The sequence below is a fragment of the Nostoc linckia z4 genome, from assembly GCF_002608075.1.
Classification (GTDB): Bacteria; Cyanobacteriota; Cyanobacteriia; order Cyanobacteriales; family Nostocaceae; genus Nostoc; species Nostoc linckia.
On the sequence record NZ_LAHA01000015.1, the window covers coordinates 1 to 51,183 of the forward strand.

80 protein-coding genes are annotated in these 51,183 nt (G+C 40.5%); 21 read left to right on the forward strand and 59 right to left on the reverse strand.

All coding sequences use genetic code 11. The features are described from left to right. A partial coding sequence (locus VF06_RS42035) for a hypothetical protein (protein ID WP_218964535.1) occupies positions 1-189 on the forward strand: 189 nt, incomplete at its 5' end. A 97-nt stretch (positions 190-286) separates the two neighbouring features. Here the strand turns inward: VF06_RS42035 and VF06_RS14520 are convergent. From VF06_RS14520 to VF06_RS14775, 54 genes are all read right to left on the reverse strand, one after another. Next, the gene (locus VF06_RS14520) at positions 287-952 is read right to left on the reverse strand and encodes a hypothetical protein (RefSeq protein ID WP_099066514.1); all 666 of its coding nucleotides are present in this window, start codon (positions 950-952) and stop codon (positions 287-289) included. A 15-nt stretch (positions 953-967) separates the two neighbouring features. Next, entirely contained in the window at positions 968-1,126 is a 159-nt protein-coding gene (locus VF06_RS40750) for a hypothetical protein (RefSeq protein ID WP_180267706.1), read from the reverse strand. Next, entirely contained in the window at positions 1,123-1,470 is a 348-nt protein-coding gene (locus VF06_RS14525) for a hypothetical protein (protein WP_099066515.1), read from the reverse strand. The genes VF06_RS40750 and VF06_RS14525 overlap by 4 nt, the downstream gene beginning before the upstream one ends. A 5-nt stretch (positions 1,471-1,475) precedes the next feature. Next, positions 1,476-2,495, reverse strand: coding sequence for an AAA family ATPase (locus tag VF06_RS14530; protein WP_099066516.1), 1,020 nt, complete (start codon positions 2,493-2,495; stop codon positions 1,476-1,478). 296 nt (positions 2,496-2,791) lie between these two features. Then, on the reverse strand, positions 2,792-3,157 hold the full coding sequence (locus VF06_RS14540) for a nucleoside/nucleotide kinase family protein (RefSeq protein ID WP_099066518.1): 366 nt from the start codon (positions 3,155-3,157) through the stop codon (positions 2,792-2,794). Between the two features lie 131 nt (positions 3,158-3,288). Next, positions 3,289-6,612: a helicase-like domain-containing protein gene (locus tag VF06_RS14545; RefSeq protein ID WP_099066519.1), complete on the reverse strand. Its 3,324-nt coding sequence runs from the start codon at positions 6,610-6,612 to the stop codon at positions 3,289-3,291. Between the two features lie 94 nt (positions 6,613-6,706). Then, positions 6,707-7,003, reverse strand: a complete 297-nt coding sequence (locus tag VF06_RS14550; protein ID WP_099066520.1) for a hypothetical protein — start codon at positions 7,001-7,003, stop codon at positions 6,707-6,709. Between the two features lie 2 nt (positions 7,004-7,005). Further along, positions 7,006-7,407, reverse strand: a complete 402-nt coding sequence (locus VF06_RS14555) for a hypothetical protein (RefSeq protein WP_099066521.1) — start codon at positions 7,405-7,407, stop codon at positions 7,006-7,008. A gap of 40 nt (positions 7,408-7,447) precedes the next feature. Next, the gene (locus VF06_RS40760) at positions 7,448-7,618 is read right to left on the reverse strand and encodes a hypothetical protein (RefSeq protein WP_180267707.1); all 171 of its coding nucleotides are present in this window, start codon (positions 7,616-7,618) and stop codon (positions 7,448-7,450) included. Beyond that, positions 7,615-8,196: a hypothetical protein gene (locus tag VF06_RS14560; protein WP_099066522.1), complete on the reverse strand. Its 582-nt coding sequence runs from the start codon at positions 8,194-8,196 to the stop codon at positions 7,615-7,617. The genes VF06_RS40760 and VF06_RS14560 overlap by 4 nt, the downstream gene beginning before the upstream one ends. Next, on the reverse strand, positions 8,193-8,831 hold the full coding sequence (locus VF06_RS14565; RefSeq protein WP_099076721.1) for a hypothetical protein: 639 nt from the start codon (positions 8,829-8,831) through the stop codon (positions 8,193-8,195). Before VF06_RS14565 ends, VF06_RS14560 begins: the two co-directional genes overlap by 4 nt. Positions 8,832-8,884: 53 nt before the next feature. Next, complete coding sequence (locus tag VF06_RS14570) at positions 8,885-9,166, reverse strand: hypothetical protein (RefSeq protein ID WP_099066524.1); 282 nt, start codon at positions 9,164-9,166, stop codon at positions 8,885-8,887. Then, positions 9,166-9,693, reverse strand: a complete 528-nt coding sequence (locus VF06_RS14575) for a hypothetical protein (RefSeq protein ID WP_099066525.1) — start codon at positions 9,691-9,693, stop codon at positions 9,166-9,168. The genes VF06_RS14570 and VF06_RS14575 overlap by 1 nt, the downstream gene beginning before the upstream one ends. A gap of 49 nt (positions 9,694-9,742) precedes the next feature. Next, entirely contained in the window at positions 9,743-10,711 is a 969-nt protein-coding gene (locus VF06_RS14580; RefSeq protein ID WP_099066526.1) for a DUF2786 domain-containing protein, read from the reverse strand. After that, positions 10,711-11,220: a hypothetical protein gene (locus VF06_RS14585; protein ID WP_143874379.1), complete on the reverse strand. Its 510-nt coding sequence runs from the start codon at positions 11,218-11,220 to the stop codon at positions 10,711-10,713. Before VF06_RS14585 ends, VF06_RS14580 begins: the two co-directional genes overlap by 1 nt. 218 nt (positions 11,221-11,438) lie before the next feature. Further along, positions 11,439-11,735 carry a hypothetical protein gene (locus VF06_RS14590; RefSeq protein ID WP_099076722.1) on the reverse strand — a complete coding sequence of 99 codons (297 nt, stop codon included), beginning with the start codon at positions 11,733-11,735 and terminating at the stop codon, positions 11,439-11,441. Positions 11,736-11,951: 216 nt separating this feature from the next. Beyond that, a complete protein-coding gene (locus VF06_RS14595; RefSeq protein ID WP_099066529.1) occupies positions 11,952-12,413 on the reverse strand; it encodes a hypothetical protein in 462 nt (153 codons plus the stop codon). Between the two features lie 14 nt (positions 12,414-12,427). Further along, positions 12,428-13,420, reverse strand: a complete 993-nt coding sequence (locus VF06_RS14600; protein WP_099066530.1) for a phosphoadenosine phosphosulfate reductase domain-containing protein — start codon at positions 13,418-13,420, stop codon at positions 12,428-12,430. After that, complete coding sequence (locus VF06_RS14605) at positions 13,417-13,629, reverse strand: hypothetical protein (protein WP_099066531.1); 213 nt, start codon at positions 13,627-13,629, stop codon at positions 13,417-13,419. The genes VF06_RS14600 and VF06_RS14605 overlap by 4 nt, the downstream gene beginning before the upstream one ends. A gap of 1 nt (position 13,630) precedes the next feature. After that, positions 13,631-14,464 (reverse strand): DUF6876 family protein, encoded by an 834-nt coding sequence (locus VF06_RS42650; protein WP_244918028.1) that lies wholly within the window; start codon positions 14,462-14,464, stop codon positions 13,631-13,633. A gap of 26 nt (positions 14,465-14,490) precedes the next feature. Then, the gene (locus VF06_RS14615; RefSeq protein ID WP_099066532.1) at positions 14,491-16,995 is read right to left on the reverse strand and encodes a methyltransferase; all 2,505 of its coding nucleotides are present in this window, start codon (positions 16,993-16,995) and stop codon (positions 14,491-14,493) included. Continuing rightward, positions 16,970-17,317, reverse strand: coding sequence for a hypothetical protein (locus VF06_RS14620; RefSeq protein WP_099066533.1), 348 nt, complete (start codon positions 17,315-17,317; stop codon positions 16,970-16,972). Before VF06_RS14620 ends, VF06_RS14615 begins: the two co-directional genes overlap by 26 nt. A gap of 11 nt (positions 17,318-17,328) precedes the next feature. Further along, entirely contained in the window at positions 17,329-18,963 is a 1,635-nt protein-coding gene (locus VF06_RS14625) for a DNA sulfur modification protein DndB (RefSeq protein WP_099066534.1), read from the reverse strand. 20 nt (positions 18,964-18,983) lie between these two features. Next, entirely contained in the window at positions 18,984-19,160 is a 177-nt protein-coding gene (locus VF06_RS40765; RefSeq protein WP_180267708.1) for a hypothetical protein, read from the reverse strand. 171 nt (positions 19,161-19,331) lie between these two features. Beyond that, on the reverse strand, positions 19,332-19,793 hold the full coding sequence (locus VF06_RS14630; protein WP_099066535.1) for a hypothetical protein: 462 nt from the start codon (positions 19,791-19,793) through the stop codon (positions 19,332-19,334). A gap of 93 nt (positions 19,794-19,886) precedes the next feature. Continuing rightward, positions 19,887-20,231, reverse strand: coding sequence for a hypothetical protein (locus VF06_RS14635; RefSeq protein ID WP_099066536.1), 345 nt, complete (start codon positions 20,229-20,231; stop codon positions 19,887-19,889). 287 nt (positions 20,232-20,518) lie between these two features. Continuing rightward, complete coding sequence (locus VF06_RS14645; RefSeq protein WP_099066538.1) at positions 20,519-21,028, reverse strand: class I SAM-dependent methyltransferase; 510 nt, start codon at positions 21,026-21,028, stop codon at positions 20,519-20,521. 69 nt (positions 21,029-21,097) lie between these two features. Further along, positions 21,098-21,289 (reverse strand): hypothetical protein, encoded by a 192-nt coding sequence (locus VF06_RS14650; protein ID WP_143861688.1) that lies wholly within the window; start codon positions 21,287-21,289, stop codon positions 21,098-21,100. A 171-nt stretch (positions 21,290-21,460) separates the two neighbouring features. Next, positions 21,461-21,880, reverse strand: coding sequence for a hypothetical protein (locus tag VF06_RS14655; protein WP_099066540.1), 420 nt, complete (start codon positions 21,878-21,880; stop codon positions 21,461-21,463). Positions 21,881-22,030: 150 nt separating this feature from the next. Further along, a complete protein-coding gene (locus tag VF06_RS14660) occupies positions 22,031-22,807 on the reverse strand; it encodes a hypothetical protein (protein WP_099066541.1) in 777 nt (258 codons plus the stop codon). A gap of 99 nt (positions 22,808-22,906) precedes the next feature. Then, positions 22,907-23,197 carry a hypothetical protein gene (locus VF06_RS14665; RefSeq protein WP_099066542.1) on the reverse strand — a complete coding sequence of 97 codons (291 nt, stop codon included), beginning with the start codon at positions 23,195-23,197 and terminating at the stop codon, positions 22,907-22,909. A 19-nt stretch (positions 23,198-23,216) separates the two neighbouring features. After that, positions 23,217-23,447 carry a hypothetical protein gene (locus VF06_RS14670; RefSeq protein WP_099066543.1) on the reverse strand — a complete coding sequence of 77 codons (231 nt, stop codon included), beginning with the start codon at positions 23,445-23,447 and terminating at the stop codon, positions 23,217-23,219. 25 nt (positions 23,448-23,472) lie between these two features. Beyond that, entirely contained in the window at positions 23,473-24,099 is a 627-nt protein-coding gene (locus VF06_RS14675; RefSeq protein ID WP_099066544.1) for a DUF7178 family protein, read from the reverse strand. Between the two features lie 4 nt (positions 24,100-24,103). Continuing rightward, positions 24,104-24,370 (reverse strand): hypothetical protein, encoded by a 267-nt coding sequence (locus VF06_RS14680; RefSeq protein WP_099066545.1) that lies wholly within the window; start codon positions 24,368-24,370, stop codon positions 24,104-24,106. A 73-nt stretch (positions 24,371-24,443) separates the two neighbouring features. Next, positions 24,444-24,803 (reverse strand): hypothetical protein, encoded by a 360-nt coding sequence (locus VF06_RS14685; protein WP_099066546.1) that lies wholly within the window; start codon positions 24,801-24,803, stop codon positions 24,444-24,446. Between the two features lie 7 nt (positions 24,804-24,810). Continuing rightward, positions 24,811-25,395 (reverse strand): hypothetical protein, encoded by a 585-nt coding sequence (locus VF06_RS14690; protein ID WP_099066547.1) that lies wholly within the window; start codon positions 25,393-25,395, stop codon positions 24,811-24,813. 49 nt (positions 25,396-25,444) lie between these two features. After that, entirely contained in the window at positions 25,445-26,269 is an 825-nt protein-coding gene (locus VF06_RS14695; RefSeq protein WP_099066548.1) for a hypothetical protein, read from the reverse strand. 796 nt (positions 26,270-27,065) lie between these two features. After that, entirely contained in the window at positions 27,066-27,293 is a 228-nt protein-coding gene (locus VF06_RS14700) for a helix-turn-helix domain-containing protein (RefSeq protein WP_099076565.1), read from the reverse strand. Between the two features lie 94 nt (positions 27,294-27,387). Further along, positions 27,388-27,849, reverse strand: coding sequence for a RusA family crossover junction endodeoxyribonuclease (locus tag VF06_RS14705; protein ID WP_099066550.1), 462 nt, complete (start codon positions 27,847-27,849; stop codon positions 27,388-27,390). Between the two features lie 13 nt (positions 27,850-27,862). Further along, positions 27,863-28,648 (reverse strand): PDDEXK family nuclease, encoded by a 786-nt coding sequence (locus VF06_RS14710; protein WP_099066551.1) that lies wholly within the window; start codon positions 28,646-28,648, stop codon positions 27,863-27,865. A gap of 36 nt (positions 28,649-28,684) precedes the next feature. After that, complete coding sequence (locus VF06_RS14715; protein ID WP_099066552.1) at positions 28,685-29,044, reverse strand: four helix bundle protein; 360 nt, start codon at positions 29,042-29,044, stop codon at positions 28,685-28,687. 31 nt (positions 29,045-29,075) lie between these two features. Next, entirely contained in the window at positions 29,076-30,632 is a 1,557-nt protein-coding gene (locus VF06_RS14720) for a hypothetical protein (protein ID WP_099066553.1), read from the reverse strand. Next, complete coding sequence (locus VF06_RS14725; RefSeq protein ID WP_099066554.1) at positions 30,614-30,835, reverse strand: hypothetical protein; 222 nt, start codon at positions 30,833-30,835, stop codon at positions 30,614-30,616. Before VF06_RS14725 ends, VF06_RS14720 begins: the two co-directional genes overlap by 19 nt. Next, positions 30,832-31,062: a hypothetical protein gene (locus VF06_RS14730; protein WP_099066555.1), complete on the reverse strand. Its 231-nt coding sequence runs from the start codon at positions 31,060-31,062 to the stop codon at positions 30,832-30,834. The genes VF06_RS14725 and VF06_RS14730 overlap by 4 nt, the downstream gene beginning before the upstream one ends. Before the next feature lie 173 nt (positions 31,063-31,235). Next, complete coding sequence (locus VF06_RS14735) at positions 31,236-31,886, reverse strand: hypothetical protein (protein WP_099066556.1); 651 nt, start codon at positions 31,884-31,886, stop codon at positions 31,236-31,238. Next, the gene (locus VF06_RS14740; RefSeq protein WP_099066557.1) at positions 31,864-32,052 is read right to left on the reverse strand and encodes a hypothetical protein; all 189 of its coding nucleotides are present in this window, start codon (positions 32,050-32,052) and stop codon (positions 31,864-31,866) included. Before VF06_RS14740 ends, VF06_RS14735 begins: the two co-directional genes overlap by 23 nt. Further along, a complete protein-coding gene (locus tag VF06_RS14745) occupies positions 32,049-32,450 on the reverse strand; it encodes a hypothetical protein (RefSeq protein ID WP_143861689.1) in 402 nt (133 codons plus the stop codon). Before VF06_RS14745 ends, VF06_RS14740 begins: the two co-directional genes overlap by 4 nt. Further along, the gene (locus VF06_RS14750) at positions 32,399-32,911 is read right to left on the reverse strand and encodes a hypothetical protein (RefSeq protein ID WP_099066559.1); all 513 of its coding nucleotides are present in this window, start codon (positions 32,909-32,911) and stop codon (positions 32,399-32,401) included. Before VF06_RS14750 ends, VF06_RS14745 begins: the two co-directional genes overlap by 52 nt. Next, positions 32,874-33,410, reverse strand: coding sequence for a hypothetical protein (locus tag VF06_RS14755; RefSeq protein WP_099066560.1), 537 nt, complete (start codon positions 33,408-33,410; stop codon positions 32,874-32,876). The genes VF06_RS14750 and VF06_RS14755 overlap by 38 nt, the downstream gene beginning before the upstream one ends. Continuing rightward, on the reverse strand, positions 33,410-34,204 hold the full coding sequence (locus VF06_RS14760) for a hypothetical protein (RefSeq protein WP_099066561.1): 795 nt from the start codon (positions 34,202-34,204) through the stop codon (positions 33,410-33,412). The genes VF06_RS14755 and VF06_RS14760 overlap by 1 nt, the downstream gene beginning before the upstream one ends. A gap of 466 nt (positions 34,205-34,670) precedes the next feature. Continuing rightward, positions 34,671-34,991, reverse strand: coding sequence for a hypothetical protein (locus VF06_RS14765; RefSeq protein WP_099066562.1), 321 nt, complete (start codon positions 34,989-34,991; stop codon positions 34,671-34,673). A gap of 2 nt (positions 34,992-34,993) precedes the next feature. Then, positions 34,994-35,161, reverse strand: a complete 168-nt coding sequence (locus VF06_RS40775; protein ID WP_180267709.1) for a hypothetical protein — start codon at positions 35,159-35,161, stop codon at positions 34,994-34,996. Positions 35,162-35,246: 85 nt separating this feature from the next. Then, the gene (locus tag VF06_RS14770) at positions 35,247-35,513 is read right to left on the reverse strand and encodes a hypothetical protein (protein WP_099066563.1); all 267 of its coding nucleotides are present in this window, start codon (positions 35,511-35,513) and stop codon (positions 35,247-35,249) included. Next, positions 35,510-35,710 (reverse strand): hypothetical protein, encoded by a 201-nt coding sequence (locus VF06_RS14775; RefSeq protein ID WP_099066564.1) that lies wholly within the window; start codon positions 35,708-35,710, stop codon positions 35,510-35,512. The genes VF06_RS14770 and VF06_RS14775 overlap by 4 nt, the downstream gene beginning before the upstream one ends. 169 nt (positions 35,711-35,879) lie before the next feature. On the opposite strand from VF06_RS14775, the gene VF06_RS14780 reads away from it, so the two are divergent. The 8 genes from VF06_RS14780 (at position 35,880) to VF06_RS14815 (ending at position 39,695) form a co-directional block, all read left to right on the forward strand. Next, entirely contained in the window at positions 35,880-36,392 is a 513-nt protein-coding gene (locus VF06_RS14780; protein WP_099066565.1) for a transposase, read from the forward strand. Positions 36,393-36,396: 4 nt separating this feature from the next. After that, positions 36,397-36,729 carry a hypothetical protein gene (locus tag VF06_RS14785; RefSeq protein WP_099066566.1) on the forward strand — a complete coding sequence of 111 codons (333 nt, stop codon included), beginning with the start codon at positions 36,397-36,399 and terminating at the stop codon, positions 36,727-36,729. 15 nt (positions 36,730-36,744) lie between these two features. Then, positions 36,745-37,104 (forward strand): hypothetical protein, encoded by a 360-nt coding sequence (locus tag VF06_RS14790; RefSeq protein WP_244918029.1) that lies wholly within the window; start codon positions 36,745-36,747, stop codon positions 37,102-37,104. 449 nt (positions 37,105-37,553) lie between these two features. Further along, complete coding sequence (locus VF06_RS14795) at positions 37,554-37,745, forward strand: hypothetical protein (RefSeq protein WP_099066567.1); 192 nt, start codon at positions 37,554-37,556, stop codon at positions 37,743-37,745. A gap of 5 nt (positions 37,746-37,750) precedes the next feature. Then, a complete protein-coding gene (locus VF06_RS14800; RefSeq protein ID WP_099066568.1) occupies positions 37,751-38,002 on the forward strand; it encodes a hypothetical protein in 252 nt (83 codons plus the stop codon). Positions 38,003-38,390: 388 nt separating this feature from the next. Beyond that, entirely contained in the window at positions 38,391-38,612 is a 222-nt protein-coding gene (locus tag VF06_RS14805; RefSeq protein WP_099066569.1) for a CRISPR-associated endonuclease Cas1, read from the forward strand. A gap of 484 nt (positions 38,613-39,096) precedes the next feature. Further along, positions 39,097-39,366: a hypothetical protein gene (locus VF06_RS14810; protein ID WP_099066570.1), complete on the forward strand. Its 270-nt coding sequence runs from the start codon at positions 39,097-39,099 to the stop codon at positions 39,364-39,366. Next, entirely contained in the window at positions 39,363-39,695 is a 333-nt protein-coding gene (locus tag VF06_RS14815; RefSeq protein WP_143861690.1) for a hypothetical protein, read from the forward strand. Before VF06_RS14810 ends, VF06_RS14815 begins: the two co-directional genes overlap by 4 nt. Before the next feature lie 178 nt (positions 39,696-39,873). Here VF06_RS14815 and VF06_RS14820 read toward each other — a convergent pair whose 3' ends face one another. Beyond that, a complete protein-coding gene (locus VF06_RS14820) occupies positions 39,874-40,689 on the reverse strand; it encodes an FAD-dependent thymidylate synthase (RefSeq protein WP_099066572.1) in 816 nt (271 codons plus the stop codon). A gap of 97 nt (positions 40,690-40,786) precedes the next feature. Here VF06_RS14820 and VF06_RS14825 point away from each other — a divergent pair, with 97 nt between their 5' ends. The 11 genes from VF06_RS14825 to VF06_RS14885 all read left to right on the forward strand — a co-directional run bounded on the left by VF06_RS14825 (position 40,787) and on the right by VF06_RS14885 (position 46,741). Further along, complete coding sequence (locus VF06_RS14825; protein ID WP_099066573.1) at positions 40,787-41,098, forward strand: hypothetical protein; 312 nt, start codon at positions 40,787-40,789, stop codon at positions 41,096-41,098. Between the two features lie 211 nt (positions 41,099-41,309). After that, entirely contained in the window at positions 41,310-42,161 is an 852-nt protein-coding gene (locus tag VF06_RS14830) for an exonuclease domain-containing protein (protein WP_099066574.1), read from the forward strand. Then, complete coding sequence (locus tag VF06_RS14835; protein ID WP_099066575.1) at positions 42,158-42,430, forward strand: hypothetical protein; 273 nt, start codon at positions 42,158-42,160, stop codon at positions 42,428-42,430. Before VF06_RS14830 ends, VF06_RS14835 begins: the two co-directional genes overlap by 4 nt. Beyond that, positions 42,430-42,726, forward strand: a complete 297-nt coding sequence (locus tag VF06_RS14840; RefSeq protein WP_099066576.1) for a hypothetical protein — start codon at positions 42,430-42,432, stop codon at positions 42,724-42,726. The genes VF06_RS14835 and VF06_RS14840 overlap by 1 nt, the downstream gene beginning before the upstream one ends. Before the next feature lie 144 nt (positions 42,727-42,870). Continuing rightward, entirely contained in the window at positions 42,871-43,494 is a 624-nt protein-coding gene (locus VF06_RS14845) for a hypothetical protein (RefSeq protein WP_099066577.1), read from the forward strand. A gap of 203 nt (positions 43,495-43,697) precedes the next feature. Further along, entirely contained in the window at positions 43,698-44,084 is a 387-nt protein-coding gene (locus tag VF06_RS14850) for a hypothetical protein (RefSeq protein WP_099066578.1), read from the forward strand. A gap of 1 nt (position 44,085) precedes the next feature. Further along, the gene (locus VF06_RS14855) at positions 44,086-44,352 is read left to right on the forward strand and encodes a hypothetical protein (protein ID WP_099066579.1); all 267 of its coding nucleotides are present in this window, start codon (positions 44,086-44,088) and stop codon (positions 44,350-44,352) included. Continuing rightward, positions 44,353-44,655, forward strand: coding sequence for a hypothetical protein (locus VF06_RS14860; protein WP_099066580.1), 303 nt, complete (start codon positions 44,353-44,355; stop codon positions 44,653-44,655). A gap of 2 nt (positions 44,656-44,657) precedes the next feature. Next, the gene (locus VF06_RS14865) at positions 44,658-44,996 is read left to right on the forward strand and encodes a hypothetical protein (RefSeq protein ID WP_099066581.1); all 339 of its coding nucleotides are present in this window, start codon (positions 44,658-44,660) and stop codon (positions 44,994-44,996) included. Further along, entirely contained in the window at positions 44,996-45,235 is a 240-nt protein-coding gene (locus VF06_RS14870; protein ID WP_099066582.1) for a hypothetical protein, read from the forward strand. Before VF06_RS14865 ends, VF06_RS14870 begins: the two co-directional genes overlap by 1 nt. A gap of 852 nt (positions 45,236-46,087) precedes the next feature. Next, on the forward strand, positions 46,088-46,741 hold the full coding sequence (locus VF06_RS14885) for a tyrosine-type recombinase/integrase (RefSeq protein WP_099066585.1): 654 nt from the start codon (positions 46,088-46,090) through the stop codon (positions 46,739-46,741). Between the two features lie 49 nt (positions 46,742-46,790). Here VF06_RS14885 and VF06_RS14890 read toward each other — a convergent pair whose 3' ends face one another. From VF06_RS14890 to VF06_RS14905, 4 genes are all read right to left on the reverse strand, one after another. Beyond that, a complete protein-coding gene (locus VF06_RS14890) occupies positions 46,791-47,498 on the reverse strand; it encodes a hypothetical protein (RefSeq protein WP_099066586.1) in 708 nt (235 codons plus the stop codon). Continuing rightward, on the reverse strand, positions 47,495-47,890 hold the full coding sequence (locus VF06_RS14895; RefSeq protein ID WP_099066587.1) for a hypothetical protein: 396 nt from the start codon (positions 47,888-47,890) through the stop codon (positions 47,495-47,497). Before VF06_RS14895 ends, VF06_RS14890 begins: the two co-directional genes overlap by 4 nt. Positions 47,891-48,005: 115 nt before the next feature. Further along, positions 48,006-49,322: a terminase family protein gene (locus VF06_RS14900; protein WP_099066588.1), complete on the reverse strand. Its 1,317-nt coding sequence runs from the start codon at positions 49,320-49,322 to the stop codon at positions 48,006-48,008. A gap of 223 nt (positions 49,323-49,545) precedes the next feature. Further along, entirely contained in the window at positions 49,546-50,457 is a 912-nt protein-coding gene (locus VF06_RS14905; RefSeq protein WP_099066589.1) for a GIY-YIG nuclease family protein, read from the reverse strand. 112 nt (positions 50,458-50,569) lie between these two features. Between VF06_RS14905 and VF06_RS14910 the strand changes: the two genes are divergently transcribed. Next, the gene (locus VF06_RS14910) at positions 50,570-50,980 is read left to right on the forward strand and encodes a hypothetical protein (RefSeq protein ID WP_099066590.1); all 411 of its coding nucleotides are present in this window, start codon (positions 50,570-50,572) and stop codon (positions 50,978-50,980) included. Positions 50,981-51,183 lie beyond the last annotated feature (203 nt).

The window sequence follows — 51,183 nt, forward strand, 5'->3', positions numbered from 1 at the left end:
TTTACCAACAAGATAATGTTTAAATGTGGAACAAGCTCAAGTGCAAAGAATAATCCGCCACATTCCTGTAATTATCGGGAAAGGCAGAGGGCAGGAGGCAGAAGGCTTTTATCAAGAAAGGCAGAGGGCAGAAGGCAGGAGGCAGAAGGAATACTGTTTTCTGCACTCTGCCACGACCGGAGGGAGTAAGGGTTTAAGACCCCCACCACAATCTCTGATTTGGTGGGGGTCTGAATCCCCTTCTTAATTGTCCCTTCTGCCCTCTGCCCTCTGCCTCCTGCCTTCTTCAATCAATCGCTTGTACAGTCAGCGATTGAATTTCTGAGTCGTCTTGTTCAAAATCGTGAAGTTGATATTGCCATTGCCCATACAACAAAGGCATATTTATAGCCACCCAATCAATTATTTTTTGAATCTTGCCTGAATCACCTAAGCTATCTGTAAACTCTTCATACCACTGTTCTTGGGTAACGCCCCATCCAATACAAAATCCATCGCCTTGCATACTCTCTCGATAATTCCTAAATCGCTCTAACTCTTGTTGACAAGCATCTAAAAACTCTAGACTATTAACCGAACAATTGTATTTTTGTGCGATCGCCGAAGCTTGTTCCTCTAACTCTTGTCGTTTGGCATCTTGCTGGCGTTTTCTGTATTGCTGTAAATCTTCAACGCTCAAAATGTCATCATGACAATCTTGTAGAGCTTTGAAAAGCTGTTTTTTGGTGTTTATTCCATGACATCCAATTTCATTTTCTCTAATAAAATTAACTATCTCATGAGAATTTACAAGTTGCACAATATTGGGCTTTTCGTTGTCGTTACAGTCATAATCTAAGAATGAAATAGCTACACCCAACCCGTCAAATGTTGTAGCGACATATATTTCGTCGTCTATTTTCTGTTGCTGCATACTCTCAATACGTGCTGAAAAAACTTCCCATCTTTCCATGTCAACTCCTAGCTTTTACGAAAACAACTTGATAATATCGAACACTAAATCAACGACCTGTCCACCAGCAGCAATACCTTTTTGAACTACTTGCCTAACATCATCAACCTCCTGCTTTTTAAGCTTTCTGGGTTGTGGTTGCGCGGCAAGTTTTTTAGCTTTTTTCCTAGTCATGCTTCATCTCCATCATTTTCAATCTCGTCTGCTGTAGGACATGGTTCAAAAAAATCAGCACCATACGCACAGCAATTTCTAACAACAACCAAAGGGCAAATCTGTTCTCCAGTCAGCACCCACTGATTGATGTAAATTTCATCATCTATTTGTCTGCGGTGGGGTAAATCAACAGCAGGGGAATACCCCAACCTTAATGCAGCAACTTTAGTGCGATCGCCCTGTAGCCGATTAAAAGTCACAGTTCTTACTGGCAATTCGTAGATAGCTGCTTTGCCACCCCAAAGCCCATCAAATACAGTAGCAACTTCATAGTCAATAACTAGATTCAGTTTGCTAATCATTTCATTTAAATCAATTCCCAGTAAACATTTAACAACTCAATCGGGACATACCTAATATCAATTTCAGGATTAGCCTTTTGACAAGCTTGGGCAAACTGCCAATCTTCTGAGGCATTGTCAGTGTGAGCGTCCCCTACAATCCAATAGTTTCTAAATGACTTACCAGCATCTTTTGTGATATTCAGAAAAGCCTCAATTCCTGGTTTATCAGTTCTACCTGTGCATGTTTCATGCACGAATATATTTGACAATAAGTTGTAATAAATTGAGTTATTGCCACCTTGGTTGGTTGCAAATTGCCAAACAAATCCAATATCAAATTCTTCATCAAGGTAAGCAGCTAACAAACGTATTTCTTCTTCTAAAAAATCAATTGTTTTTTGCCCGGTTCCTATACCTCTTTGGTTGCTGACAACGTATAGCAACGACGACCTCTTGTCGTATTTTTTTGCCCATTCTTCAAACTCTGGTACGATTTCAAAATCATCAGGCGATCGCGGAAAAGTTCGCCCTTCTTTTGGACATTTAATAGTTTTATACATGTCGAAAACAATTACATTTGGATAATCCAGGCCCCTCATTTGCACAGCAATATCTTTTGCAGTTATTCCTAATTTTTGTACTGGATTAAACGGTTCCCATCCAGACCGCATACTTTCGAGTACCGCATCAGGAACATTGTGTGTAGAAGTTGTACGCTCCCCATTAGCAAGTATCACAGCTTCACTCGTAACTACATGAACTGCATAACCGTATTTAGCAGCTAATTCAATATACGGTTTGCGGTAAATATTACGGGTAAAAGTGTTATGTACTATTATTTCCTCCTCCCCCGCTTTCATCCACTCTTCAACGGTGTTGTGACACCATTCATGAGACGTTTTTTGCAAGTCTGCTTGATACACCCCATCTATATACAAATTTGGGTAGTCGTCTGCTGCGATCGCTTTTCCCGGTAGTTTCTTAGATAAAGAGGTTTTGCCATCACCAGGACAACCCATTACTAAAGTCACGGTTTTATGCATTGAAATAACTCCGTTTGTTTTTGAACTTCTACTTGAGGTAAAACTAATTCCTCAATATCTTGCTTAGAAACACATCTGTAGACTGGTTTTCTGTATTCAATGACCCGATTCATTGATTGGTCGAGAACTTCTCCAGTAACAGTCTGTTCTCTCACATCTGTGACTAGCAAAAGCCTATAGTCAGGCTTCTTGTCCGGGAGAGGAATTACTTTAACAATGTCGCCTTTTTGGTATTTCATTCTTAGAGATTAGCAGATTTTGTACTTAATCAATACAAAGTTTACATTTATTTACAATTAAAATGGGAGAATCGCATCTAGAATTTCTCCGAACAGCGTTTCTGTCTCTATTGAGGCGTTAAGAGTGGTTAATCTATTCTGCTGTTGAAAATACTGCAACACTTCTTTTAGTTTTCCAGATTCTTGATTTAGCTTTAAGTAGATAGCAAAATCAAATTCTGTAATCATGCGACATTGGCTAAGATTTCGTGGAAAACTATCAATTATCCAGCTTGGTTTCAATAAAATATCTTTTGCTGCTTCAACTACAGCAGGATCATCCAAAAACTGCCAGTCATAGTATGAAGTGGTGTAAAACTCAGCCAGTTTTTTACCTTGGACGTTCTTGATAGAATTAGAATCGCTTAATAAAATAATTCTCATCTCAGTAACCGCAGTGCAGCAAATAATATGATTTTCAATCATTATCAATACTATGTCGCTAAAGTATAATTCGTAAGTCGTAATTGGTAATTGAGTTTCTTAATTACGAATTACGACTTACGAATTACGAATTATTCAAGGTCTTGGGCGTTGATGCTCAACTCTTGCTCTAAATAAGCTTTCTCTTTCTTGAGTTCGAGTATCTTGCCGTTCACCAAATCCCGATCGCACCTTTTAGATGCCAGTTGTTGGGTGGATTCTTCGAGTTGTCGGCTAAGGATTTGTAAGCGATTTTGCAAGTGGCGATCGCTCCCGGCAATCTTCGCATGGCATTCCCGCATATTCCTAATCAATCGCTGTTCGGTCAAACGGTAAGCAAAATCATAATTACCTTCACCTTTTAACCACAACTCAACACTTTCACCTTTTTTACTTACATGGAACCTGCTGATGATTTGCATACCACCATATTCACCAATGCATATTGGCAGACTAGAGAGGAAGTCTTTATCGCTTGCTTCTAAATCTAGAGTAGTTTTTTCTAAATTAGCTTTGATGATTTGGTGAATGTGGGCATCAGCTAATTTAATAGCTTTCTCGTTTTCTTGTTCGTTGTAGGTTGTATCTCCTACTTTGCAAACAAAGTATGGATTGTTAATGTGAGATTTAGCAACTTCAACATCGTTTTTACCTAACTCCAACTGATTAGCTACGTACTTAATATTGGCTTTGATAACAGGCAAGCTAATATCACTAGAACCAATATTTAGTTGATTGATTTCTCTGAGTAGCAAATTAGCCCGACTTTCTTCCATTTCTAACTCGGTTTTGAGTTCCATGTACCGCATAAACCGTATGTCGCCGCTAGCGTGAGCCGACAACATCATAAATAACAATAGCTGGTCGTCTTCCTCAACTATCCTCCTTACCGATGGGTCACCCCTTAGCACTTGTTCGCGGGATTTTAGCTTAGTTTGTAGCAAGTGCATTTGAGCGGCGTCGGCCCCGAAGTTCCCATTCTTGCCTTGAGTCAGATATTGATAAATGATAACTTCCTCGTTTTCGTTCCCGCTTCGCACTGGGCGACCTAATCTTTGCTCGTACTCGTCTGGGCGTCTAGGAATATCGAGAAAGTGAGCAATTTTTATTTTCCTTTGCATATTGACGCCAATACCCATAGGTTCGGTGGAACCGAAAACTACTCTTACTTCCCCAGTGTTTACTTTACGGCTCAACTCCTTTTTAGCTTTGCCTTTGGAGTGATCTTGAATAAAGGCAATTTCCTCCTTGGGGATGCCCTTATTTATTAACTGCTGCCGCATCCATTCATAAATTCCAAATTTGGCACTGCCCCCAGGTGTGCCCATATCCAAAAATACCAACTGAGTTGAGCGTTGCACTTTAGTTAGCTTCCACCATCTGTAAATCCGCCGCACTGCCTGATTGATTTTATCGAGCCGATTAATTGCTTGTTCTGGGTCGATTAACTGTGGCGCAATCATCAGTTTTCTGGCATCGGTTCCCAAAAGTAAGTGATTGTCGAACTTTTTCCCCCACTTCAAACCCAGCGCCGCCGCTTCTTTCTCGGTAAAAATCGGTTGATGAGTATCTGGATGTAGCAATCTATTACCCTCTTCATCCAATAAAAAACCCGCACTGTCGCGGGAGGGAAAAGTCAATGGTTCATCGTTGATTATCCAAGTGCGCCGCTTGGCTATCATGTCCATCTCATACTTCTGAAATTCAGATAAAGGTGACATCACAGCCTTTACCCTATGTTTAGGGCGAGTAAACCCAGCTTGCCCAGCAACGTCATCAAACCGCTTGATATGACAAACCTTGAGGTACATTTGTAACAACTCAGGAACGTTGACAAATTCCGCAAACCTCTGAGAAACTATCAAATCCCCTGAAACACTGGGTTCCAATTTAGAAACAATCCGCCCAAAAGTAGCTGCCCAAGCGTCGAAATGAGCCAGACCCCTTTGCTCTAGTTCCTCTGGCTGCAAATAGCACTGAAATATATAAACCCCGACTAACGAGTTTGTGGGTTCTGGAGTCCCGGTAACCATCATCAAGAAATTGTTATGGTAGGTCTTCCGCATCCATGCCAATTTCAAATCGAAATCCTGTGACCTACCTGAAGGCGATAAATTTATCCCCTTAGCTTGAATTTTCGTAGAGAAAAAATTGTTTTTGAAGCGTTGACACTCGTCAACTATTAAAAGCGACACCCCAAGGTCTTCAAAGTGAATACCGACATCGTGACAAGTTGTTAACTCCTCCAAATGCGCTGTAATCTTGTCGCGCATCTCCTCCAATCGCTTGACTATGCGGTTGCCGCGCTTTTTCCCAACCTTTTCACTTGTTTCACCCTTGGAGTAAAGTGCCTGTAGGTCAGACTCAATAATTGCCAATTTTTCCTCAACAAACAATTTCTCTGTTTCGACGCGAGTTGGTATCGCCTTGAAAGTTTCATGAGTAATAATGATTGCGTCGTAGTTCCAAAATGCGGCTTTTGCTAAGAACTTCTGCCGATTCACCCCCGCACAGTCTTCAGGTGCAGCACAAAGTACGCTAGCATGGGGATAAGCTTCTGTAAAAGTATCGTGGAAATCAGACAAAGTCGATTTCTGGACTACAAACATAGCTTTCGTGCTGGTTTTGTGAAGTTTACGCAGCATTGCAGTGGCGATCGCTGAAATACTTTTGCCCAATCCCACCTCAAGACCCAGCAATCCATTACCATTAACCGACATTCGCCAAATGGAATCTAATTGGTAAGGTCTAAGCTGCTGCACCCACTTTTGACTCATTCCCGATCGCACCAAAACATCCCGGAACCCAGCAGGTGCAGAATCGTCCCAGTTGGGTAAAACCAACCGATTGAATTTGTGATTGTAAATCTTTTCTAGTTCCAGTCCCCTTTCCCCTTCCTTGCACCAATCAACCCAAATCCTTTGTAGTTGCTGCTGCTTCAATGCGGCTTCCCTTCTTGCAATTCGGTCTGCAATCTGTGGAACTTTGAAATGCATCGCCATCGTAAATAGCCCGTCCTCAATTTTCGTGCCGACAGCAGGGAGGTTTTTGGTTACTTGTTGCCCATTTTTGCGCTCAACGACGTAGCTATAGCCGTAAGTTACAGTATTGGCGTCAGAATTACATCTTCTTGTATCGATTTCCCAGTTACCACTAACCGTCGAGTAATAGAAGCTGGCATCAACATCAAATACATCTAGTACAAACTGTTGGTAATATTTGGTGGGTATCCAGGTTGCTCCCACCGTGATATCAATATCTGCGATCGCAACATTTAGCGGTAGTATTTTCCTCAAAGCTTGCACTTCCTCTTCAAAGGAAGCATCAGCTTCAAAAGCTTTTTCAGCTTTCTCTAGCTTGGACAAGATATCACCAGACAAGAATCTATGAGCATCAACAATTTGGAATGGGTACATAGGTAATTTCTAATTCGTAGTTCGTAATTGAGGGCATGAAAAAGCGATCGCATTTTGGTGCGATCGCTATTACAGAATTATTTTTTGAGAACTATCAGCTATCTTCTATCTCGATATCTACATAAACATAGTTAGAAGCTCCTGCACCTGCTGTATGTATATGAGAATAAACTTCTACAACACGACAAAGTTTTTTACCCAAATAAAGCTTTTGATCGGATTCTAAGTTTGTTGCATAACTCCCTAAATATACTTTCTGTTGTTTGCTCCATCGATAAAAATCTGGGTCGTACTTGTTATTTTCATCATCCCAATCAACAGGTTGTTTATAAAAAGCAGCATTACACCTGCCTTGCTCGTCAACCGTTACAGACTCTATTCGCTTATTCATACTTAACCTCTCAATGCCTCATTAAAATTAGCGATCGCAATACAATCTACAAATCTAAATTCACCAGATTCCGACTTAGAAGTTATCAATCGTAAATTAGGAGAATCGGAATTTGGAAACTTATCAAACACTGCTAAATACAGTTGGTCGCACATATCCAATAAATGTTCTCTGGCAATTTGAGCTTCATCCATTTGAACTCGCTGCAACATAACTTCAGGAGTGCCAAGCTTTTTACCTAATCTTTCTTCCTCTTCTTCGCCCATCCTACAAAGAGCTTCGCCTAATAATTCTGTAACTTTTGCATCAACTACTGCAAAATCCACCCCTGAAAAATTTGTAGCTGATTCAACTAGTAATTTAGCTGCTGCAATAACAGCATTTTCACAAATTTCTTTGTCCATGATTTTATATGTGGGAGTTTTATACTCCCACTAAAACTAACTACTCAATTGTTTTCCCACCTGGCTTATTAGATTGATCGAATCCAAAATCACCATTCAACCAATCATCATCAGAATTTTTATCAACAGGATTGGGTTGTCCATAGACTTGTTTTCCACCAACCCACTGATTATTTTTTTGAGGTTTCTTTTTTGGTTTTTCCTTACTCATGGCAACAATCCTTTAATCGCAGACTTCAACAAAACTTGATTTTGCATTTTACTGATATCGCACACCTGAAAACTCCCACACCCAACTCTGGCTAAATTCGCCATAAATGCGATCGCCTTAGCATCGTCATCCGGGCCAATATACAAAGTTGAAATCGTCCCAGTTAGCTTTTCTGCTGCTTTTAGGGCAGCATCCGCATCATCTGGATGCCCGTCGCTAACTACTAAGGTGTGCTTGGGGGCATAGCTTATGGCTTGAATAATTGCCAACCGCACATCGGTATTGCCCAATGGTTCGGGAATTGATTGAAAGTTTGGGATGCGATCGCAATTCTGAGAGAAAACCAACACAATCTCATTTATCGCCAACGGTCTATTCACCGCGTCCCGCAAAACATCAATTTTGCGGCGACCATTTTCTACTTGTTGTTCCATCGACCCAGAAATGTCTAACAAAATCACCGTAGGCGATGCTGGATTGGCGTTTAACCTGGTGGCGTACTTTTCGACTTCCCCGGTGGGAGGAATTTTAGATGCTTGATTGATGAGGAGTTGTAGAGGATTAACTAGATTACTCATGCCTTAACCTCCTGAGCAATTCCAATCGCTTTGAGATACATAGCTAAATGCCTTGGCGACGGTTCCACGTTTCCCGTTCTACAGGGAATAGAAATGTCTCCCTTCCAAGATTCAGCAATAGCTTCCAAAAAAGCTTTGAGTTGGTCTTGCTTGTCATCAAACCAACACCTGTTACCTTCACCCTCTAATTCACCAGGGGCGTGATATTGATTGCCAGTAACGTACAAACACCACTTCCAAGTCCATCGGCGTCCCGCATCTTGAAAATAAATCCTCCTGTCTGCTCCACGACTCCAAATATTAATATCAAAGTCTCCTTCATATCCCCACTGCCGAATCGCAGCAACGGCAGCAGACTTTATAGACCACTGGTTCTCAGTTTTTTCGACTTGTTTTTCGATGTCTTGCTGACGCAGCTGCGCTTCAGCTTCTTTGGCTATCCGCTTGCGTTCTTCCTCTTGCTTCTCAATCCTCAATTTCTCTGCCACGGCAAATTCAATCGCTGCTCGTTCTTGAGATGACAACACCTCCCCTTGGGCGGCCGCCCTGACCGCGCCTCCCCGCTTAATGGCTTCTGCCATCGCACCTTTTAATAATTGCAGTAGTTGGTCATCTGTTAAAATTGAAAAATCCATATTTCCTCGCAATTTGGTAGTTCTAAGTAATGGGATGCTCCAACATCCCATTACTAAACAATCATTACTGAATCTTCCCGAACCAGCATCCATCCATTTTTAGTAGACGATGCCAAAGCCCAACTTTGGCTACAGGCTCGTAAAATGTCGTTGACATATTTGGGTGCTATCCCCAATCGTTTCCCCATTTCTGTCGCCGTGTGCCAGTTACCATCTTTAAGGATCTCTAAAAGTGCGATCGCTCTTTGGGCAGTGACGGGGCAAGGGCTAGGGATTTTACCCTGCAATAAATCTGGGGCTAGCTCTTTGAGTTGAGCGATCGTTGAATTATCCACTAATAACCTCTGATTTCTTCAAGTTTACGCATATATTCACAGGCTACTTCGTATTTCGCATCTGTGGAGAACTGCGATCGCTCAAGCCCCCATTCATAATGGATGTCTTCAATTTTCTTAAGTAGCAGAGGCGTTAGTCCCTCTCTACCTTCAAATTCTTTTTGAAGATTTTCTACTGCAACTTGTTTTTGGTATTCAGCTAACTTTTCTTTAGCTAATTTCTCAATCTCAGATTGAGAGATGACACGTCCATCATATTGAACGTCGTTCTCAATAGCAAAATTTTCTTCTGTCTCTAATTCTTGCTCGGCTTCTTTTACTAAAAGTTCCCACACTTCAGGGCTATCAATATTCGCCTTAATGTAAGAATCACGCTTGTTTTTCTCAGAATTACGACGTTCTAACTCTGATTCAAATGCTTGTCTCCATTTAGGAGAATCAAGCTTATCAGCACCCCACTCTAAATACTCTGTGGGAATTTTGCTAATGTCAGACCCTTTATGTTTTCCAAAAGTTATTGTAGTCATAATTACCTCTTTTTCATATTTTTAATATTATACCCTTGAAGGGTATATGTCAATTAGGAAGATATTTTTGTTTTTCACCCCCCACCTGCTTATTCAAAGAAACCTTATCGCCTGCTGCCATCCCTGAAAAATAGCCTTCGTAAGACCTACAAGAAGGTCTGCTTGTCCTATTCTTAATCTTGAGGTTGGCTTTGGCGTAGGCATCTAATTCGGCTTCTAGCTTTTCGTAAAGCGATCGCACTACAATCGCAGATATGGGTTTTGATTCCCCAGAGGCAGCGATACCTTCAGATTTTTGTTTCTCTACAAGTTCGCTAATTCGAGTAGAGATGCGACTAGCACAACCAAGCCTGAAAGAATTTTTGTAAGCTCTATCGCCGTCTTCAAGACTTGCCAACCTATCAACAGCACCAACCAAATACTCAAGTTGAATTTTGGCAGATGAAATATTAGATGGGCGTCCAAGCATCATTTGTTTGACTGTAGCGCCTCTACGAATAAAGGGCATACAGTAATTAGCATCAGCTACAGCATTGAGTAAAATCTCCTTCCAAGAAACTGACCGCCCCGTTTCTTCAATAACTTGCTGTTCGACTTCTTCAGGGGAGTTGTCCTCCAAATCTGCCATCGACAACTGATAGCGAGTTAATAGTTCTTGGGCTTTGGACATAGCCTCTGCGGCTTCTGCTTCGTTGGGCGACTGGGACAGGGCAAGCAGTTTTTTGATTTTGTCCCCAATTTTTTCAAGGTTAGGGGGTGGAGAGGTGTGGGGAGGCGGAGAAGAATTTTCTGTTTCTTCCTTAAGATACTCAATAAATTTCTCAACCTCATCTTTCCAAAAACAGTAATTATCCCAATTTTTAAAGCTTTTACGCTTCCAGATATTACTGTCTTCTTCCTTAAAAAATTGTTTTGATTCTAATAACCGCTTGGCTTTGTTATGTACCAAAATATTAGAGTCAAAATTACTAATTTCTACACCGATAGCAGTTGCATAAAATATAGCTTTAATCTCCATTAAACCCACTCCCTATAAACTAATTTCAGCTTGAGTAAAATCTCCAAAGTAATATCGCTATCTAAGCCCGATTTTTCAGCAATTTCATCCAATCGTACTTCCCCGAACCACCCCATACACCAACTAAAGGCATTAGTTATTCGAGTATCCAAGTCCTCTTCAAAAAAGTGTTGCCCATGCAGTGATTTGGGAGGATGATTAATTCGTTTGTAGAAAATATCAGATTTATTCCCAGATTCATCGGTTAGCTGGCTTAAATAAATCTCCAATCTGATATCATTCCAGATGCCATCGTAGTAGCTTTTACAGTTTTTAAGTAAACCAAATTCACCTACAAAGTCATCGTAGAAATGATTGAGTTGTTCCCGTAAGCGATCGCACTTTTGGTCATCCTCCTCAGTCGTTTCTGCCTTAAGAAGTTCTTCAATAATTGAAACACCTTCTATCAGGCACTTCATCACTTCTATCTGTTCGATTGGTGCGTCAATTGGCTGAAATGTTCCCGGCAAAATGGGAACTTTAGAAGGCGTATCAGAATGCTTTTTATCTATGTCCCAAATCAACCCCTGGTGGGCATTTTTGAATGAGATGCCCAGATGTCCATTGAAGAAACAAAATACTCCGCCACGAAACCTCTCAGTCCACTTTAAATCGTCATCGCCTAATATAATTGGAGATGTTTGAAAAACAACCGTGGGCGTAAAATCTGGGACGAACCTTTGATATGTTACGCCTTTTTCTTTCTCAATTGCTGCAATCTCTTGTTGGCGGAGGTATCGAACTTTTTTAGGCGCTCAACTTCCTCCTCTAAATAGCGAACTTTTTCTAGAAGTTGCTTAATTTCTGGGTAATCTTGTGCTATTGGTTCTTGCTGAATCGGTTGTGGTTCTGTACTTTTGAATTTGTTACAAAGCTCTTTAGTTTGTCTAAACCAAAATTCAAATGATTCAGTCCTGGCTTCTGCAAATTCAGACCTTTCCCATTGGTCTGATTGTAATTGCCGAAATTTCTTAGACTCCAGCATTTTTTTGAGAGTCTGGCATGTGGGGTCACTAGGACTAAACCCCACTAAAGAAATCCTGATTAGTTTGGATTCGATGTAAGAAGCTTTTAGTTGCATAGTGAAGGCAGAAGGAAGAGGGCAGAAGGCAGAAGGATGAATTTACCCTTCTGCTTTGAAAAGTGGTAAAATGAACGTGTCAATTAATATCTAGAATCAATCTGTGCTGAGGGGCGCAGATTATTTTTTTAGGAAGCGCTCGTTGACGATTTCTTTCAACCTATCTCCGTATTTTTTAATCAAAAAAGCTTTGATTTTAGGCGAATATTTAGCCTTTATTACTGGGTATTCGCCTTCTTCCATATCGCAGAGAATAAACACAGTTTGAGTCCTGCACCAACGCTTTAATAGGTTCTTTTCCTCGCGTTTAGCAATAATCTCATCAATTAACTCATCACCTTGTTCAAAATTGAATTTAAATTTACCCTGCTTATCTAAATATTCAATGTGTTGGTTGTATAAAGCTTCCCATTCTCTACTTTGCCAATACCAGTCGTGACATCCTCCTGTACCTCCGTTGGATACGGTCGCTGCAAATTTGCTGTTGATATAAAGTTTGGCTTCAAACCTCACTGTTTCTTCACCACCAGCAATTTTGATAGCTTTAAGTTCTAGCTTGAATGTTTCAGGATTGTAGTTCATGATTTTTTCTCCTATTAAGTTGGGCCTGCTGTATCTTTACTAAATGCACCCATCGGCATTTCCCACTTGCTAGGCGGAACAATTACCGACTTGTAATAAACGGGGGACACTGCCAATTTGATATCTTCATCTTTCATATCAAAAGGTTTACCCCTAGCTACTCGCTCCATCACTGATAAAGTGCGATGAATCGTGTAAGTTTTGCCTTCTTTTTGTTGCCAATATCCGCTAAATTGGCGCTCGTATTCGGCAATTTGATTTACTTTGTGCGGTGCAATTTTGTACACAGATGCTAGTTGGTCATCTGATGCAAAAATGCACATTTGGCAAGATGCTCTACCAAACCCCAGGTAATAACAGGGATGACATAAAAGCGAGTACTTTTGTGCAATGATGAACGTATCCTCACTACTCCAATCAATCACGGGACGCCAATGGTCAACGTGCCTTGATTGGCAATGAGTTCTATGAGATTCAAATTCTAAATATTTGCTTCTAGCACTTGATTCTTGTCTGCGCTCGCCAGTTATTACTAAAGTGCGTTTACCCTTAAATCTGGATTGGTTATTAATAGCTGCATCTGCAACTCCAATCTTGCCATAACTACTACACCACCTCGTACTCATCCCAGCAGAAAGCTGAGGAAAACGCAATCTCGTACCTAATTTATTGCTACCACCCCCCGCAGTCTTTAAACCCTCTGGAGTTTCAAAAAATGTAGCGGCAGTAGGTAAATTATACCGCAACATTTCTCTTTCTAATCCGCCACTTCTCCAGCTATAGTAAAGCTTGATTCCAAGTGCTTGACAAAGTACTCTTACATAATCTTCAGTGCATTCCCAATCAAAAAGTAGGGGGTTTTCTCTGCCATCAACTAAATGATGCCAGCACTCTATTTTTGATTTATGTACGCCCAATTCTAGTAGATAAAGCAGGCAGGCGACGCTATCTTTACCACCGCTAAGGGCTACGATTACATAATCGTAGCTTGCTAAATCTGGTGTCATGTTTGTGCAATATCTTGAGATTCAGCATCGACAATTTTTAAGAAAACTATTCTAGTTTCACCATCCTCACAATCTACAAACAACCGAGCCGATTTAGATGATGCTAAATTTTCTAATAAATCACCAGCTTTTTCATAAATTGTTTCACCCTCATCAACAATAATTGAGCATTCAAATTGAATGTTACCCAACATCACAAATTTGTCCATATTACCTCTCACTTGGCAAGCACAAAATTTCATCAGATAGCCACAGTTTTATCTTGGGTAGTGGAAAATCGGTATACTCAATTTCTTGAGTAACTACAATTTGGTTAGTATCCCAAGCACCAGTTAAAACTGCTTGATTCCCATCTGTTCTAGTTAATTCCCAAATTTGAAAACCTTCACTCATGGGAGAATTTTTAACTTCGTTGCTCAACTGCCAAGATGCGATCGCATCTAGCAGCCAATAACAATTAGCCTCAGATGCCAAATACTTGACACCCTCCGAGTAATTGAAAAATCTAGAGTAATGGCGATAGCAATTGTCGCTACCGCCATAAAAACTAGCTAACTCTCTACTAATTTCTTCAGCGTCAGGGAAGACAGAAGTATTAGCTTTTTCTTGTTCCTTATTCGCTTGATTTTGTATATTTCTCTTACTCTTCCCTTCTGCCTTCTGCCTTCTGCCTCCTGCCTTCTCTTCTGGGTAAGTTAGTCCAAATTTTTCGGCGCAGATGGGGCCGTAACCAACTTCTAGAGAACGCTCATCAGTGAGAGGCAATGAGCAAAAACAGCAGTTCTTGTGCAACTTACCAAAACTCGCTACATAAGAAACTGGATTCTTTGCAAATGAGCGCAAATCATCTTCCAATCCTGGCAAAATGTTTGATTGATTTAGGGTCAAATTTCCATCAGTTTCAATCCTGGCGTACCATCCTTGCTTATTGACCGGAACAACATAAACAGCACCAACGTATTTACCAGATTTACTGCGATATAATTGAATTTCAGTTAATTTAATCTTGGGATTCTTCAAGCTACCAGACGCTTTTTCAAACAACTGCAAAATACTTGAAAAATCCCCTTTTACTTTCCCGCCTTATCTAATTCTTCTAAATTAAACCCTTCTTCCTCATCTTCTTCAAACGCTGGAGAATCTGCTGCTTCATCAGATTCATCAGGAAAGTCTGGGGACTCTTCACTTTGCTCTGATTCATCAGGAAATACTGGCAATTCTTTTTCATCAGACTCATCAGGAAACACTGGACTATCTAAGTCCCCCTCCTCATCTTCAGCTAATCCCAACTCTTTTAATTCACTATGCAAGCGATCGCACTCTTGTTGTAAATCTTCAATTGTTCGTTGTTGGCACTCAATTGATTGTTGTTTTTGGTTGCACTTATTTTCTAAGTCTGTGTAAGAGTTTTGAAAACTAAGCATTTCGCCCCTAACTTGCTCAAGTGCCACCGCTAATTCATCCCTCTCTGATTTCACTTTTTCGAGTTCTTCTTTGAGGGACTTTGCTTCAGCAAGACTATTTTTGTGTTCTACCTTAAGTCGCTCTATGATGTTTGTGCCAATGCTCTCGGATAATGTTTCTAACTTGGTATCTATTAATTGTGCGATCGCATCTAACAACTTGTTAGATGTAGTTGCTGTTGATTTTTCTGGTAATTTCTCTTCTTTAGAGGCAGAATTGTACTTACGACGATTTGGGGTTTGCTCCACTGGTTCGTCAGGGCTAATTTCATAAGCACCGAAATTCTGGTCTTTGCAAGCTTTCACCCATCCTCGGCATTTAGTCATTAACTGTTCTGAAAAAGTCGTGCAATAAAGCTTAGGGTTTGTTTTAGCCTGTTGGAATCCAGCAGCTAGCAACTTAGCGATGAAATCAACTGCATTTTTAGTGTCTGTTTTGCAATCTGGTGGCAGATGAATTTCAATACCCTTTTGCTTGGGATTTTCTCTAAGAATGAATGAAAACACAGAACTGTTTTTGAATTTGTCAGCAGGAATTACAGTGGCCATTTTAAATACCTCTAGTTTTTGGTTGAATTCTGGAGTGTTGAAAATTGATGTAATGGTTTGTTCGTCCTTGTAAATCACCCATTCCGAACAAACGTTATATTCAGAATCAATGCAGATATGGCTAACAATTTCGCCATCTGGATTGACTAAAGTAACTAAACCTTCTATAAGTTCGTGGGTGTAAATGGATTCACCAATCGCCTTAAGCCCGACCCAAGGGTAAATATCGAAGTAATCACCTTGTTCGTTATCCGATAAATGCCAGTTGTAGGCTCTTATTGCAGCTTCGTAAACATCATTGCCAGGGAAGGTATGCTTACGGTATCTATCTGGAGTGCGCTTGATATTGCGATCGCTCTTATCAACCGCAAACCATTCGCCCTTGTTCTTGGTTTCCCAGACGGTAATGAACCCATCGGGGATGTAAAATTTGCACGACGAGTCATCAAGCTTTTTAAGCGTCCATAGATGCTGTTGTTCCATAAATAACGAGTTGAGTAACGTTTTGAACTCTCCCAAAACATCCTGATTTGGACGCGCCTTAAGAGCGACTGTTGTTGTCGGGTTCCCGTTCTTGCCCCGCAAGTTACTGCACACAGGTTCGCCAATTAAGTACTTGGGATTTTCCAAATACCAATTACTCAAATAAGCTGGTCTGCCGTCGTAACCAACAATGCCAGGGAAGGCAGAAGTACGAAGGCAGAAGGCAGAAGGATGAGTTTCTTCCCTTCTGCCTTCTGCCCTCTGCCCTCTGCCTTCTTGAACCCGTCGCCGCAACAGAATTAAGTCGGTGGTGACTTCGGTTTCCCCAACGTGCGAACCACTGGGCAGTCGCACCGCTCCCAAGAATTCGCATTTACCATGCACCCATTCCCGAAACCTTATGTAATCAGGGGTGCGAGAATCTAGGGTGTTGGTGCTGGTAAGCAATGCTAGCAATCCCCCAGGTAGAAGATGTGCGATCGCAGTGACAAAGAATTGAGCGTGAAGCCCAATTCTCAAGCACTTCCCGTCCAGCTTCATCGACTGAACGCCATTAGTAAAAGGGACGTTGCCGATTACCAGATTGAATTTTTCAGGGTAAGACCATCTCAAAAAGTCCTTATGGTAAATCTGTGCTGTGGGATGGGCTAACTTAGCGATCGCAGCAGATAACTCATCTTTCTCGACTCCTACGTATTTGAAGAAACTGGGCATCTCCACAGCAAACCCACCCACGCCGCATCCAGGATCTAGAACTCTATCACCTGGGGTAAGGTGTGGCGTGAGGACATCCCACAAAACCTGCCGCACTTCGGGCGAAGTGTAGTGAGCGTTTTGCAACCCGACATTTTGTAGTGATGCCCACTCCTCCATGTTGAGGAATTCAAGAAGTTGGAGTTTGCCCAACCTCAACCATTCGGGTTTGTTTTTCTCTAAGAAAACGCCGCACTCTTTCAACACCCCACCACCGGGGAACTGCATTAAAATAGCCCTCTCGGAATCCGTGAGGGCTAGGGGTTTGGATTTAATGATTTTTATTGCCGCGATCGCATTTTCAAGATGCTGTTTCTTGCTGCACATCACAATCTTTAATTACTGAAAAAGTCATGTTTGTTCTGTCAACGTCACAAACAAAGACAGGTAAAAACTGTTTTAGAATTGTAAATTCTGCATCGTTTAGAGGTCTGTGGTTTTCTACCCAGCAATTCAAACCCTCAAATTCAACCGAGCATAAAGCCTCTGACACTAAAACTGCTACTGTTGACAGTATTTCGGGATGGAATTCACTATTTTCGGATGAATTCAATACCGCTATCCCATAAGTAAAAATGTCTGGACTAGATTCATTTTCTTCGAGAAAAACACATTCAGAACCTAATGCAACTTTAACAAATAACTTCATTTTGATTCCTCCTATTTTGCAAATAAATCTAACGTACCAATGTGTAACAGTTCTAAGTCCTTGTCATCTTGGCTAAATCCTTTAAGAGGAGCGCCAATCTTTAGGCGAAAATAGTTGAACATTAATTTAACATTGTGACGCTTTGATAACATACCTCCATTCTTGTCAATAACTCTGTTAAGCCAATCAGGATTAGATTTATTCCAATCAACTTTTGATAGCTTATTCAATGCGTTTATCATTCCGTTGATATTTCCCGAAAGCCCAGCACCCTCTCTTAAATATTTGCCCAGTTCTCCTAATGCATGAATGGTCACGCCATGAGAAGCAATGGTTAATTCTCTGACTTCATCGGGAGTAGAATCTCCATCTAATACCTGTTGCCAAGGTGCGATCGCATCTATCAAACTTTCCCAAAAAGCCTGACAAAACTTGAAATCAAAATCTTCATTCTTTCCCGGTTTCATAAGCACTGTAGCATCATACAAATGCTTATAGATAAGCAATTTATCTGACTTTTTACCTAATGAACTTTTCTCTGTTTCTGCAAATTGTACAAATAGTGGAATGCTTGACAAGACGCTATTAGCAAATTCTCCTATTGGCGAATCGTTGTAGAACGTCGTCAAATTCTTGCTAACTGATTTTGCTTCTGAATTTACCTCCCTAAATATCTTCTTCCTTAATTCCAGCGATGCATTAACAATCAAGTCCACCGAAATAAATTCAGCTTTGTACTTGATTCCATCGTCACTTTGCATTATCTGACGAATCGCCCAAGTGCGATGCTGTCCGTCAATCAAACGGAACAATACAGTTAACGGCACTTCTAAAATGCCGTTGAATGCATCTTTTTTAAAAGGCGTAAATATGGCATTTTTATCTATCTCTATAGATGCCACCATTGGGGGAAAGTAATAGTTTGGGTTACTAAGAATATAGTTTTTGATTTTCTTAGCATGGGAGGGATTAAGAGCGCGGTTCGCTCTTTGGCTTGCTGGCAAGTTCGGGTCTTCGTACATGAAAAACTGAGCGACAAACTGCCAAGGTACAGACGCCTGATAAATTACAAGTCCGTCGCTACGCACTCGGCGTAAAACCGAAAGCGTGAGGTTTGATTCCATCATTAACTCCTTTGCTTTTTGAGTAGCTGTAACAACTCCTGTTGATTTGCGCTTTTTCTCCTGATGTGGCGGAATATCTAAGCCCAGTTGTTCAATCAATGCATCAATTTTTTGAGTAGTTTTATCCCATACCTCAGTGGGGGTAAGATTTTGATGCAAGTCGTCAATTCGGATATCTCGGCTTAGAGAACAAATAGCTAAAGCCTTAATCCCGACTTGTATTGGGCGCTCGTGTACGGAAACCCAAAACTCTCGATAGCTGGCTTCTTTATGGGTTGTCTTGTCTATGGGCGAAGAATTAGCAGTTATTTGGGTTGGGCGGCTAATAAGTTCCAACTTAGAAGGTGAAAAATCAACTCCCAAATCCCTGCCACGGTTGTTTTTTGGAGCTATACCAGTACGAAACATTACTCTAATTGAGTAATCTAAATTATCTGTGACGTGTCCGGTGATGCCAAAATATTTGGAATTTCGGTCGATGACTTTGACCTTATCGTACATCTGAAATATTTCAGATTTCATGGACAAAATACCCTAAAATTTCAAAAATCATCGATGTGTTTTTTGGATATTAAAGACTTCTCGTTCGGTAAATTGCAAGATAGCCATAACCATCCTTCTTTTTCTTGAGGATTTGATTTACTTTCTCCGTACCAAATCCAAAGTAGGCATTCAGTAGATGGATACTCGTTGATATAAAACCAGTGATAATTTTTCATTTTCCTCCAATAAAAAATACCTAGCAAAACCGCTAGGTATTAAATTTGTTCAGTTGAAAAAGGCGATCGCCTTGTAGAGAATCATCAAGCGATGCTTTGCAGGAGCATCGCTTTTTAATTTACTGATTTTGCAACTTCTGAATTACGTACTTGGCCGCGAATTCGGCATTGTCATTGAGTAGTCGTTGCCAAGCTTCTTCTTCTGAGGAGCGATCGCACTTCTTTATCTGGTTTCTCATCAAACACCAACTGCAACCTATCAAAGTCTTTGTTGCGAACCAGTTTGAGTCCTAGTTCTGGGTATTCCTCTTCAGAATCAGCTTTCTCTAAGAAAGTCTCTCTTTGTTGTAACTCCTCAATCCGTTTTTTAACGCGGCGAATCTCTGCGTTGTTGTTTTGCAATCTAAAATCAGCAAACCCAACACGTTGGGCAAAGTCAGGAACCAAAATCTTACGAGCTACATTTTCCGATATCCCAAGCTTGATTATCTCCTCAACTTTTTGGCCATCAGTTAAATTTTTGCGGATAATCTTGTTAGCATCCTTCATTTGTTGTTGAAACTTTTTTAACTGTTCTAGCTTAGCTTGCAATTGTGCGATCGCGTCAGAGTCAGTGCTTCTAATAGCGGTCATAATCCGTACCTAAAACGACATCGTGACAACTTTTGGTCACAAAAAAGGACTGAGAAATAATTACTTCTCAGTCCTTTTGAATAACCATAAGTTTTAACTACAAGTCCAAATGTTTTTGGGATCAAAAACCTTGTTTGGGTGATATTCTTTAGCTAGCAATATAGCTGTTTCCTTGTTGTAGGCGGATACATACTCATGCTTGCTTCCATCTAGCGTATCCACAAGAAAAACTTTAATCTTGTTGTATCCAGTGCATCGCCAAAACAGCTGTTCTTTCACTACATATTCAATATCTTCAGCTATTTGCTCGAAGTGTTTAACAGCAGTATTTACACGTTTGTAATACTTCCTGTACAAAGGATATCCCAACATAGTTACTTCAACCGAAGTATTGTCTAGACTGACTTCGTAAAAGCCAATTGTCTTTTTGTTATCCATTTACACACGCTCCCTAAAATACTTGCCTTCTGTCGTAAATAGCAATTCAAACACCAACAAATAGATAGAAAAGTTATAGACATTGTTGTCTCTAAAGCTAGGACTAAAATCAAGTTTTTGGTATCCACGCCAATGAAGGTAATGTAGAATAGGTTTCCCCGGCAATCTCCATTCAAATGTTAGAAATCGCATGTGATGATATTGGATAGTAAACCTAATTAAATAGGATTTAAAGAATATATTCCAACACCAACTCTTACAACTTTTCTGTTTGATAACTTCCATGTTTACCTCAAAACAATTATGTGACCTGAACCAATATCAATCACTCTCCCATTAGGGCATTGAGATTGTACGTAGCTGATAAATTCTTTGCGCGTATAGTACTTTTGGAAAGTACCAATGCTGGTAATTCCAGACTCTTTTTTATCGGTACGTACTGCTACTACTAGTGCTTTCGTACATAGAGAAAATGCAAGCTGTAAAGTGCGATCGCGGTCTTTATCACACTCTATTACATTCAACACATACAACAAACTAGTTATTGGATAGCACTTATCCAATAACTCAAACTTAGGTCTGTAATACGGGTCAAAACCAATGGCGTCGTAATGTCCTGGCAATCGTTCTACATCTTCACCATGACCGCACCCAATATCAAGCCAGTTGCCAGCGGTGGGGAGTTTCCCTGATTCCAAAGCATTTCGCATTGGCAAGGATAGCTTGGGTCTTCTGATTGCTGTTTTCCAGCGTGGTGTACCCCAATTTTTTGGGTCTAAAAATTCTCGGTTGTTCATAATTTTTTAGGCATGAAAAAAGCGATCGCGTTTAAGTGCGATCGCTTGGTTGAGTTTTAGATGGTCGTGCTAGCCCAATCCTTGATAGCCTTCGTGGCGTCTTGTAGCGTCAACCGCTTGGACTATAGTCGTCCAGTTGTCGGCATCTTCTGGTGAGTCATCTTTGCGTTGATAGTATTCGTTACTCTTGTAGTTATATTCAACTTGATGCCTGTTAACGGCTACCTCTTGTCCGTTTGGCAATGAAACTTTGACTTCCATGTTGTTCTCCTTTGTTTTGATTAATTTGATTTTTATGGGGCAACCAAAAAATGACAACCCCATTCATGCGAATGACGAATAATCAAGAATTATTTTTTCCAAAATCCCTTTGAGCCATCCCCATAAACTGGCTCTTTGCCAGGAATAATCATCGCTTGAGTTCGGTTGTGCCTACAAACCAGGATTTAACTGATTAGGCATTTTCGCTACTGGGAGTAGAGGAATTTTGTCTCCAAAATGAACCATTAATTTTGCCAACAACAAATAGGTAACATCGATTAATCCTCCCTCGTGCAGAGAGAAGTATTTTTGCTCCACCATCCAATTAAAAGATCTTGAATTCTGCACCAAAGAACCATCTTGATCGAGATCTAATGTCGAGTAAGCAGGTAACCCCTGTTGGTAATTTGCCGCGATCGCATAGATCGTCTGGAAAGTCAGCACTTCTTTTTCGTAAGCATGTGTTGTACCCCGGAACAATCCTAGATAGGTACTTTTATCTTGTTCTGCCAGCCAACAAATAAATTTGTAGGCTGAATTTTCACCAGCTTGAATGAGAAAAACTTCTGGCTGTTGGTTTGAGTTAGACACGATTGCCCTCGCGATAATTTTTGTCAATACCTAAATAATCCATCAACTGGCGATCGCTAATTAAAGTTCACCCCATTTCATGCGAATGACGAATAATCGAGAATTATTTTTTCCAAAATCCCTTTGAGCCATCCCCATAATTGGCTTAGTTTAGTTGCGCGACCAACTAAGATAGAAATCCCCGTAAACTGGCTCTTTGCCAGGAATCCAGTAGCGCCCATTGGCTTCTCCTGGGGTAACAACGATGCGCTCCATATTGAGGAACACAGCAAATACTACCCGCTTACGGTCATCGTAGGAAAGTTGTTTCTTCTTGTATGACGACAAGTCTCTCCCTAAAATTTCGTTGGGGAGAAGCACTTCCCCCCACTTGTAGGAATGGGGGGAAGGGGTTTTAAACTCGCCTATTCTCCCAAACTTATTGGGTAGGCACAAAAGCAATCGCTTGACGACTTCAAACAAATCATCAAAATTGGTAAAAGTTAATTCTTTATCAAAGATTGCCTTAACAACAATCTCTGCCTCTTGTCTCAGGGGTTGTGTTTGGGGTAGGCGACGACACTGGAATTTTTCCAGATAACTCTTGACTCCCTGATAAGACATTGTTTTTACTTCATCAACGGTCAGAGGTTGATGAAAATATCTGACCTCATAATTGAGGTACTCATCACATGCAGTAAACTCCTGCCCAATATATGTGATTCGGGCAAAGAACCCAGCCGATTCTTGATGCTGGGTTATTTTTACTACCTGCCCTTTGCAGGTGTAATCGATTGTAAATCTATTAAAGCAATCCGGATCATCTGATTGCTTGATTGTAATATCACTTTTTTCTACTACCAAGGCAGATTTTTCTATTGGCGCTTCCATCAACTTTTTGAGCGCCTCTTGTGGGGTAATTTCAATTTTTTTGATAGGTTCTAACATGATGTCTTTTCCTCTGCTTGTACTTGGTGTGGCAACAGATCCAACTGTGCTACCACGTCTCTGTAATCTTGAGCGATCAATCAACAACGATCGCACAAATTAACTTCGTTCTTTCTTGTACTTGAGAAGTGCGATCGCTTCTCGAAGGACAGCCGCTTGATTGGGCTGTGCTTCAAGCCATTCCCATAGTTCCGCTTCCATTGCCCAAGCTTTACGCCCTTTGACAATAGGAAGCGAACTTACTGGGGAATAACCCTTTGGGCGACCACGCCCACGGTTTTTGGTCATACGCTTAGTAATATCCGTTAGAGGCAATAAATTCGTTATATGCAGAGATAAAAACAAGTTCTCCGCAAAGCGATCGCACTTAATTCGATGAAGCAGCATCATGCTTGGCGATCGCGCTATTTCAACCCAAACCTAAACTAATTGCAATGCCTTCAATAATTCCTGACGCTTGTTCCATCAACAAAAAATTACGGGTGAATCCAGCACACCCTCCCCAGTTCACAACTTCATCAGAAATACTTGCATTGATTTGCCACCAATCATCTTTCTGCAAAAGCTCTATGCTTATGCCATTATCGTTTAGGCGCTGAATATGTGTTTTTGTCTGTAATGAAATAGATTCCGTTTTCATTTTTTCTCCTTATGATTTATTTGGTTCATGATTTAAGGGTATACCTTTTATTTAAGAATGTCAATACATTATTTTCCCTCCAAGTAACCCAAGTAATTGCTTGTAGCTGGTTGGGCAACAGATCCAACTGTGCTGCCACATCTCTGTAATCCTGTGCGATCGCATCGTATTTTTCGGGCGATCGCATGAAATTTAGCAGTTGCCTTTCCCCTAACTTTTCACCCGCCCAAACACTAAGGGCATGGCGATCTATGCAAACATCGTGACTGTTTGTAGGGTCGTGCAACAGGCTAAAAAATGCCCGTACTTTGTTGCCTTTTAGGGCTTCTAGTGATGGTTCCCCTGCCAAGATCCGCCAAGACTTAATCATGTTTGCCCTGCCATAAGACCCAATAAACGGGGCATCTGTGGCAGTGCAACCCATCTTGAAATAATTGAGGCATTTCTCGGCTTCATAGATGTTCTTCTCCCAGCTACAACCGGGAGACAATGCAGCTATGACGCCACATACCCTTTCTGTAGCAATACCGTAGATATCGCCTAAATCATCGGCAATTGCATGGGCATCTACATACCAATTTTTCCCCTTTCGCATCTGGATAGGGGAAGCGGTATAATACACCGCTAGAATATTCCTTTTTCCTATTTCCATTGATTTAATAAGGATACTGAAAACTACTTTCTTCGGACTCAATCGTGCGATATCGGTCATTCACCACATCGACTTTTACCCGCCAATGTGGGCAATAACCAGGAACATAGTATGTGAAGATGACTTTCCCCATCCCAGAAAAATTGGGAGTATTGACAACAACTAAGTCACCTGATTGAGATTTGGATTTTGTTGGCGCGTCTCTGTTTATCTGCAATTGCCGCTGATGCGCTTGTTCTAGTTCTTCCGTCACATCTATGAATTGAAACATTTTGGTTAACTACGCGGGAATTCAGTTACCGCGTTGATGACCAAAATCCCCAGGAAAACTGGGGAAATAACAACTATTCCATTGATGCAATTAAGGCGATCGCTGAAAATATCTTTACAATTGTTCTGTGGTGAACGTTGGGTTGAATGTGCCCATCTGCTAAATTCAGTCTTTGCATTTCATCAGGCATCAATACCTGAGATAATAATTTAGGTAAATCCAAAGCAAAACCATTTTTATAAAAATGCACTTCTAATTCCCCATATTGTTGGGGAGAAATAAGCTTATAATTTGGTAGACTTTGGCGATCGCATCCAGCGTACATACAAGCCGAATAGCCACCAGATAGCTTGATTTCAATGCCAAAGCATTTACCCATATCTGCCCACTTCATAGGAAAATCATGAATAGATTTTTGAGTTTTAGTAGTCATATTTCTTCTAACGTTTGACGTTTTCAATCTTGATATTTGCAATCAGCGATCGCATTTTTGAAGCCTGTTTCTTGTCCTTGCGATGTTGACGGCGATTAGCCATCGGATCGTTTGTTTGGGGGCATCTGTATGTGTAACTACCCCCATAGTTAGCTGTGCCCTTAGAGGCACTTTGTAGGGGACGTTTACGCGCAATAGTGCCGTCTACATCAATCCCAGCAGCCCCAGCAAAGGGACGCATTTGGTTGATTTCATTCTGAGTGAGTACGATTCCCTCACACGGGAACCACTCACCCTGGATTTTCTCCAAGATCGGAACCTCTAAGCCAGTCTTGCAGTCCCTACGAAATACCTGATTAGGCAGGTACTTGTAAAACACTACCCTGTACTGGGTAAAGTTTGATGATTCCTTGGAGTATTGCCCATTAGCAACACTTTTTGAGGTTTTAACACCTGTAAAGTGCTGCTTTTTGGGCGCAATTGCCTGCCTAGCATCCATCGACATATCTGCATTCATACCGGGTGTATGACGCACGGTTACGCGCTGCTGAATTCTAGCGTCAGCAGACTTTAGACAAGTAATATTTTTCATAGTTGCATTTAGGTAACTGGGGTGACTCGCACACCCCAGAGGTACATAACTAAACTGTAGCAGGTGTTAAGATTTTGGCGATCGCCAGGATCTTCCCAGCTTTGGAACCCCCAACGTTGTAATGTTTGGCTAAAGCATTGACTTGGTTAGTGTCTAGTTTTTTCAGATGCCCTACTTTATCAATAGATGCTTCTAGTTCATCAACTAAGACCTTAGTCAAAGTAACATCCGGCTTAGGGGTAACAGGCGCTTTTTTCTCTACCTTAGTAAACCGTTTCTGCACGATCTCGAAAGCCATATCGAAGTCTAGATAACCTTCGTTAACGCCTTTGGCTTCTAACTTCTCATTGTGCTTAGTGAGTAATTCTGTAGCCTGTTTCTCTAAGAAATACTCGCGTGTTGGATGATGCGAGAACTGTACTGTTTTGTCAGTAGTTTCAAGGTGCTTGTGACGATGACGCACCTTATCAAGCATCTTATCGACTGCGGACATTACCTTAGCCGATAATGCCGTCAACTCTCTGATAGGATTATCGTTGAGTTTTTTCTCAATTCTTGCGATCGCACCTGTTAACTTTTCTATCTCAGCTTTTTTAAGTTCCGATGCTTCACCCTCTAAAGATTTTAGAACATCCTTAGCAGCATTCCTAGTTTTTTCTAGGGTATCGCGCTCGGTCAGCAAAGCATCGTACTCATTCCAAGCGTCGTAGTCCACAACAATTTCATCGTCTACCACCACTAAACGCCCAAGTCTCACACGTTGCGACATCGGACGGTTAGCTAAGCGTAGTTCCTGATAGAACACGCCCTTACCATTAACGGTAATAACAGTGTTTGCCTTATCGTCAGCTTTGGTAATTAAAAGACTAGACATAGTGTAAAATTAGTTTGGTGATGTTAACTCGTAGCAATCAAAGCTACAGACTAAAAGTAACTTCCAGTGTGTAACTTTTTGCCACTAAAATAGGGCGTTAATCCGCTAAATTAACGCCCTTAAAAACAGGCAAACTATTAAAAAACGGTTACTCAAAACTACTCAACCCTACCTACCTTACAACCCTACAAAGTTTTATAAACCTTGTCGTTCAGTAGTCTCAAGTACAACGCCTAAATACTTATAGCATATAGCTATGGCTTAGTTATGCCCCGTAAAGCATAGGTCAGATGACCACCCCTACTTTTACCCGTCATCAGCCAGCACGAACTGTCACAGCCAATTATTACTAATCAGCGATCGCATTGACTAACCACGCAGTATGTAGTGTAGTGAGATAGGCTGTATCCACCTTATGGTGTGGTGTGGTTGTATTAACGATTGCCACATTTACCAAGGAATGAAACTCTCTTGGCTACTGCAAACGATACGACTAAAACAAGTGCCTATGAGCGTACTTTTGTAAGCACAAGCATCATTTAATTTTTACTTTTTTATTCACCTCAAATTTATTTATTTCACATTACTAACTTAGCAGCTTTATCTAAGAATCAAGCATAAGTTTACATAAGTTTACAATTAAAATTCATCTATATATAAAAGCCCCCGGTGGCTACTACGGAGGCTTTTATCAAGTATTTTTTATTACAGCCTAATTTTAACTGCTTTAGATCCGCGCCCACGCCAAGATCCAGAAAATTTGAGGTTTTATCGGATCGGCGGATCGGATCGCGGATCAAGTTTTACTAGGCTTGCGTCCAGATAATTTTGGTAAAATTATGCCGTTAATTCTCGCGCATTTACTTACGGCATCAGGTTTGATTTCCTTACCAGTTTCTTCAGAAAGAATTTTAGCTAGTTCGGGGTAAGACCAGTCTCGCTTTTGAGCTTCAGCTTCTTTGATTAATTCTTTAACGCGCTCAGGATCTATCGTCCTTGGCGCTCCCATCTTCAACACTGCCATACCATTACCAATCTCTAACAGACTTATCTTAGCAAAATCAATACTAAGTCTACATACTCTTTCTCAACTTTAACTCTGATATACAAGGAGTCTGCTATTTCCATGTTTTACATTCAAAAAAAATCAAGACAAAGTGATTCAACTCCAAGAATTCAATTTGTGCCGGAGTAACTTTCACCAAAATCCCCTGTGGTTTTGGTTGATTGTGCCTTTTACGAACTTTGAAAAATGTTCCAGAGCAACTTGAGACAAAACTAGAGGAATCATTTTCTAGGTAATTAGCTTGCACTAAAGCATCTAAAACTGAACCTTGCAGATTATCGGCATCACTGCTGAAAAAGTTGATGAATTGGCACTCAACACGACAAGGTATCGGTGCTGGGGGATAATTTTGCATTTGAAGCGCGATCGCACTTATGGCGTTTTCTTTCCAATCTCCATATTTTTGGGCAGTATAAATCATTCCCGTCCGCCAGTTAGTCCGCGGACGGGCCTTACCAACACCCCTTCCCGATAACCAAAATAGTGCTTCAGTTTGAAATTCAGTAGCTAACATTTTTAGTCTCTAATTATACAGAATCAAGAAGTTTATTCAAATTATAAACAGAATTCTCCGTCCCATTGCTTTGATTATTATGTCGTTTATCATCTCCAGATTCTAAGTCTGCATAGGATTTTTCGACTTCTAACTCTGGCTCAGAAATTAGTTCAACAGGCAATATGTTGCGCTCGCTACTATGCATAAAAGTATTGTTGATTCCGTTTTGTTTGAGTTGATTATTTTGTCGTGGTTTTGGTATCGGTATCGTGCTGAGAAACACCACAATTGCTAGCGCAAGTAATATAGGATGCGATTTCACTAACTCAAACAACCACTGTAATTTTATTTTAGGTAATTGAGGCAGTGAAAGTGGAGGAACTTGAAATTTGGGAATTCGTAACCAAGAAGTAGCTGTTTTATATCCCGGTTGCCATTCTTTTTCAAGATTGACAAACACAACCTTTACACGGGGATCTTGTTGAACCATCGAAGCGGTAGTGAAGGCTGATTTTTGCTCCCTAGCTTCGGAAGTCAAAAACCCCATTACTACCAACTTACGTTTGTTTCCTAAGCCATAAAGATTCAATTGTCCGACAGCTTGATAAATTGTGTTGCGGTCGAGATATTTTTTGACCTCGATAATCGCCCCATCCATCCAATCACTAACGATATCGGCCCGACCACCGTTTGCGCCTGCTTCTAGCTTGACTCCGTAACCTTGTTCTTGGAGGCGCTCAGCTAAATACTTTTGTAAGTGCTTTTCTTGCCAGCGTTCAGGGAACCCGGCAAGTTCTACAAATTGTGATGGGTGCATAAGTTTAATTCGTAATTCGTAATTCGTAATTCGTAATTATTTTTCTTTTAGTTTTTTGGTGGAAGAGACTAGGATTTTGCCGATTTCGTTGGCTTCTTGTAGAAGCAACTCGAATTTTTGTTTTTCTACTAGTCCCGATTCAATTAAGATTTCTAGCCAGTATTGGGTTTCTCTGGCTTCCTTAAGTGCAATTTCTAGTTTGTTGATAAAATCTTTATCAGACTGCGCTGATTGTGCTTCTCTGACGTTTGCCCCAATTGAAGTACCAGAACGCAATAGTTGTCTTGATAACGTTCTTGTAACCCCAGACTTTTCATCAAGAAAGCTGCAAGCTTTCACAATCCTAATCGCAAACGCCTTCGTTCTATCTGTAATACTAATTTGATTGCTTGTCATAAATTACGAATTACGAATTACGAATTACGAATTATCCCGGTATTTTGTCAAATCTATAAGCCTGAAATCTGCTATTGATTGTTCCAGCTTGAATAATTCCATCACCTCGTCCCTGGAGCGAGGTTACAACTTCGCCGTGCCTGTGAAGCACCATTCGCCCATCAATCGCTTCGATACAGCGAAAGGCTATTCGTGCTGGTAGATTTGCTCTGAGGTCTGGCGGTAATCCTTGGGGGTCTTCTTTAGAGCGTTTAGAGCCGTGTTGCAACCCAATTACTATATGAATCCTTAATCCCCGCCCTCTGCGTGCGACTTCACAAAGTTGATCGTCGTAAAGTTTACGAAGTTTATCGTCGAAAGGCACAGTTCCTTTATATTCGTCAACTAACAAAATCCAAGGTTGCTGTGCAGCTAATTCAGACTTATTCATTGAGTTGCGGCGATCGCACTCCTGGTAATATTCGCCAACATATTCAAAAGTTTTGCCCATATCATTGGCGGTAATTGTAGGGAAGCGCTCGGCAAAATCTTCATAATCACTAACTTTACCACCACAGATATCTACTCTTCCTCCCTGAGCCAAAAGGCAATAAGCAGCAGAGCGTAGAAAATTAGATTTACCAGAACCAGTTGTGCCGACTACCAACACCTGGGGAGTATCTTCGTTGCCCAAATCGATAACCACTTCCCCATCAAGGGACTGTCCCAAAACTATTAATCTTCCCCCTTGCTGCCACTCACGAATTGGGAAGTCATAAAATGTGCGTTCGGTTGCTCCTAATCCCACCTCCACTGCTACTTGTTCGCTACCAAAAACGTACATGGGAAATTCTTCATCCTTTCCCAGGGAAACTTTTGCAGCTTTTTTCCACTTCGGCAGTAAGTGGTAATCCACCGTCCGCAGACTAAAAATTAAACGCTGGTAACTCGGTGCTTTATCAATCTTCAAACATTCGGTTTTCAATCCCACAACCGCAGCTGCTTTTTGTAGTTGAATCGTTGTATCTGATTGTTGTTGAATTTGTAGCGCTGCTGCTTGCGATATCGCGGTAGTTTGGGGAACTGATTGAGCGATGAATTGTTGCTCTTGTAATTCCGTTTGTCGATTTTGAGCAATCAATTTTGCTTGCTCCATTTGCATTTGAGCATCGGAAACCGCAGTCAAAACATCTCCAATAGACGCACCATTTTGAACCATTCCCAGCGCCATCTGCACCACCGGGCCGTTCTTCCCAGTTAGTTGTAGCAGCTGTGTAAATATTGGTGCTGTTTGTTCTAACAATACCAACTGTCTTTCAATAGATTTATCTGCCTGTTCGTTGGCAAGTTTTGACTCGGCGGCGGATTGCAAATACTGTAATTGCTCTTCTACTTGGGTATCTTTCAGTACTCGTAAAGTATCTTCTGTGCGCTCGATGTCTTCGTACTTTTTACCCATTCCTTGGAGCATACAAATGGCATTAACTCCAAATGCGATCGCGGCGACATTCCTCGGATAAAATAACCAAGGCTCATTTTTATTAGCAGATAACACAAACACCACCGCGAGCGCACCTTGCCCTATAATTCCTAACCAACGAAAAAACATTTCGACCACCCAAAGACTAATCCAACCGCCACAGCTTGGAATGTAAGCGAATTATTTTGATGCCCTTTTAGATAAAAAATTACTGCTGCAAGTGCGATCGCATACTGTGAGTGAGAGAGTACCGCAATCAATTGTGCGAATGCACTTGCAACAACAAATCCAAACACAGACTGCAAAATCTTGCAAATTTCAGAGCCACTCATGAATATCCTTGTTGCATTGCTAAAATAATTTGTTTGCAATACTCGTTATTTGCGTTAATGATGGTGTTTATAGCGTCGCGAACATCAGAAGATTCTGCGTATTCTGAAGATACAAATTCCAGCAACGAACTAATTACTTCATTATTAGAATCAACCAACTTTTGTCCTGCATGAATAACTTGTAAAAAAGTTGATTCAGAGTTGTTAGTCGTAACTACCGCAATCATTTAGTATCTCCTGATAACTTTCTTAGGTTGATGCTGAATCCAAAATCCGAAAACGCCACACCCGGATAACCCAATACCAAGCCAAATTAGCTTACGTGCTTCAAATTTTTGTACGCCAAAACAACCAATTCCAAAGCAGACAATCAAAAATGCTGTAACTGCAATTTTTTTCATTACGATGCTTTTATCCTTTGTGTAACTCCAAATGAAGCGCCTGAATATCTTGCTTCTCTAAGTTGACGGAACTTATCAACTAAAGAAGTTGTTTGCTCCTCGTAAGGTGTTGGCTCTTTTTTAGTCGTTTCAGTTGTTAATCGCTCTTGCTTTTTAGCTTTATTTTCTGTGTATTGAGAAGCAATGCGATTAAGACTAAGCTCTAAATCGTATTGTTTGCTGGCGATCGCACTTCTAGAATCGCCAACAATTTTTCTGTATTCAGCTTCTAAACCCGCAAGACTTGTTTTCAAGTCTTTCTCCAACTGAGCAATAGTTACTCTAGATTGAGCAACATTTTCACTCACAGTAGATTGAGTTTCTCTGACTTTAACCAGAGCTTTTAAATATCTAGAAATTGCTGTCGAATATTCACCCCAGTTTTTTGATTGAAGTTCAGCACCTTTAGCTTTTTCAATAGCAGAAGCTACATCTTCATCGCTCAAGTCGCCAAAAACTTTAAACCCAGCAGGCAGCATATCAGCAATACGCTGAGCGTTTTCCCAAACCTCCAATTCCAAACCAAAATGGGAATCGGGAAAGACGATCGCATTGGTAATACTGCCATTTAAGTCAGAAAGGTCTAAATCATTCGACTTTTGTTTTGCCATTGTTAATAACCTCTACTTCTTGGCTTAAAAACAAATTCCATCTCGCCCTTACCAACCCACCAATAGCATCATCAGCGTTGATGCCGTAACAGTAGTAAACACCATCCGGATATATTACTTTAGCGAGATAAAGCTCCTTACGCACTGGCTCGACGGTTATTTTCATCTGACATTAATTAGCGAATCACAAGGCTTATACTCTACAAAAACATCATCTTCAAAAGCTTGCCATTTTCCATCAAGGGAACGGAAGTAACGAACATTGTCTTCAAGTTTTATTTCCAGGTTTAAGTCTGGAAATTTCAACAAATTATCCTGCTTAATTACTCTTATTACTTCAACGTCCCTATCAATTTGCATTCCTAAAGTTAAAGGAGTGCCTTTTTTCTTGTACTGCTGCCAGTAGTAGGAAAACTGATTTTTATCTAAGAAATTGACATTGCATACAGGACTACCAGATTCAAACAACAATGCAAATATTCCTAAATCTGGATGATGAATTTTACCTATACCTAAGTTCGCTTCGTAGTTCCAGTAGGCTCTGTGGAAGTCTGCGGTTTGCAAAATATTTGCTCCAATTTTTTGACGACAATTTTGGCAATAGATTGACGAAATAATGACCAAGCGTGGTTTTGTTGGATTTTTAGTTGGGCGGCAGCAATTTCAGCATCGCTGGGTAGAATGCTGCCACAGGTTTCCAAATTTTGAATGGCTTGGCGGAATGTCACCACCTCAGCATTAGCTGGGATATTGGGGGCAACAGCACTAGATAATCTCTGCAATGCTCCTTTTACTGTTGCGGATTCATTTTTGACGCGCTCTAATTCTTGTTGCATCAGTTGGATGGTTGTGGCATTGCTTTGAGCGATAGTACGCTCAAAATCAATTAAGTAATTTTCGAGCTGCTGATTTACTAAACCCTGGACTATTTGGGAAATTTGGTGGATTGCCTTACCTTCTGATAATGCTTGAATTGAGGCTTGAATTTCAGGCGATAGGTTTGGCGTTGCATCGGAGTCCTGCATCGGTTTCTTCCCAGGTAATTTCGATTTTCAATCTAGAAGCAAATGCTTCTACAGTTTTTCTCATATCCTCTTCGGATAAAAGTTCACAAGCATCGATAAGTTTTGGCAGATCTACATCAATAAATTGCTGTTGCTGTTGCAGTTTGAATTTCTTCATTTTTTCGGCGAACTCTGCCCTAGCTTGCTGCATCCCAGAAAGCCTTGCCTTTTCAGTTGCCGCCAATCGACCCAGTTCAACGGTTTTAGCCAACTTTTCCTCGTCCGATGCTAGAGCATCAATCTCCCGCTTGGACTGTATCAAACGCCCAATCATAGCAGCGCATAAATCTGCATCAAACGAGATTTCCAACTCTTGGATTAATAAAGCCTGGGCCTGCGGTATTTCTGTTGGAATTGTGCTGCTGATTTCGTTTTTTGGTCGTCGGGCCAAAATACTTTTAGATTTCGACTCAATTTCTGTATGTTCCGGAGCCACCGTCAACTGATTACTACGAGCCATTAAGCAATTCTCCTTTTATCACTTGCAATTTTTCTCCAATTACTCAATTCCGCAACTGAATAATGCTTTTTCTGGCTATATTCACCCCATCTGTACAGGGTGAATAGTGAAACCTTAAACCCACAAGCAGCAAGGTATTTGGGTAAATCTTTTCCCTTGCACCCCTTCATGTGCCACTCGTGAAACTGCTTACCACTGGATGCTGTTTCTAGCGTCATCGCTTCACGGGTGCGATCGCGCATCATCAACAATAAGCGATTCACCGAAGGAAGACTACCTTTGTAGTTGTCACGCCGCCAGCAAGCAATGAATACTAATAGTGTTGCTGTACCCTCATCAACTTGTTTGATTCTTAGAGAAAGTCCGAGGTGCTTCTTCCAATTAACCCAGCACTTCCTAGAAATCTCCCTCCCCATAATTTCGTCACAGCAAACTTTAACCTTGGCGATCGCTACTAATTTCTCTTGAGGTTGAGTTTTTGGAGTTTCCCCGTTGGCGATCGCTTCAAATACTTCCTCAATTTTGTATTCATTACTTAGCCAGTATTGTCTGAGGGTTTTGTAGGTCAGCTTGCGCCTGGGGAACTGCCGCCTAAACCACGCTAAGCACAAGAATAATTGTGTTTGCTCGTCAGTATATTTGCGAGTTTTTAGTCTTTTACCTTGGGCATAACAAGCTCCTACAAGTTCTTGCCAATGATGCCAGGTTCTATAGGGGATTTTTCTGCGAAGAATTATCTCGCATTGTTTGATTAAGTTCGGATGCTGGGCCATCCAATCTTCGATGATTGTCATTTTTCACGATTAACCAAGTTGCAAGAATACAAAACGTGATTACCCCAACCACCACACAAAATTCTAAAATTCCCGACTCATTATGCTCAATTTTGATGCTAGTTTCCACCCTACCATCTGCATGGATAACTGATTTCTCCTCCTTTTTGTACACATCTAATTCCTGCTTTATGTGTATTAATTTGTATCTGCTTACTCAGCACCCCAAAAACACAACACCTTCAAAAGCGCGATTTAGCAGAGGTAATTTTTTGCTTAACTTTAGGTAACTTGATTCAAAACAAGACAAATCAAGAGTTTTGTGAAAAGTTGGCTTTTCATCAGTCCCTCTCTATGGTTTTTTGAGCCTCTGCACTTTGGCAATTGTGCCAATTTATTGAAGTTTGTGAATTCTGCAAAAACCCCCGCAAACCTTATCCTCAAAGCATCATCACCAGAATTGACGATTAAATCTGCAATACAAAATTTAGTCTTGGTCAAGAGTCAAGTGTACGGTGACTCTATGTCTATTTTTGTACTGGTTTTGTAGGTGATGTAACTTTTGCTCAATACTGCTTTGGTGTTTTTGGAACAACTTTTCAAGTTCCTCTTTCGAGGTGTTGTTGAATTGTTCCCGGCTGTGGATTCCTGGTTTAATTCCAAGGAAAGTTCTGATTTCGAGAACTCTTCGGACTTCGCCCCAGGATAAATGGTTATTCCCAAATAATCCCAAAGCCTTTAGGTCTTCATTTATTGTGTCCCGACTTTGGATGTCTAAAAGCTCGCGGCATTCTTTGATTGTTGGCATGACTATTGGGCGGTTTTTCTAAGTTCCTCTTTTACCTCTTGCCACGACCGATTTGTTGAAAGTTGCTGAGCATTTTCAATTAATTTTTTATAGTTGGCGCTCGTACCGTCGCCGCGTGCTGAATTGATTGCGAATATTTCAGCTTGTTGAGTATCGCTAAGTTTGTTCATATTTGTTCGTCGAAGGCTTGAACACTTTCATACTAAAAAACCCATCAAAGATGGGCAAGTTCAAAATGGTAGTAACAATGGTGTTTCAGTCTTTGATGCCTGAATTATGCGCTTCAAAAAATAAAACAGAAGTATGGTATTCTCGTTCTTCTTTGTCTTGAATAACCACTTCTGCGTTATCAAGATAAGCATTACGCATTGCCCACCCACCTTTTCTGATATACTGATTAGCTATTTTGAGCTTTATTTCAAATGGATATCGGATTCTACTGCCATCAACTGTATCGACTAAAGCTACGATCTCGTCGCCATCAGTAAGTTGTTTGCACAACTGAATTACGTAAGATTTCATGCCGATATCAATTGCTCCGAACTCAATTGCTGGTCAATTTTATTTGCCAAGATGAATGCCATTTTGGGAGGGTTGCGATAATTGCTAGCAGTTTTACTAAATGCCCATCGGCGTACTTCCGCTTCAGTCAGTCCAAATTCTCCGGCCAACTGATGGTAAGACCAATGGTGCTTTCTCATTAAGTCGATTGGGTGCATACTTGAATTGCTCTCCTGTGAGTTGTAAATAGCGAACAGGCGGGAAGTCCTGGAAGATGTCTCGCACACATCTCCAGGGCGCTTTTTGAGTATCTTACCACGGTTTAAAATTTTTAGATAAATTTGCCATCACATAAGGTAAACTAGTGGCAAGAATAGACCTTAGAAAATGGCATATCAATTCTCACTTACCTATTACTACATCACTCAAGAACATGACGATTACCTTACTTCATTCAGCGAAGCATCGGGGGATAGTCGGCAAACACTAGTTATGCAGTACGTTCGCGGATGGTTGGGACGCAACCGCAAATATTACGAACAGCTAGCAAAGATTGATGTAGCTAAAAGGGAAATGGATATTGATGAGTGGGTGAATGTAGTTATAAATGATGGTTTTGCTGGAATGCCTGACTATAGATATCCAATAGCGGATGGCGATATACCCCCCAATCCCCTTGGGCATATTGTCTTACCTGGAAATATGGAAAGGCGAGATATCAACTACATTCATTTGACCAAGCAAAACTACATTTTGCTAAGAACGGGCATTCATTTTGATGGTGGGCGAATTGCTCACTTCATGTCAAAAGTTGTCCACGAACACTTATTTAGGAACTGGCAGGTACTTTACCTGCCACAAATTCAAGCCGAAACTTCAAATGATTGGTTAAAGGAGTAAGACAATGGTAGCAACCCCAGCTAATAGCGAATTGACTTTAGAAAAAGTCACTGCCGCGATCGCACTTATCTTAGAAGAACTTGGCGAACCACAAAATGAAGCACAGCGCCAAGGCTTATCGGCTTATAAGTCTGGTAATCAGACATTTGTGAAGAGGTTATCGCTAGTAAACCCAACCGACTATTTCCTTAAATCGTTGGGGTATTTGGGAGGAGCATTAAAGCTGACACCCAACACAGACACGATTCTTGCAGAGTCTCTGCGCGCAGCTGTCGATCATCGCAGAGAAGCAAAGTTGCAGGAGTTGGGCTTCAAAATTGGTGAAATTCTAGATTGAGAATTTTCTTAGTGAATGAGCGAGATCGCGCTCATTCACATTAAAAAACCCAGCTTTAATGCTGGGATCGCAGTTGAGTTTTACATACCTAAATTGATGATTAACCATTTTTACGATCCTTTAGCCCATTCGCCCCAAGAAAACCAACAGTATTTGATTGAGTTGGTCAAAGAAATGCGATCGCTTTTGGTGGAGATGCAGCACGGTGAAGAAGATTATTTGCGTTCCTCGAAAGATACTAGAGCAATGCTGCTGGCTGTTATATCAGAGGCGGAAAAATGCTTAAAGCCATCCGAAGAACCTAGTCGAAAAGATGAGATTGTAGTTGATTATGGGTTTAACCCAGAGCATTTACAGCGTATTTTAGGTGAATGAGGTACATGGTAAAGGCGAACGTCCGTTCGCCTTTACAATAGTCTGTACCTTATAAACTCCGAATCTGCTGTGTATGACCGTTGAAGAACTGATTGAGAAGTTGCGATCGGTTTCCTTTAGATATGCAGGTTGCAATCCGCGCTAGCAATAACTGGCTGGAAATTGTATCGATATGTCGCGCTTTTGAGCATCCACCGTCTGAACCCCACAACGCTCAGACGTTAACTACAACTTTTGGTTTAACTCTCAACACGGACGCGCACCGACTTGGGCAGATGCGATGGCTCACTACTCAGAAAAGGTGCAGCAAAAGTGGATGACTCAATTTAGTAAGTGCGGAACAGATATCTATTCCGCACTTACTAACTGGCAATTTAAAATCCGAGCAAGAACTTAGCGATCGCCTAAATTCTTGACCTGCTAAAAGTCTGGGAATGATACCATACTCTATGAACCAATTAATAACTCAAGCCCAAGCAAGTCGCCTGTGGGCGATCGCCTATAAAGAACTCGGATTAAAAGAAAAAGAAGTAAGATTGGTTTTTGGAGAATTTGGAGTAACTTCCACAACCGATATTCCGCTAAATCAATACAACCAAGTTCTTCAAAGGCTCAAGGAATATGCCGATGTGGAATTTTAATAACAATGACCAACCTAGATTATTCAGAGCATAGATACGCCATCATCACCCCAGACGGCAAGGGCAAATACACCCTCACTTACGATTTAGACGGTAAAGAATGGCGACATCCATCTGCCTGGGAAAGTGTTGAGCCGATCGAGGAATATATCAATCGCTTTACAAAAGAAACATCCACTAGTTTCTACAAACTTATTCGAGATTCCCCCGAAGGCAGAATTTATAGAAGAAATCGGCTCCCTAGCATCTACTTGTGAGGCGTTAGCCCTTGGTTTTGTATAGGGCTAATAAATGGCATGTTCGCAGGAAAAACTAAACGTGGGGTGGGCATCTTGCCCACCCCACAATCAAATCTATCCCAACATTTAAGGCTAGACATGCTAGTGGTCTGTCCCATTAATTTTGCTGGGTTAATAAACGAACTGCAAAGGGCGCAAAGAGCGCAAAGAAAGAAAAATTAAGAATGAGTTTACCCATCAGAACTAATGGGACAGACCACTAGTACAAACGGTTGCACGAAAAACCCAGCATCAAAGCTGGGTAGGAAATTGTAATAGATTGATTAACTAATTTTTAACAAACCCACAGGCGCGATCGCACCCCCTCACTCCTTGTTCGTGACACTGGCAATACAAAGGTCAAGTAGTGCCCAAGGATTTTGATGAGTATTGGGAGAGCAATAATTTGCCTGCGATCGCGGTTCAAGCAATTATAAAATCGTTTGAACAAAAGATGAACGAACGCATTACTTACCCCCATACTCGTTTACAATGCACTTATCAAGAACTGCTATATTTACAATCAAAGCAAATCGCTTGGTTTTTAACTGGAGAAATTGAAGAATATTACTCACCTGATTTGAGGTAAATTATGTTTACAACTACTAAAACCAATAACCAACCGACAACTTTCCCGCTTGTACCTGATAGTTTAGCTTTCTCATCGCTACAAACAAAAGGGATTCATGACCATAACATAGATAAAACACTTAAATTGATTACTTTTACTTTTCATATTCAAAGCTATTCTCAAGGAGTTTATATAAATAGAAATTATTTTTCAATAAAACATTAAAAAGTTCGTGCCTTCTTCAAGGAATTCTGTTTCCTGCCCACTGAGAGCGACCAAAGGGAGTAAGGGTTTAAGTCCCCCACCAAAATCGAACGCGAGTGCGTCTCGTTGGCGCAGCCTCTCGTAGAGAAGAGAAGCCTACACTGATTGCAAACCTTCTGCCTTCTGCCCTCTGCCTTCTTGTGTAGGTCTGTTCGCGTAGCGTCTCGTAGAGAAGCCCAGACTGCATTGCATCCTTCTGCCCTCTGCCCTCTGCCTTCTTCACAGCTTTGACAACATAATGCTTACTTTAGAGACAGAGTTTGAAATTCAAAAAGTAAAAAAGATAGCTTTAGAACATGGTTTAAATTTTCACGCTCAAGGAACATTAAGTTTTAATGTTTTAGACGAATATTTAGAGTGTTTAGATGAAATCTCACCTTTATTTGCCACCGTTAAATGGGATGGCAGACGATGGATTTGTAGACGTATGGGTCTATATTACACGTCGTTTTCTGCGCTTGAAACAGTTTTTCAAAAAGCCAATAGTTTATATTTTTGGGAAGAATGATGATAGGAATTATATTAATTGATTTGCCCAGCACCATTGAAGGGGATTACTTTTTTCGTAGCGGAGAAATAGTTCAAGTTGGATATCACAGAGCAAATGGAGAACTTTGTGATGCAGAAGATGAATATCTTTGGGCAGAAAATTTCGGATGGAATCCAAAATCTAGTTTGGATTTTTTAAATGCTGATGAAGTGGCAATAGTTTTGGAAATTATCACTCAAAAAGAAGCTCACGTTTTTCTTGAGCAAGAACTTAGCAAGAAAGGCAGAGGGCAGGAGGCAGAAGGAAATTCTGATTCCTGCCCTCTGCCTTCTTCACCGATCGCCTAAATTCTTGACAATATAAGTAACATTTTTACTTTTTGCCATAAAAGTATGTCATCAGTTCTTGACATATTTTTTTAATCATTAACGCAAGAATCAATATTTCACCCCTGCATCTGGGGAGTAGTCCCCAGATGCATACCTGAAACTCCTATTATTGCGTTGCACATCAAAATAAGTATCATTACGGTGCTAATTTAGCCTTTTTGTATCGATGTTCTATATACCACTCGGATAGTAGTGGGGTGTAGATTTTCATAATTTCCAAGACCATGTCTGCCATAATTCTGATTTCATCTTGGGCATTAGCTTTAGTTCTCAAATCCATCCAGTGCCACAAAGCTTCAATTGTGGATGACATTGAAAAGTCTTGCCTGAAGCATTGGGGTAGTGAGTACCTAGCATTTTCGTAGGGTTGCCCAAGCGATGTCCTTTTTTTAAAAACAACGCACCGATTATAGTATTCTGCTATATCAAACTCCCGCATAGTTTGGGTATATTCAAATGAATTGCCCTCGCGATCGCGCTGCCTACCCACTGGCGGAACATAAAAAACCTCTTCTACACTCAATTCCCCACTAGCCACCTTAATAAATCTTTCCCCGGTGTACCTACCAGACTGGACTAAATAAGTGGTGTTCTGTTTTACAGCAAGTTCCAATGCAATCAAGTCTTCATCTAGGAGGGTGCAGCTGTCTTTGTGCCTGACAATTTGCATTACCGTATTGTGATCAAATCCTTTAAAATGAAGCACCACAAACCCGAAATTGAGAACCGAATAATGTCCCCTATCCCCAGCGAGTTGATGCTTGATAATTGCCGACTCCGATCTAGCATTGCTGGGCGGGACATCTTCCATTGTCCAGTGGTCAGATACACACTGGTGCTGCGATCGCCAAATTCCTTTCCCTGGTCTAGGGGATGAAGCATCGGTATCCAGTGCCACAGCAAAACCGTATTTTTCACAGATACAAGTGAGGTTTTTTAATTTGTAAATCATCTACGCCATCCAAAAACAAAACACCATGTTAATTCGTAATTCGTAATTCATAATTCGTAATTCGTAATTAAAATATTCAAAGAGTTTCTTTACTACCATGATTAATATCGACTTTACAACTGAGGAACTACAAGCACTTTCAAAAGCCATTGACTTTGTTACTAACAACCCGACTCGTGGTGTTAATGAAGCGACAAGTAGTGCGATTATTAAGATACAATCGCTTTCTACTAATATAGAATTCACACCCCAAGAAATTCAAGGGTTTGTTTCTGCCATAGGCTTTTTGAAAACTAATCCCAAATCCTGCTGGAACGTGCATACTGAAAGTGCCTACAACAAACTTAAAATTGCACTTAATACCTATAACAAATCCCAACCCCAATTACTCGAAGTTGAAATTCTCTAAGAATGGCTAAATATCAAAAGTGTCCCCGATGCTGCTTGGGTCTAATTGATCTTCCCCTTGGATGTATTGGCGAGTGTCCCCAATGCAAGGGAACCGGACAACTCCCAGAAATCAAACACTGTTGCCCGACAGGATGCGGCTACGAATTAGACCTAACATACAGTGTTATAGGCGCTCGCCCATCCATGCCTGACGATTTTTTATCCCCTAAATGAATCTTCCACAATACAACTGGTGGGGGTTCGGCAAAAATGAACCTCCAGAGCATCTCAAAACCAAAAAGCAACTAGCTGGACTCAAACTCTCGCCAAAGCAACCAGTTGCCTACATCGACACGCCCAAATACACCCTCTACCTCTACGACCCCAGCAACCCCGACTCGGTAAAACCCAAGCGCCAAGCAACTCCAAAGCAACTGGCAGCACTACAAAAATTAAGAGAAAAACAACAAAAACGAAGAGAATACAGAGATTGGTGGAGATGTGAGGGTTTTATCGAGCGAGATAGAGCAAATGTCGTACAGTGGGTGCAAAAATTTTTAGAAACTGATGATTGGGTAATTTTGGATTCTGAAACTACAGGTCTTGGCGATGCCGAAATTGTGGAAATAGCCATCATTGGTTACCAAAAAGAAACACTACTTAATACTTTTGTTAAACCATCAATCCCTATACCTAACGACGCGATCGCAGTTCACGGTATTACCGACCAAATGATTGCCAATGCTCCCACTTTTACTGATATTCATCCTCAAATTGTAGAAATTCTGGATGGGAAACGCATACTTATTTACAATGCCGAAGCAGACCGAAATTTTTTAAACTATTGCTGCAAATTATATAAACTGCCCAAAATCAAATTTAAAGACCGGACATTTTGCTTAATGACTTGGTACGCTCAATGGTGTGGCGATTATAGTAGCTATTGGGGCGACTATAGATGGCAACCATTGGGAGGAGGGCATAAAGCATTGGGTGACTGCCTAACTGCCTTTGACCGATTAATGGAGATTGCCAAAGATGACCCCAACTTTAACTTACCAGAAGAATTTAAAGATTTATGAACAGAGTTTTACACCTTCCAGATGGTTCCGATATTAATCTATTGTTAATTACAGATGTTAGTCCAATTGGTGGAGATAAAGACTGGCAAAGATACGTTGTAAATTTTATTGGGGGACAAAAGATTGAGATTTATGAAAAACGTAAATATAGCGAAACTCAAATTCTAAAGCAAATGCCGCGCATCGATTTTATTAAAGCTTGGACTGCTGCAATTACTAACAATGATAATATTTACTTACCCCAAGAATACCGCGATAAATTTTCATAATGCCCAGGAAATATAATCCTAAATATACTCACTGGCTAAACCCCAATTCTACCAAACTCTCGGCTTGTGGTGTGCCCACAGGAGTTGAGGAAATATCCCAAGTTACTTGTCCTAAGTGTTTGAAAGTCATTCAAAAGCGATCGCATCTCGCTACTTTACCTAAAACTCTCTACGAAGCGGCAATTAGCGCTGTTGGTACAAATTTACCAACATGGGATGAAATGCCTAAAGATTTTCGGCATCGCTACACACAATTGGTCGTAAGCGGTATTGAATCTGTTTTTACAAAGACGTAGATAACATCTGCGATCGCTATAAGATAGGTTTTCGGAGTTTATGCGATCGCCTAAGATAGATAAAGTTTAAAATTTTAACCGAGTGTAAAAAATTTTTGGCTAAATTTTACTGAAATCTATCATGTATCAAACAGATGCGATCGTATGCGTACTGAACTAACTCAAAAACAGAAAGAAGCGGCTGGATATCTTGCTCAGGGATTAAACAACAATAGGACGGCGGAGGCGGTTGGGTGCGATCGCGTGACTATTGGTATTTGGAAGAAAAGCCCACTGTTTCAAGAGTATTTACAAAAATTGATTGCTGAAAGAGAGGCAGACAGAAAGAAAGCTGTAACCAAAGCAGTAATTCAAGAGGAGTTCGACCGTCGCGCTAGCATCAACGAATGGAAGCAATGTAGAGTCGAGGCAAATAAAAAGAAGCTAGAGCGGGGAAACGAGATTGTTGAAAAAATGATGGCTCGTTTCCGCGATTTACCTCCAGAAGCTTATCCTCCAAGTGCGATCGCACAACTCATCAAAGCAGGTGAAGATATGATGGAAGCGGCTTTTGCTGCGTGGGGAGAAACTATAGATTTAGAAGAAGCCAAGCCAACTTATACAGCAGAAATGGCAGCAGTCCAAAAGTTAGTAGATGCTGGAATTCTTCCTACTTCAATTCGTGAAGAAATTAGTGCAGCGTTAGATGAATTTGAAAAGAAAGCGGTGTCAGCGCTCAATCCTGCTAATGCATCAGTAGCAGAAAATTTATCTGAGATAAAAGTTTGAAAAATGGTAGTGAATCCAGGACTAAAATTTTATATTGACAATCGTCTTTTAATAGTCAAAAAGCACTATTGTAGGAACTGGGGTGATGTAGATTTTTGGGAGTGCCAAAGACAAGATGACCAAAGAATAAGTATTCTTCGGACATCTACTATTGAACATTTCTTAAACAATCCATCATCAGATTTATCAGTAGAATTAGACAAATGTCCGAAACTCAAAACTATGAACCCAAACTGAAAGAAGCCCTAGCCAAAATGGAGGCGATTGCCAAGGAATACGAACTGGGTTTTGTGATTGCTTTAGCTAGTGCGACCCATTCAGAATTCAAAACAGAATTCCCCGAATGGTCATTAATCCAGCGTACTGAACAGGGGATTCGTTTGCGACTGCGTTCTAGCGAACCAAAGCTAACTGAGGACAGTGTTTCAGTGCTGTTAGGACTGCGAGATATGTCGGGGATGATGTGCGAAAATTTGTCGATGGTTGTGGATGAAGCCAAAAAACACATACAAATCCAGCACAACCGCATTACTGACGATGATGCTATCAGGAATTGGAAACCCAGAAATAAACGCGATCGCAGGAGGTAGCATGAACCAAGATATAAATTTTGTAGAGCAAATCACCCAAGAAAAATTTGATTTTTACGAACAGGCGATCGCAAAATATGGACAAGATGTATTGCATATTCAAATTGCTGCTAAACCTAAATTTCGACCACTGCCTTGTTCTTTAGAGGAAGACATGGTAACGCCTCTCGTTCCACAAATACGAACTTGTCAATTAAGATTGCGACTTGCACAAATTACAAAAGGGCGTAATTGCTGGTGGCAGTATATTAACGAAGGGGAAATTTAAATGTCATTCTCAGTAAATGAAATCTGTATTCCAAACTGCTTAACTCTAGAACAGTTACAATACGCCATCAAACAACTACCAAACCCTGAAGACACAACATTGAAAGTTGGTGACGAGTGTATTGCTCAGCTACCCAAAAAATTCAAGAGTCGGATTAAACTAGGAGAGAAAATACCTACAGAGATGGAAATAGTAAAATACAAATTTACTTTACGAAGTTACAGTTATAAAAATGAAGAACAGGTTATTTGTAATAAAAAGGTTTGGGTGTTTTTGGGAGATATCATTGTTGAGGTAGAATAAATATGCATAAATCGACTTTTTGGAACCAGAACATTGACGAAATACAAAAGATTTTTGATGAAGAAACCGAAGCCATAATTTCTGAAGATGAACTCAACAAAGTTGGCGATCGCTTCTATGCCCAAGGATACAGACTCATCAAAATTTCTGATTTGCAGCAGCAGATGATGACAGCATCTTTAGAACCGTGTCCCGACACATTGGCTGATAAAATTGAACCCCTAGCCAATACAGCGATCGCCATTCTTAGAGAAAATCTAGGAGGTTCCAAACCATCTTCTGCCGACAAAACTCACCTTGCTTTAGAAGTATTGAAAATTATTTTTTCCAGTAAAGGATAATGGTAAATTTACTCAGTTACACAATTCCAGTTAAACCCCCTATTTCTCAAAAACAATTGAGTTTAACTATTCAAGAACAAGCTCTAGAAAAAGCTTTTCATGATGGATTGATTGCAGAGCATGAATATTTGGTAGGCTTGCGTATAATTCGCAATTCAGACAAAATTTTAGAATGGGCTAGGCATCAGGTTGCACAAATTAGCAGGCTACCAAAAGTTAAGTTACTAATCAACAAATAACTTAACTATTACAATAGTTCACTAACTTTTTAACCAAACTCAATACTAGATATCCTTCATTTACACTCAGATTTCTAGGTGATTCCCCAATAATTCTACTTACAAAACTACAACGCCACTCAAATGAAATTTCTGAAATTATGCTGTATGAAAGCCAGAAATCATAAAGATTAGCTATTTTTTCAACGACCATATCCTGACTTCTAAATATAGACAATGAGGCATTAATACCTACTATTGCAGGATACGATAACTGATATTTTTTAACCATGTATTCATAAACTTCAAAAAACATTTCTACGTAGATATCGTTCATGCGATCGCGCTTAATTACCTGGTTTACATTTTTTGTTATAATTCTCTATCTTTTGACAAATATAGGCGATTGCGGAAGAAGAAATTTGGAATCCGTATTTTTTTCTTTTTTGATTAATTACTTCAGTTATCCGCCAGATTGCGTGTTGAACTTTTAATGTGTTACCAACATAATATGTAAAAATTGCATCTTTAACACAAGTTTGAGGAACATCTACAGGAAAACTTAGTTTTATCCAGGGGGAATAATTTAAACCCCAGCTAATCGGCAAAACTCCTTGGCATTCCTGTAGACAATTAGGGGTTTGCCAAAAAAAATGTTACGCCTTTTGTATAATTTACAGGATAAGAGCATTCTGAAAGGTTTAATATTGTTTTGCCCTTGGATATATGAATAGTAGTATTAAATAAAGTGTAGCTCATACAATATTCTCCTGATTTTGATTAATAGCAAATGTATCTAATATTTTAGAATACGCTAGGCAAAAGATATCTCGTACTCAATCCGTTGTAGTCTGTATATGGGGGACTACGACGATGAAAATAAACCGACATGGAAAAGCTAAGGTGCTGACACAGCAAGAGATACAACTAATCTTCAGTCGCGGGCTAGACAACGGACGAGATCGCACAATATTTGGCATCTGTCTATTTAGCGCTGCCAGAATCCGCGAGGCTTGTACTTTGCTGACTTCAGATATCTACACATCTAAAGGACAAGTCAGATCGCACTTTATCATCAGGAAATCAAACACCAAAGGAAAGCTGGCAACCCGCTCTATACCAGTAATCGAAGACCTCCGGCGATTGCTCATTAAATACCAACCCTTGGCAGGGGATAACTATCTATTCCCCGGACGCAGCAATGGGCATATCAGCCACGATTCAGCCGCCCGCATATTGAGAACTGCCTGCCAGCAAGTGGGTATTGAAGGAGCCAGCACCCACAGTTTTCGCCGCACTGCCCTGACCCAAATGAGCAATGCTGGTGTTCCTTTGCGGGTAATTCAGGAAATTAGCGGACACCGCAGTTTGGAGCAGTTGCAACGTTACTTAGAAATAACCGAAGAACAAGTGCTGGGGGCAGCTTCATCTCTATCTTTACTTTCCCCAGTAGAAGAAAATGTCGGGAAATGCATGTTTGACGACATTGGCAAAGAAGTTACTCACCACAGGCAAACTCAATTATAAAGGGGCGATCGCCTGAAGAAGGCAGAAAGTTTTCTTCGGAAGGGGGATTTCAATAATGACTATTGTAAGACCGAATAAATCTTCGCTTGCTTTCTAAATCGTCATAATATTCTATATCACAAGTATCGTTCCCCCATCCAACAATGCAAGTAACAACTACTCCAGGATATCTTCCTGGGATGTATTCATAAGGTTCGTGCCCTATTGATTCAACCTTTTTAAGCTTTAACTTCGTCCAAGCTTGGGAAGCATTAATTCTCTGGGTATTACTTAAGTCCGGATCTAAATACATACGTTGAATATTCATTCTGTATGTATTCCCGTTGTTGGTTCTAAAAATAACTGAAGCTATAAAATCGTATAATCCTTCAACAACTCCCTCACTAATACCGTAGGCAGCAATTGTATGACTGAGAGCTTTTCGTCCTAGCCGATTAATCCGAACTTTATCTTGTGGTTTTAACATATATAAATAAGTACTATTGAGTGCAATTATTAAATCTTTGACTGCTTGCTGTGTTTCAGCCTTAATTAATAATTTACCACCATCACAAGCGACCCAAACTACATTTGATAAATTTTCTAAAACTGTGTAATTAGGTGGGCAAGGAGAAACCAAATAAGTATTATCTCCGAGTGATTTAAAAGTATAATCTTTGCCTTTATTAAGCTCTAGTAACTGCTTCTCAATTTTGCGGGACAAGCGAAGCATTGCTAAAAAAGCAAAGCCAAAAGTGATTACCCAAAGAAAATTCATGTCGCCTGACTTTTTTGTATTAATTTAATTCTTTTATTTTTTTGGATATCTAAAGCACTAGAGATAGAAACAACTTCATTTAGATTTTTGTACAACTCCACATCGGCAGCTAATAAATTACGCTTGTAGCAAATTGCTGCTAAGATACCTCGTGTAATTTTATCTTTTTCTTCACCTGTTAACACTCGATAATTTTCTTGGAGAATTGGAAACATAAGAGATTCAACAAATAAATTATATCCGGGATTATTCTCAGGGACATAACAAAGCATTTGAATTGATTCTTTATCAACTACAACAACAAAAAAATAACGTAATGAAGCGTTATAGGGTTGCGACTCTAAAATATCGCCTGTTGCAATATTCATTTCTTCAAAATTAGCCCAAGCCATATTAATTCGTAATTCGTAATTTTTAATTCGTAATTGTAATCAGTAAACCATTATCACTGATTATAAACTCGTATTTGCCTTTTTTAATTACGAATTACGACTTATGAATTACGAATTATAATTGGCTCATCCAATCATAGCTACTGGCATCATCCACATCTTCAGCGAAACTATACGCGAGCGCATCGCCTCTGTCGGTACTGCGTCCCAATCTCTTAATAATATCCTCCTTACTTTCTACTCGAATTTCACCAAACTTATTTCTAGAACCAGTGCGACTCCATCTGGGGGCAGTAAGGTCAGCTATTAATTTGGGGTCGTTGGGCAGCGCCACATCGTACCCATTGGCAGGGTCGAGCAATTCTCTTAAGTGCCACCACCAACGAGAACGTAAATTGAAAAACTTTAGTAACCCACTTTTATCTAAAGCTTCTGTAGCTCCTCCACCATTTAACCCAAACACCAATTTAGTGCCGCGCCGATTTAGGGCATCCACCACTGCATAACCGACACCCAAAGTATCTACTCGAATCTCTACTTTGTTAGTTTTACGAACAACTTCGATTTGGTCTGCCAAGGAGTCACCATCTGGTGTTTCTTTGCCTGGAAAAGCAATTATGGGCCCAATCCAATAATGATGCCGAGAAATTATCACGCTCTCGTCGCGTCCACCTCTTGCCACGTCTACACCCAAATGCGACTGTGGTGCATTTGGCGTCGGCGTCCAGCGTTTGACAGCGGCATCCACCCAGGCGCTCGGTATAACTTGCCAAGGATGGTCAATCTTAGCGACTGTGGTAAAGTCTCCTCTTAGTAATTGCGATCGCAGTGGTTCCGGTAACCGTTGCAATACCGACCTATAGTTAGAATTTCTCAAGTAAGCATTATCTTCTAACCGAGATGGAATAAAGGTACGGCTTCGCGGTTGAATCATTTCCCCTTCGTGTTCAAATGGTTCGCCTGATGGGACTTCTTTCTCCTCATCCCCCACCATTGCGTACCATCTGATTTCGCCTGGAGCAGCTGGGTTTGGATGCTCTGGGTTTAGCCAAGCTGCCCAGTACTCTTTAATCCACATTGATTCTTCAGAACTGGGAGGATTACAAGTAGCGACCACCCGACACCGAACCGATGGGTCTGAAGAACGGTTCCAGGTTATTAAGAACTCGTACTGTTTCTTAGAAAATTCTCCAAGTTCGTCAAAAGCTTTGAGGTCGTGTTCTACCCCCCGATAGGCTTCTACGCTGTCCTCGTGTTGTACCGCACCAAATTCTAAGGTGCGATCGCCTGGGATACCACGCCAGATTTTATCGTTACTGTTATACCGAGCGATCGCGCCTAGAAGTCTGCGTGACTTTTCGATTATGTCCTTGAGTCGGGGATATTCGCGGCGGAAGATAATAGCCCGTTTGTGGGCAGATGTTCCCAACATTAGCAAGAGGGCCGTTTTACCCCCACCATAGGCATCCCCCTAAAAACCAGCGGCCCCGCCAAAGAGTAACTCATCTGCCGGGGATAAAAAAGCCTCAGTCTGCGGCCCGTCTTGGGGTTTCCATAACTGATCTAGCAATACCTTGGAAGCCCCTTGCACCTGTCGCGTTGTCCTGTCTAATGATTTACGTAAAGAGGATAACTTCATTACTATTAACTAACTACTAATTGCCAATTCTAAACGATTGCAAGCAATTATCGCATTGCAGTAGATTTTTGTTTTTACCACTTCTCGCTGCTTGATAAACTTCACTACTATCACAAAACACACAAATATGTTTTGATTTAGTTCGCTCAACATTAATTGAAAATTGGCTTAAACAATCTTTACACCTGTGTCCCGAACCATATCTAATAGTATTAATACTTTTGCAAATCTTACAATTTGGACTTAAAAAGATTTTTGGCTTAATTCTTTTACCCCATCTGCCATTATTCCCAGTGGTTGCTGCATAACTGGGTATATTCAATTGAACTCTTTTGTTACTAATAACAGTTTTTGAAACCCCCGCTTGTTTCACCAAAGCATAATCAGGCATTTTCCCTAGCTGTTCAATAATAGTTTCAGAAAGTTCAATTTTGTTCCATCCACCCATTGCAGGAACAACAAAATTTGTTTGCAAGCATCTAGGAATTTTTAACTTTTCTCTCTTGTACTCTACTGATTTGCGATCGCACCCTAGTAATTCGGCAATATATGTATCTGTTTGTTTACCTAATAAATTAATAGTCTCAGGCGTCCATACAACTCTTTTATTAGTCCCGTGGCCACCAAATACAGCAGACCCTTTGTTAGTAAGAGTATTTGTTATTGAGTAGAACTGTTGCCAAGCTTCTTCCTTTGCGATCGCCTCCTCTCTAGTTGCGTTCGTCACCAATTCAACCTCCCTGATTTGGGGTCTGACTCCTACAGCAAGCATCTGAGCTATGTATTTACCTTTTTCTGTTCTCTGCTTCTTCCCATCTCTAATGTGAGTATGCAACCTTCTATTAAGAGACATGGTTGTACGACCAACATAGAAAATACTTCCATCTCTAGGGTCAGCCAAGACATAAATATATGTGGTAGTATTCATTTGAGTAACATCTGACGCTATCGGTTACTCTGCAACGTGTTAATAGCCTCTGTTCGTAGCAGAGGCTTGTTGCATTATAATCATTTTACCATTAAATAAATCCCTAATTAATATGAATTATTCTCTGTTCGATGTTCTAGACATTATAAATTTTGAGTCAGGAAATATAAAATATCATCAAATCAAAAACCAACAATTCAAAAATGAAATATGGGAGTCTTCAAAGTTGATTAAATTATGGTGGTTTATGTGGAGACTCAGCCCTAAAGCTGATATGGTAGAGTTTATATTTTCAAAATTATTTGGGGAACATATTTCAATCGGTAATTTAACTATCTTTGGATGCAATGCAATGATGTTCGCTTTTCAGTTGCGTACTAAAAAAGGTATTTGGTTATTTCAACCACCATGCTTTAACCTTTATCATCATAAATTTACCTGGGGAATATTATATTTATCCCCTAACGGAACATCGAGACATCCAATGGCAAAAATCTATTATGGTAGAAAGCGATCGCCATGAAGCTGCTAAAAATCAACCCCAATCAACGTTGGTATTTTGCAATATTTTGGCAACCAAACTTTAAAATTAGGGCAATCAGATTTATTGACTATTACTGTCACAATTATTTACAAATTGGATGATTAGAGTTTGGTTTTATGTAAAGATGTGGAAAAATCCATGACATTCCATCTTAACGCGATCGCATCTACAATTAATATTTA

Bases quoted from the DNA above. Each gene is read 5' to 3' on its own strand.
- VF06_RS14705 (WP_099066550.1), bottom strand. From the start codon at position 27,849: ATGTTAGCTACTGAATTTCAAACTGAAGCACTATTTTGGTTATCGGGA.
- VF06_RS14825 (WP_099066573.1), top strand. From the start codon at position 40,787: ATGATTAATATCGACTTTACAACTGAGGAACTACAAGCACTTTCAAAA.
- VF06_RS14530 (WP_099066516.1), bottom strand. From the start codon at position 2,495: ATGCATAAAACCGTGACTTTAGTAATGGGTTGTCCTGGTGATGGCAAA.
- VF06_RS14905 (WP_099066589.1), bottom strand. From the start codon at position 50,457: ATGAATACTACCACATATATTTATGTCTTGGCTGACCCTAGAGATGGA.
- VF06_RS14685 (WP_099066546.1), bottom strand. From the start codon at position 24,803: ATGACTACTAAAACTCAAAAATCTATTCATGATTTTCCTATGAAGTGG.
- VF06_RS14620 (WP_099066533.1), bottom strand. From the start codon at position 17,317: ATGAAGTTATTTGTTAAAGTTGCATTAGGTTCTGAATGTGTTTTTCTC.
- VF06_RS14660 (WP_099066541.1), bottom strand. From the start codon at position 22,807: ATGTTAGAACCTATCAAAAAAATTGAAATTACCCCACAAGAGGCGCTC.
- VF06_RS14870 (WP_099066582.1), top strand. From the start codon at position 44,996: ATGGTAAATTTACTCAGTTACACAATTCCAGTTAAACCCCCTATTTCT.
- VF06_RS14715 (WP_099066552.1), bottom strand. From the start codon at position 29,044: ATGACAAGCAATCAAATTAGTATTACAGATAGAACGAAGGCGTTTGCG.
- VF06_RS14700 (WP_099076565.1), bottom strand. From the start codon at position 27,293: ATGGCAGTGTTGAAGATGGGAGCGCCAAGGACGATAGATCCTGAGCGC.
- VF06_RS14890 (WP_099066586.1), bottom strand. From the start codon at position 47,498: ATGAATTTTCTTTGGGTAATCACTTTTGGCTTTGCTTTTTTAGCAATG.
- VF06_RS14520 (WP_099066514.1), bottom strand. From the start codon at position 952: ATGGAAAGATGGGAAGTTTTTTCAGCACGTATTGAGAGTATGCAGCAA.
- VF06_RS14575 (WP_099066525.1), bottom strand. From the start codon at position 9,693: ATGACTACAATAACTTTTGGAAAACATAAAGGGTCTGACATTAGCAAA.
- VF06_RS14850 (WP_099066578.1), top strand. From the start codon at position 43,698: ATGTCCGAAACTCAAAACTATGAACCCAAACTGAAAGAAGCCCTAGCC.
- VF06_RS14545 (WP_099066519.1), bottom strand. From the start codon at position 6,612: ATGTACCCATTCCAAATTGTTGATGCTCATAGATTCTTGTCTGGTGAT.
- VF06_RS14885 (WP_099066585.1), top strand. From the start codon at position 46,088: ATGAAAATAAACCGACATGGAAAAGCTAAGGTGCTGACACAGCAAGAG.
- VF06_RS14780 (WP_099066565.1), top strand. From the start codon at position 35,880: ATGGCATATCAATTCTCACTTACCTATTACTACATCACTCAAGAACAT.
- VF06_RS14665 (WP_099066542.1), bottom strand. From the start codon at position 23,197: ATGATGCTGCTTCATCGAATTAAGTGCGATCGCTTTGCGGAGAACTTG.
- VF06_RS14835 (WP_099066575.1), top strand. From the start codon at position 42,158: ATGAACAGAGTTTTACACCTTCCAGATGGTTCCGATATTAATCTATTG.
- VF06_RS14725 (WP_099066554.1), bottom strand. From the start codon at position 30,835: ATGAGTGGCTCTGAAATTTGCAAGATTTTGCAGTCTGTGTTTGGATTT.
- VF06_RS14785 (WP_099066566.1), top strand. From the start codon at position 36,397: ATGGTAGCAACCCCAGCTAATAGCGAATTGACTTTAGAAAAAGTCACT.
- VF06_RS14895 (WP_099066587.1), bottom strand. From the start codon at position 47,890: ATGGCTTGGGCTAATTTTGAAGAAATGAATATTGCAACAGGCGATATT.
- VF06_RS14540 (WP_099066518.1), bottom strand. From the start codon at position 3,157: ATGAGAATTATTTTATTAAGCGATTCTAATTCTATCAAGAACGTCCAA.
- VF06_RS14690 (WP_099066547.1), bottom strand. From the start codon at position 25,395: ATGAAAAATATTACTTGTCTAAAGTCTGCTGACGCTAGAATTCAGCAG.
- VF06_RS14720 (WP_099066553.1), bottom strand. From the start codon at position 30,632: ATGTTTTTTCGTTGGTTAGGAATTATAGGGCAAGGTGCGCTCGCGGTG.
- VF06_RS14645 (WP_099066538.1), bottom strand. From the start codon at position 21,028: ATGAACAACCGAGAATTTTTAGACCCAAAAAATTGGGGTACACCACGC.
- VF06_RS14590 (WP_099076722.1), bottom strand. From the start codon at position 11,735: ATGCTGGAGTCTAAGAAATTTCGGCAATTACAATCAGACCAATGGGAA.
- VF06_RS14550 (WP_099066520.1), bottom strand. From the start codon at position 7,003: ATGAATAAGCGAATAGAGTCTGTAACGGTTGACGAGCAAGGCAGGTGT.
- VF06_RS14605 (WP_099066531.1), bottom strand. From the start codon at position 13,629: ATGGACAAATTTGTGATGTTGGGTAACATTCAATTTGAATGCTCAATT.
- VF06_RS14755 (WP_099066560.1), bottom strand. From the start codon at position 33,410: ATGGCTCGTAGTAATCAGTTGACGGTGGCTCCGGAACATACAGAAATT.
- VF06_RS14900 (WP_099066588.1), bottom strand. From the start codon at position 49,322: ATGTTGGGAACATCTGCCCACAAACGGGCTATTATCTTCCGCCGCGAA.
- VF06_RS14760 (WP_099066561.1), bottom strand. From the start codon at position 34,204: ATGACAATCATCGAAGATTGGATGGCCCAGCATCCGAACTTAATCAAA.
- VF06_RS14565 (WP_099076721.1), bottom strand. From the start codon at position 8,831: ATGGATTTTTCAATTTTAACAGATGACCAACTACTGCAATTATTAAAA.
- VF06_RS14625 (WP_099066534.1), bottom strand. From the start codon at position 18,963: ATGAAATCTGAAATATTTCAGATGTACGATAAGGTCAAAGTCATCGAC.
- VF06_RS14600 (WP_099066530.1), bottom strand. From the start codon at position 13,420: ATGACACCAGATTTAGCAAGCTACGATTATGTAATCGTAGCCCTTAGC.
- VF06_RS14800 (WP_099066568.1), top strand. From the start codon at position 37,751: ATGACCAACCTAGATTATTCAGAGCATAGATACGCCATCATCACCCCA.
- VF06_RS14820 (WP_099066572.1), bottom strand. From the start codon at position 40,689: ATGATTTACAAATTAAAAAACCTCACTTGTATCTGTGAAAAATACGGT.
- VF06_RS14910 (WP_099066590.1), top strand. From the start codon at position 50,570: ATGAATTATTCTCTGTTCGATGTTCTAGACATTATAAATTTTGAGTCA.
- VF06_RS14675 (WP_099066544.1), bottom strand. From the start codon at position 24,099: ATGGAAATAGGAAAAAGGAATATTCTAGCGGTGTATTATACCGCTTCC.
- VF06_RS14795 (WP_099066567.1), top strand. From the start codon at position 37,554: ATGAACCAATTAATAACTCAAGCCCAAGCAAGTCGCCTGTGGGCGATC.
- VF06_RS14740 (WP_099066557.1), bottom strand. From the start codon at position 32,052: ATGAAAATAACCGTCGAGCCAGTGCGTAAGGAGCTTTATCTCGCTAAA.
- VF06_RS14865 (WP_099066581.1), top strand. From the start codon at position 44,658: ATGCATAAATCGACTTTTTGGAACCAGAACATTGACGAAATACAAAAG.
- VF06_RS14810 (WP_099066570.1), top strand. From the start codon at position 39,097: ATGCTTACTTTAGAGACAGAGTTTGAAATTCAAAAAGTAAAAAAGATA.
- VF06_RS14710 (WP_099066551.1), bottom strand. From the start codon at position 28,648: ATGCACCCATCACAATTTGTAGAACTTGCCGGGTTCCCTGAACGCTGG.
- VF06_RS14580 (WP_099066526.1), bottom strand. From the start codon at position 10,711: ATGGAGATTAAAGCTATATTTTATGCAACTGCTATCGGTGTAGAAATT.
- VF06_RS14670 (WP_099066543.1), bottom strand. From the start codon at position 23,447: ATGAAAACGGAATCTATTTCATTACAGACAAAAACACATATTCAGCGC.
- VF06_RS14650 (WP_143861688.1), bottom strand. From the start codon at position 21,289: ATGGAAGTCAAAGTTTCATTGCCAAACGGACAAGAGGTAGCCGTTAAC.
- VF06_RS14770 (WP_099066563.1), bottom strand. From the start codon at position 35,513: ATGAAATCTTACGTAATTCAGTTGTGCAAACAACTTACTGATGGCGAC.
- VF06_RS14555 (WP_099066521.1), bottom strand. From the start codon at position 7,407: ATGGACAAAGAAATTTGTGAAAATGCTGTTATTGCAGCAGCTAAATTA.
- VF06_RS40760 (WP_180267707.1), bottom strand. From the start codon at position 7,618: ATGAGTAAGGAAAAACCAAAAAAGAAACCTCAAAAAAATAATCAGTGG.
- VF06_RS14860 (WP_099066580.1), top strand. From the start codon at position 44,353: ATGTCATTCTCAGTAAATGAAATCTGTATTCCAAACTGCTTAACTCTA.
- VF06_RS14525 (WP_099066515.1), bottom strand. From the start codon at position 1,470: ATGATTAGCAAACTGAATCTAGTTATTGACTATGAAGTTGCTACTGTA.
- VF06_RS14735 (WP_099066556.1), bottom strand. From the start codon at position 31,886: ATGGCAAAACAAAAGTCGAATGATTTAGACCTTTCTGACTTAAATGGC.
- VF06_RS14775 (WP_099066564.1), bottom strand. From the start codon at position 35,710: ATGCACCCAATCGACTTAATGAGAAAGCACCATTGGTCTTACCATCAG.
- VF06_RS14830 (WP_099066574.1), top strand. From the start codon at position 41,310: ATGAATCTTCCACAATACAACTGGTGGGGGTTCGGCAAAAATGAACCT.
- VF06_RS14635 (WP_099066536.1), bottom strand. From the start codon at position 20,231: ATGGATAACAAAAAGACAATTGGCTTTTACGAAGTCAGTCTAGACAAT.
- VF06_RS14815 (WP_143861690.1), top strand. From the start codon at position 39,363: ATGATGATAGGAATTATATTAATTGATTTGCCCAGCACCATTGAAGGG.
- VF06_RS14680 (WP_099066545.1), bottom strand. From the start codon at position 24,370: ATGTTTCAATTCATAGATGTGACGGAAGAACTAGAACAAGCGCATCAG.
- VF06_RS14730 (WP_099066555.1), bottom strand. From the start codon at position 31,062: ATGATTGCGGTAGTTACGACTAACAACTCTGAATCAACTTTTTTACAA.
- VF06_RS14750 (WP_099066559.1), bottom strand. From the start codon at position 32,911: ATGCAGGACTCCGATGCAACGCCAAACCTATCGCCTGAAATTCAAGCC.
- VF06_RS14560 (WP_099066522.1), bottom strand. From the start codon at position 8,196: ATGAGTAATCTAGTTAATCCTCTACAACTCCTCATCAATCAAGCATCT.
- VF06_RS14595 (WP_099066529.1), bottom strand. From the start codon at position 12,413: ATGAACTACAATCCTGAAACATTCAAGCTAGAACTTAAAGCTATCAAA.
- VF06_RS14695 (WP_099066548.1), bottom strand. From the start codon at position 26,269: ATGTCTAGTCTTTTAATTACCAAAGCTGACGATAAGGCAAACACTGTT.
- VF06_RS14765 (WP_099066562.1), bottom strand. From the start codon at position 34,991: ATGCCAACAATCAAAGAATGCCGCGAGCTTTTAGACATCCAAAGTCGG.
- VF06_RS14855 (WP_099066579.1), top strand. From the start codon at position 44,086: ATGAACCAAGATATAAATTTTGTAGAGCAAATCACCCAAGAAAAATTT.
- VF06_RS14630 (WP_099066535.1), bottom strand. From the start codon at position 19,793: ATGACCGCTATTAGAAGCACTGACTCTGACGCGATCGCACAATTGCAA.
- VF06_RS14790 (WP_244918029.1), top strand. From the start codon at position 36,745: ATGAGCGAGATCGCGCTCATTCACATTAAAAAACCCAGCTTTAATGCT.
- VF06_RS40765 (WP_180267708.1), bottom strand. From the start codon at position 19,160: ATGAAAAATTATCACTGGTTTTATATCAACGAGTATCCATCTACTGAA.
- VF06_RS14845 (WP_099066577.1), top strand. From the start codon at position 42,871: ATGCGTACTGAACTAACTCAAAAACAGAAAGAAGCGGCTGGATATCTT.
- VF06_RS14840 (WP_099066576.1), top strand. From the start codon at position 42,430: ATGCCCAGGAAATATAATCCTAAATATACTCACTGGCTAAACCCCAAT.
- VF06_RS14615 (WP_099066532.1), bottom strand. From the start codon at position 16,995: ATGTGCAGCAAGAAACAGCATCTTGAAAATGCGATCGCGGCAATAAAA.
- VF06_RS40775 (WP_180267709.1), bottom strand. From the start codon at position 35,161: ATGAACAAACTTAGCGATACTCAACAAGCTGAAATATTCGCAATCAAT.
- VF06_RS40750 (WP_180267706.1), bottom strand. From the start codon at position 1,126: ATGACTAGGAAAAAAGCTAAAAAACTTGCCGCGCAACCACAACCCAGA.